The sequence below is a fragment of the Mesorhizobium sp. BR1-1-6 genome (assembly GCF_020165355.1).
GTDB lineage: Bacteria > Pseudomonadota > Alphaproteobacteria > Rhizobiales > Rhizobiaceae > Mesorhizobium.
Genome location: NZ_JAIUHZ010000002.1, coordinates 447211 through 497750 on the forward strand (window position 1 = coordinate 447211; position 50540 = coordinate 497750).

The 50540-nt window shown below is 60.6% G+C and carries 74 protein-coding genes and 1 tRNA gene (2 of these 75 only partly in view); 46 read left to right on the forward strand and 29 right to left on the reverse strand.

Features of this window, described 5'->3' with window-relative positions; all coding sequences use genetic code 11:
• Positions 1-316 carry the 3' portion of a LysR family transcriptional regulator gene (locus LB545_RS07445; RefSeq protein WP_140581999.1) on the forward strand. The gene continues 638 nt to the left of window position 1, outside the view, so 316 of the gene's 954 nt are visible here — the last part of the coding sequence; its start codon lies off the left edge, out of view; it ends in the stop codon at positions 314-316.
• A gap of 42 nt (positions 317-358) precedes the next feature.
• On the opposite strand, the gene LB545_RS07450 is transcribed toward LB545_RS07445, so the two are convergent.
• Entirely contained in the window at positions 359-952 is a 594-nt protein-coding gene (locus tag LB545_RS07450; protein WP_224704739.1) for a TetR/AcrR family transcriptional regulator, read from the reverse strand.
• Between the two features lie 66 nt (positions 953-1018).
• Between LB545_RS07450 and LB545_RS07455 the strand changes: the two genes are divergently transcribed.
• Complete coding sequence (locus tag LB545_RS07455; protein ID WP_224704740.1) at positions 1019-1444, forward strand: VOC family protein; 426 nt, start codon at positions 1019-1021, stop codon at positions 1442-1444.
• A gap of 10 nt (positions 1445-1454) precedes the next feature.
• Here LB545_RS07455 and LB545_RS07460 read toward each other — a convergent pair whose 3' ends face one another.
• Positions 1455-2405 (reverse strand): S1C family serine protease, encoded by a 951-nt coding sequence (locus LB545_RS07460; RefSeq protein WP_224704741.1) that lies wholly within the window; start codon positions 2403-2405, stop codon positions 1455-1457.
• A gap of 168 nt (positions 2406-2573) precedes the next feature.
• On the opposite strand from LB545_RS07460, the gene LB545_RS07465 reads away from it, so the two are divergent.
• The 3 genes from LB545_RS07465 to LB545_RS07475 all read left to right on the forward strand — a co-directional run bounded on the left by LB545_RS07465 (position 2574) and on the right by LB545_RS07475 (position 5145).
• Positions 2574-3446, forward strand: a complete 873-nt coding sequence (locus LB545_RS07465) for a S1C family serine protease (RefSeq protein WP_140686124.1) — start codon at positions 2574-2576, stop codon at positions 3444-3446.
• Positions 3447-3454: 8 nt separating this feature from the next.
• Positions 3455-4135 (forward strand): helix-turn-helix transcriptional regulator, encoded by a 681-nt coding sequence (locus tag LB545_RS07470; protein ID WP_140516725.1) that lies wholly within the window; start codon positions 3455-3457, stop codon positions 4133-4135.
• A 143-nt stretch (positions 4136-4278) separates the two neighbouring features.
• Positions 4279-5145 carry an SDR family oxidoreductase gene (locus LB545_RS07475; protein WP_224704742.1) on the forward strand — a complete coding sequence of 289 codons (867 nt, stop codon included), beginning with the start codon at positions 4279-4281 and terminating at the stop codon, positions 5143-5145.
• A gap of 364 nt (positions 5146-5509) precedes the next feature.
• Here LB545_RS07475 and LB545_RS30960 read toward each other — a convergent pair whose 3' ends face one another.
• A complete protein-coding gene (locus tag LB545_RS30960; protein ID WP_411971065.1) occupies positions 5510-7636 on the reverse strand; it encodes an OmpA family protein in 2127 nt (708 codons plus the stop codon).
• Between the two features lie 197 nt (positions 7637-7833).
• Between LB545_RS30960 and LB545_RS07490 the strand changes: the two genes are divergently transcribed.
• The gene (locus LB545_RS07490) at positions 7834-8280 is read left to right on the forward strand and encodes a YcgN family cysteine cluster protein (protein ID WP_140560716.1); all 447 of its coding nucleotides are present in this window, start codon (positions 7834-7836) and stop codon (positions 8278-8280) included.
• 257 nt (positions 8281-8537) lie between these two features.
• Complete coding sequence (locus LB545_RS07495) at positions 8538-8894, forward strand: hypothetical protein (protein WP_140516721.1); 357 nt, start codon at positions 8538-8540, stop codon at positions 8892-8894.
• A 269-nt stretch (positions 8895-9163) separates the two neighbouring features.
• Here the strand turns inward: LB545_RS07495 and LB545_RS07500 are convergent, their stop codons facing one another.
• Positions 9164-9874 carry an SIMPL domain-containing protein gene (locus LB545_RS07500; protein ID WP_224704744.1) on the reverse strand — a complete coding sequence of 237 codons (711 nt, stop codon included), beginning with the start codon at positions 9872-9874 and terminating at the stop codon, positions 9164-9166.
• Between the two features lie 145 nt (positions 9875-10019).
• On the opposite strand from LB545_RS07500, the gene LB545_RS07505 reads away from it, so the two are divergent.
• A tRNA-Ile gene (locus LB545_RS07505) sits at positions 10020-10095 on the forward strand.
• Between the two features lie 57 nt (positions 10096-10152).
• Here LB545_RS07505 and LB545_RS07510 read toward each other — a convergent pair.
• The 21 genes from LB545_RS07510 to LB545_RS07610 form a co-directional block, all read right to left on the reverse strand.
• Positions 10153-11217, reverse strand: coding sequence for a tyrosine-type recombinase/integrase (locus LB545_RS07510; protein ID WP_140631979.1), 1065 nt, complete (start codon positions 11215-11217; stop codon positions 10153-10155).
• A gap of 8 nt (positions 11218-11225) precedes the next feature.
• Positions 11226-11480, reverse strand: coding sequence for a hypothetical protein (locus tag LB545_RS07515; RefSeq protein ID WP_140631982.1), 255 nt, complete (start codon positions 11478-11480; stop codon positions 11226-11228).
• Positions 11473-11862 (reverse strand): hypothetical protein, encoded by a 390-nt coding sequence (locus LB545_RS07520; RefSeq protein WP_224704747.1) that lies wholly within the window; start codon positions 11860-11862, stop codon positions 11473-11475. The genes LB545_RS07515 and LB545_RS07520 overlap by 8 nt, the downstream gene beginning before the upstream one ends.
• Positions 11855-12283: a hypothetical protein gene (locus tag LB545_RS07525; protein WP_224704748.1), complete on the reverse strand. Its 429-nt coding sequence runs from the start codon at positions 12281-12283 to the stop codon at positions 11855-11857. Before LB545_RS07525 ends, LB545_RS07520 begins: the two co-directional genes overlap by 8 nt.
• 444 nt (positions 12284-12727) lie before the next feature.
• Positions 12728-13261 carry a hypothetical protein gene (locus tag LB545_RS07530; RefSeq protein ID WP_224704751.1) on the reverse strand — a complete coding sequence of 178 codons (534 nt, stop codon included), beginning with the start codon at positions 13259-13261 and terminating at the stop codon, positions 12728-12730.
• Entirely contained in the window at positions 13258-13671 is a 414-nt protein-coding gene (locus tag LB545_RS07535; RefSeq protein WP_224704753.1) for a hypothetical protein, read from the reverse strand. Before LB545_RS07535 ends, LB545_RS07530 begins: the two co-directional genes overlap by 4 nt.
• Complete coding sequence (locus tag LB545_RS07540; RefSeq protein ID WP_224704755.1) at positions 13668-14642, reverse strand: hypothetical protein; 975 nt, start codon at positions 14640-14642, stop codon at positions 13668-13670. The genes LB545_RS07535 and LB545_RS07540 overlap by 4 nt, the downstream gene beginning before the upstream one ends.
• Positions 14639-14917, reverse strand: coding sequence for a helix-turn-helix domain-containing protein (locus LB545_RS07545; protein ID WP_224704757.1), 279 nt, complete (start codon positions 14915-14917; stop codon positions 14639-14641). Before LB545_RS07545 ends, LB545_RS07540 begins: the two co-directional genes overlap by 4 nt.
• A gap of 309 nt (positions 14918-15226) precedes the next feature.
• Complete coding sequence (locus LB545_RS07550) at positions 15227-15607, reverse strand: hypothetical protein (protein WP_224704759.1); 381 nt, start codon at positions 15605-15607, stop codon at positions 15227-15229.
• A 4-nt stretch (positions 15608-15611) separates the two neighbouring features.
• Positions 15612-16025 (reverse strand): hypothetical protein, encoded by a 414-nt coding sequence (locus tag LB545_RS07555; protein ID WP_224704762.1) that lies wholly within the window; start codon positions 16023-16025, stop codon positions 15612-15614.
• Positions 16007-16150 carry a hypothetical protein gene (locus LB545_RS07560; RefSeq protein ID WP_224704764.1) on the reverse strand — a complete coding sequence of 48 codons (144 nt, stop codon included), beginning with the start codon at positions 16148-16150 and terminating at the stop codon, positions 16007-16009. The genes LB545_RS07555 and LB545_RS07560 overlap by 19 nt, the downstream gene beginning before the upstream one ends.
• Entirely contained in the window at positions 16147-16563 is a 417-nt protein-coding gene (locus tag LB545_RS07565; RefSeq protein ID WP_224704765.1) for a DUF1367 family protein, read from the reverse strand. The genes LB545_RS07560 and LB545_RS07565 overlap by 4 nt, the downstream gene beginning before the upstream one ends.
• On the reverse strand, positions 16563-16751 hold the full coding sequence (locus LB545_RS07570; protein ID WP_224704766.1) for a hypothetical protein: 189 nt from the start codon (positions 16749-16751) through the stop codon (positions 16563-16565). Before LB545_RS07570 ends, LB545_RS07565 begins: the two co-directional genes overlap by 1 nt.
• A 47-nt stretch (positions 16752-16798) precedes the next feature.
• The gene (locus LB545_RS07575) at positions 16799-17593 is read right to left on the reverse strand and encodes a hypothetical protein (protein WP_224704767.1); all 795 of its coding nucleotides are present in this window, start codon (positions 17591-17593) and stop codon (positions 16799-16801) included.
• Positions 17590-17775: a hypothetical protein gene (locus tag LB545_RS07580; RefSeq protein ID WP_224704768.1), complete on the reverse strand. Its 186-nt coding sequence runs from the start codon at positions 17773-17775 to the stop codon at positions 17590-17592. Before LB545_RS07580 ends, LB545_RS07575 begins: the two co-directional genes overlap by 4 nt.
• A 115-nt stretch (positions 17776-17890) precedes the next feature.
• Positions 17891-18541, reverse strand: a complete 651-nt coding sequence (locus LB545_RS07585) for a hypothetical protein (RefSeq protein WP_224704769.1) — start codon at positions 18539-18541, stop codon at positions 17891-17893.
• Positions 18542-18904 (reverse strand): hypothetical protein, encoded by a 363-nt coding sequence (locus tag LB545_RS07590; RefSeq protein WP_224704771.1) that lies wholly within the window; start codon positions 18902-18904, stop codon positions 18542-18544.
• Positions 18901-19125: a hypothetical protein gene (locus LB545_RS07595; protein WP_224704773.1), complete on the reverse strand. Its 225-nt coding sequence runs from the start codon at positions 19123-19125 to the stop codon at positions 18901-18903. The genes LB545_RS07590 and LB545_RS07595 overlap by 4 nt, the downstream gene beginning before the upstream one ends.
• A gap of 51 nt (positions 19126-19176) precedes the next feature.
• On the reverse strand, positions 19177-19425 hold the full coding sequence (locus tag LB545_RS07600) for a hypothetical protein (protein WP_224704775.1): 249 nt from the start codon (positions 19423-19425) through the stop codon (positions 19177-19179).
• Positions 19426-19474: 49 nt separating this feature from the next.
• Positions 19475-20056, reverse strand: a complete 582-nt coding sequence (locus LB545_RS07605) for a hypothetical protein (RefSeq protein ID WP_224704777.1) — start codon at positions 20054-20056, stop codon at positions 19475-19477.
• Positions 20056-20199, reverse strand: a complete 144-nt coding sequence (locus LB545_RS07610; RefSeq protein WP_224704778.1) for a hypothetical protein — start codon at positions 20197-20199, stop codon at positions 20056-20058. Before LB545_RS07610 ends, LB545_RS07605 begins: the two co-directional genes overlap by 1 nt.
• Before the next feature lie 101 nt (positions 20200-20300).
• On the opposite strand from LB545_RS07610, the gene LB545_RS31105 reads away from it, so the two are divergent.
• A complete protein-coding gene (locus LB545_RS31105) occupies positions 20301-20621 on the forward strand; it encodes a helix-turn-helix domain-containing protein (protein ID WP_224704779.1) in 321 nt (106 codons plus the stop codon).
• 132 nt (positions 20622-20753) lie between these two features.
• Here the strand turns inward: LB545_RS31105 and LB545_RS07620 are convergent, their stop codons facing one another.
• A complete protein-coding gene (locus LB545_RS07620) occupies positions 20754-21092 on the reverse strand; it encodes a helix-turn-helix domain-containing protein (protein WP_224704780.1) in 339 nt (112 codons plus the stop codon).
• A gap of 92 nt (positions 21093-21184) precedes the next feature.
• Between LB545_RS07620 and LB545_RS07625 the strand changes: the two genes are divergently transcribed.
• Positions 21185-21406 carry a hypothetical protein gene (locus LB545_RS07625; protein WP_224704781.1) on the forward strand — a complete coding sequence of 74 codons (222 nt, stop codon included), beginning with the start codon at positions 21185-21187 and terminating at the stop codon, positions 21404-21406.
• Entirely contained in the window at positions 21403-21753 is a 351-nt protein-coding gene (locus LB545_RS07630; RefSeq protein WP_224704782.1) for a GIY-YIG nuclease family protein, read from the forward strand. Before LB545_RS07625 ends, LB545_RS07630 begins: the two co-directional genes overlap by 4 nt.
• Here the strand turns inward: LB545_RS07630 and LB545_RS07635 are convergent.
• Entirely contained in the window at positions 21750-22007 is a 258-nt protein-coding gene (locus LB545_RS07635; protein ID WP_224704783.1) for a hypothetical protein, read from the reverse strand. The genes LB545_RS07630 and LB545_RS07635 overlap by 4 nt on opposite strands.
• 117 nt (positions 22008-22124) lie before the next feature.
• Complete coding sequence (locus tag LB545_RS07640) at positions 22125-22346, reverse strand: hypothetical protein (protein WP_224704784.1); 222 nt, start codon at positions 22344-22346, stop codon at positions 22125-22127.
• A 50-nt stretch (positions 22347-22396) separates the two neighbouring features.
• On the opposite strand from LB545_RS07640, the gene LB545_RS31110 reads away from it, so the two are divergent.
• The 28 genes from LB545_RS31110 (at position 22397) to LB545_RS07780 (ending at position 38843) form a co-directional block, all read left to right on the forward strand.
• Positions 22397-22642, forward strand: a complete 246-nt coding sequence (locus LB545_RS31110) for a DUF551 domain-containing protein (protein ID WP_224704866.1) — start codon at positions 22397-22399, stop codon at positions 22640-22642.
• Positions 22639-23499, forward strand: coding sequence for a hypothetical protein (locus LB545_RS07650; RefSeq protein ID WP_224704786.1), 861 nt, complete (start codon positions 22639-22641; stop codon positions 23497-23499). The genes LB545_RS31110 and LB545_RS07650 overlap by 4 nt, the downstream gene beginning before the upstream one ends.
• Before the next feature lie 396 nt (positions 23500-23895).
• Positions 23896-24288 carry a hypothetical protein gene (locus LB545_RS07655; protein ID WP_224704787.1) on the forward strand — a complete coding sequence of 131 codons (393 nt, stop codon included), beginning with the start codon at positions 23896-23898 and terminating at the stop codon, positions 24286-24288.
• Positions 24289-24328: 40 nt separating this feature from the next.
• The gene (locus LB545_RS07660) at positions 24329-24628 is read left to right on the forward strand and encodes a hypothetical protein (protein WP_224704789.1); all 300 of its coding nucleotides are present in this window, start codon (positions 24329-24331) and stop codon (positions 24626-24628) included.
• Between the two features lie 41 nt (positions 24629-24669).
• Positions 24670-24939 carry a hypothetical protein gene (locus tag LB545_RS07665; protein WP_224704791.1) on the forward strand — a complete coding sequence of 90 codons (270 nt, stop codon included), beginning with the start codon at positions 24670-24672 and terminating at the stop codon, positions 24937-24939.
• A complete protein-coding gene (locus LB545_RS07670; protein WP_224704793.1) occupies positions 24936-25259 on the forward strand; it encodes a hypothetical protein in 324 nt (107 codons plus the stop codon). Before LB545_RS07665 ends, LB545_RS07670 begins: the two co-directional genes overlap by 4 nt.
• A 3-nt stretch (positions 25260-25262) precedes the next feature.
• A complete protein-coding gene (locus LB545_RS07675; RefSeq protein WP_224704795.1) occupies positions 25263-26096 on the forward strand; it encodes a DNA cytosine methyltransferase in 834 nt (277 codons plus the stop codon).
• Positions 26097-26119: 23 nt separating this feature from the next.
• Positions 26120-26287 carry a hypothetical protein gene (locus tag LB545_RS07680; RefSeq protein WP_224704797.1) on the forward strand — a complete coding sequence of 56 codons (168 nt, stop codon included), beginning with the start codon at positions 26120-26122 and terminating at the stop codon, positions 26285-26287.
• Complete coding sequence (locus tag LB545_RS07685; RefSeq protein ID WP_224704799.1) at positions 26284-26958, forward strand: hypothetical protein; 675 nt, start codon at positions 26284-26286, stop codon at positions 26956-26958. The genes LB545_RS07680 and LB545_RS07685 overlap by 4 nt, the downstream gene beginning before the upstream one ends.
• Positions 26955-27296, forward strand: a complete 342-nt coding sequence (locus LB545_RS07690) for a VRR-NUC domain-containing protein (RefSeq protein WP_224704801.1) — start codon at positions 26955-26957, stop codon at positions 27294-27296. Before LB545_RS07685 ends, LB545_RS07690 begins: the two co-directional genes overlap by 4 nt.
• On the forward strand, positions 27293-27697 hold the full coding sequence (locus LB545_RS07695; protein WP_224704803.1) for a hypothetical protein: 405 nt from the start codon (positions 27293-27295) through the stop codon (positions 27695-27697). Before LB545_RS07690 ends, LB545_RS07695 begins: the two co-directional genes overlap by 4 nt.
• The gene (locus LB545_RS07700; protein WP_224704806.1) at positions 27645-28055 is read left to right on the forward strand and encodes a hypothetical protein; all 411 of its coding nucleotides are present in this window, start codon (positions 27645-27647) and stop codon (positions 28053-28055) included. Before LB545_RS07695 ends, LB545_RS07700 begins: the two co-directional genes overlap by 53 nt.
• 5 nt (positions 28056-28060) lie before the next feature.
• Positions 28061-28555 carry a helix-turn-helix domain-containing protein gene (locus LB545_RS07705; protein WP_224704807.1) on the forward strand — a complete coding sequence of 165 codons (495 nt, stop codon included), beginning with the start codon at positions 28061-28063 and terminating at the stop codon, positions 28553-28555.
• Positions 28556-28757: 202 nt separating this feature from the next.
• Complete coding sequence (locus tag LB545_RS07710; protein ID WP_224704808.1) at positions 28758-29036, forward strand: hypothetical protein; 279 nt, start codon at positions 28758-28760, stop codon at positions 29034-29036.
• Positions 29037-29576, forward strand: a complete 540-nt coding sequence (locus tag LB545_RS07715; protein WP_224704809.1) for a hypothetical protein — start codon at positions 29037-29039, stop codon at positions 29574-29576. It begins immediately after the preceding gene.
• Positions 29577-29693: 117 nt separating this feature from the next.
• Positions 29694-29873: a hypothetical protein gene (locus LB545_RS07720; RefSeq protein ID WP_224704810.1), complete on the forward strand. Its 180-nt coding sequence runs from the start codon at positions 29694-29696 to the stop codon at positions 29871-29873.
• A gap of 132 nt (positions 29874-30005) precedes the next feature.
• Positions 30006-30284 carry a hypothetical protein gene (locus LB545_RS07725; RefSeq protein WP_224704811.1) on the forward strand — a complete coding sequence of 93 codons (279 nt, stop codon included), beginning with the start codon at positions 30006-30008 and terminating at the stop codon, positions 30282-30284.
• A gap of 25 nt (positions 30285-30309) precedes the next feature.
• On the forward strand, positions 30310-30639 hold the full coding sequence (locus tag LB545_RS07730) for a DUF5681 domain-containing protein (protein WP_224704812.1): 330 nt from the start codon (positions 30310-30312) through the stop codon (positions 30637-30639).
• Positions 30587-31279 carry a terminase large subunit domain-containing protein gene (locus tag LB545_RS07735; protein ID WP_263493686.1) on the forward strand — a complete coding sequence of 231 codons (693 nt, stop codon included), beginning with the start codon at positions 30587-30589 and terminating at the stop codon, positions 31277-31279. The genes LB545_RS07730 and LB545_RS07735 overlap by 53 nt, the downstream gene beginning before the upstream one ends.
• The gene (locus tag LB545_RS07740) at positions 31276-32031 is read left to right on the forward strand and encodes a terminase large subunit (RefSeq protein WP_263493689.1); all 756 of its coding nucleotides are present in this window, start codon (positions 31276-31278) and stop codon (positions 32029-32031) included. Before LB545_RS07735 ends, LB545_RS07740 begins: the two co-directional genes overlap by 4 nt.
• Positions 32028-32612 (forward strand): hypothetical protein, encoded by a 585-nt coding sequence (locus tag LB545_RS07745; RefSeq protein ID WP_224704814.1) that lies wholly within the window; start codon positions 32028-32030, stop codon positions 32610-32612. The genes LB545_RS07740 and LB545_RS07745 overlap by 4 nt, the downstream gene beginning before the upstream one ends.
• An 80-nt stretch (positions 32613-32692) precedes the next feature.
• A complete protein-coding gene (locus tag LB545_RS07750) occupies positions 32693-33034 on the forward strand; it encodes a hypothetical protein (protein ID WP_224704816.1) in 342 nt (113 codons plus the stop codon).
• The gene (locus LB545_RS07755; protein WP_224704818.1) at positions 33031-34221 is read left to right on the forward strand and encodes a hypothetical protein; all 1191 of its coding nucleotides are present in this window, start codon (positions 33031-33033) and stop codon (positions 34219-34221) included. The genes LB545_RS07750 and LB545_RS07755 overlap by 4 nt, the downstream gene beginning before the upstream one ends.
• Complete coding sequence (locus LB545_RS07760) at positions 34218-35939, forward strand: portal protein (protein WP_224704820.1); 1722 nt, start codon at positions 34218-34220, stop codon at positions 35937-35939. The genes LB545_RS07755 and LB545_RS07760 overlap by 4 nt, the downstream gene beginning before the upstream one ends.
• Positions 35936-36229 (forward strand): hypothetical protein, encoded by a 294-nt coding sequence (locus tag LB545_RS07765; protein WP_224704822.1) that lies wholly within the window; start codon positions 35936-35938, stop codon positions 36227-36229. The genes LB545_RS07760 and LB545_RS07765 overlap by 4 nt, the downstream gene beginning before the upstream one ends.
• A gap of 53 nt (positions 36230-36282) precedes the next feature.
• Complete coding sequence (locus tag LB545_RS07770) at positions 36283-36852, forward strand: hypothetical protein (protein ID WP_224704824.1); 570 nt, start codon at positions 36283-36285, stop codon at positions 36850-36852.
• A 44-nt stretch (positions 36853-36896) separates the two neighbouring features.
• Entirely contained in the window at positions 36897-37811 is a 915-nt protein-coding gene (locus LB545_RS07775; protein ID WP_224704825.1) for a hypothetical protein, read from the forward strand.
• Positions 37812-37853: 42 nt separating this feature from the next.
• Positions 37854-38843 carry a Coat protein gene (locus LB545_RS07780; RefSeq protein WP_224704826.1) on the forward strand — a complete coding sequence of 330 codons (990 nt, stop codon included), beginning with the start codon at positions 37854-37856 and terminating at the stop codon, positions 38841-38843.
• Positions 38844-38885: 42 nt separating this feature from the next.
• Here LB545_RS07780 and LB545_RS07785 read toward each other — a convergent pair whose 3' ends face one another.
• Positions 38886-39131: a helix-turn-helix domain-containing protein gene (locus LB545_RS07785; protein WP_224704827.1), complete on the reverse strand. Its 246-nt coding sequence runs from the start codon at positions 39129-39131 to the stop codon at positions 38886-38888.
• Between the two features lie 362 nt (positions 39132-39493).
• Here LB545_RS07785 and LB545_RS07790 point away from each other — a divergent pair, with 362 nt between their 5' ends.
• The 7 genes from LB545_RS07790 to LB545_RS07820 all read left to right on the forward strand — a co-directional run.
• Complete coding sequence (locus tag LB545_RS07790) at positions 39494-40093, forward strand: hypothetical protein (protein ID WP_224704828.1); 600 nt, start codon at positions 39494-39496, stop codon at positions 40091-40093.
• Positions 40094-42550, forward strand: coding sequence for a hypothetical protein (locus LB545_RS07795; protein WP_224704830.1), 2457 nt, complete (start codon positions 40094-40096; stop codon positions 42548-42550). It begins immediately after the preceding gene.
• Positions 42551-42559: 9 nt separating this feature from the next.
• On the forward strand, positions 42560-43036 hold the full coding sequence (locus tag LB545_RS07800; protein WP_224704832.1) for a hypothetical protein: 477 nt from the start codon (positions 42560-42562) through the stop codon (positions 43034-43036).
• Positions 43036-46260: a hypothetical protein gene (locus LB545_RS07805; protein WP_224704834.1), complete on the forward strand. Its 3225-nt coding sequence runs from the start codon at positions 43036-43038 to the stop codon at positions 46258-46260. Before LB545_RS07800 ends, LB545_RS07805 begins: the two co-directional genes overlap by 1 nt.
• Positions 46260-49337, forward strand: coding sequence for a hypothetical protein (locus LB545_RS07810; RefSeq protein ID WP_224704836.1), 3078 nt, complete (start codon positions 46260-46262; stop codon positions 49335-49337). Before LB545_RS07805 ends, LB545_RS07810 begins: the two co-directional genes overlap by 1 nt.
• The gene (locus LB545_RS07815) at positions 49334-49555 is read left to right on the forward strand and encodes a hypothetical protein (RefSeq protein ID WP_224704837.1); all 222 of its coding nucleotides are present in this window, start codon (positions 49334-49336) and stop codon (positions 49553-49555) included. Before LB545_RS07810 ends, LB545_RS07815 begins: the two co-directional genes overlap by 4 nt.
• 67 nt (positions 49556-49622) lie before the next feature.
• Positions 49623-50540 carry the start of a hypothetical protein gene (locus tag LB545_RS07820; RefSeq protein ID WP_224704838.1) on the forward strand. 1095 nt of this gene lie beyond the right edge of the window, so the window shows 918 of its 2013 coding nt (coding positions 1-918); the start codon lies at positions 49623-49625; its stop codon lies off the right edge, out of view.

A 50540-nucleotide genomic window follows, 5' to 3' on the forward strand; every position in this document is an offset into this window, starting at 1 on the left:
TTTCGCCTACCGAACCTGGCGACTGACGGACCTGCGCACCAAACATATGTTGATGCGTGAGGGGCTGGGCTGGGGCGGGCTGCCGCGTTGGCTGATCGCTGACGATCTGGCTACCGGCCGTCTCGTGGAACTCGACCTCGAGCCTTTCAGGGAGGTGCGTTCGCCGCTTTATGCCATGCACCGCGCCGACCGCAGCCCGAAGCCGGCGGCGGCCTGGCTGATCGACCAGTTCAAGCGCCAACTTGGCTGCTTCAACGAGTTCGAGCCGGGCGAGGTGCCCGACGAAGAGCCGGAAATTTCCAGCGCACAGATTTGATTCCAACCTTTGCCCTGGATCTCATCGGCGGGAAGCCTCGGATCACGCGCGGGACAACCCATCGATCAGTGCCGTGAGAACGGTGCGGTAGTCTTCGGCCGAACCGCCCGCCTCAATGGCAAGTGCCGCGCGGTCGAAGGCGGCGGCGAGCAGGGCGGTCGTCGCTTCGGCCGGAAGCTTCTTTATGGTCCGCGCCCGCATCGCCGCGACCAGCCCTTCGCGCAGCGAGCGATTGCCATGGCGGTTGTCGATGGCGTCCATTTCGGCGCGGCCGAGCACGGCCGGGCCGTCGAGCAGCAGGAGCCGCGTGCGGCCGGGCGCGCGCATGGCGGTAAGATAGGCGTCGGAGCCGGCAATGAGCGCGTCGCGGGCATTGAGCGAAGGCGGCGCTGCGCCCTCGATCTCCCGCGCCACGGCCTCTGCCTCCTGCTCGACGACGGCGCCGAACAGCGCCTGCTTGTCGGAGAAGTGGTGGTAGAGCGCGCCGCGCGTCACGCCGGCCGCGGCGACGATCTCTGGTGTGCCGGTCTCGGCGTAGGATTTTTCGATGAACAGTTTTCGCGCCGCGGCGATCAGATCGGCGCGTGTCGCCTCGGTGCGGTCACGGTTGGAACGGCGCGCTGATCTCTGTTGCATACATGCAGCCTGTATGTTAATTCAATTTACATGCAGACTGTATGTTGCTTGACGGGAGAAGGAAAGATGAAGACGACCAGCTATTATCCGGTGCTGATGACCGGGGACGTTGCCGGCACAGCGGCGTTCTATGTCGAACATTTCGCCTTCCGGCCGCTGTTTACGAGCGACTGGTACGTGCATCTGCAATCGGTGGAGAGCAAGCGCGTCAATCTCGGTATCGTGCAAGGCGACCATGAGACGATCCCGGAAGAGGGACGGGGTCGGAGCTCGGGCCTGCTGATCAACTTCGAAGTCCGTGATCCCGATGCGCTCTATGAGCGGATCACAGCCGCCGGCCTGCCCATCCTTCGGTCCCTGCGCGACGAGCCTTTTGGTCAGCGCCATTTCATCACCAGGGATCCCAACGGCGTCCTGATCGATGTCATCAAGCCGATCCCGCCAAGCGAGGAATTCCTGGCACAGTATGCGCAGGGTGCAGTGAGCGCCTGAGTGGAAACCCTCAACCAGCCCTTGCCACCGGCGTCACTGTCACCTGGCTGACACCGGTGCGGCGCACCACCGTGCACCGCGTCTCGCGGCCGATCCGCTCGGCGTCGAGCAAACGCACCAGGTCGTCGACGCCGGTGACCGGTCGGCCGTCTATCGCGGCGACGATATCGCCCTCCCTGAGGCCGGCCTTGGCCGCAGGGCCCTCCTTCTCGACGCCGCGCAGCCGAACCGCGGTCTTGCTCGATACTTGTGACAGAAGGGCTGCGCGACGGGGCAGGTTGACGGTGTCGGCCGACACCCCGATGAAGGCGCGACGGACGCGGCCGAAACGGATGATCTCCGAAATGACGAAATTGGCGGTGTTGGAGGCGACGGCAAAGGCAATGCCTTGCGCACCACGGATCATGGCGGTGTTGACGCCGATCACCTCGCCCGCCGAGGATACCAACGGTCCGCCGGAATTGCCGGGGTTGAGCGCGGCGTCGGTCTGGATGACGTCGTCGATCAGCCGCCCGGTGGAAGCGCGCATCGAGCGGCCGAGCGCCGAGACGACGCCCGAGGTGACGGTCCATTCGAAGCCGAGCGGGTTGCCGATGGCTATGGCGATCTGGCCGCGCCGCAGGCGCTTGGAATCGCCCAGCGGCGCGACATCGGCAAAGCTGCCGTCGGCGCGCACCAGCGCGATGTCGGTGTCGGCGTCGCGGCCGAGCACGCGGCCTTCGCTGGAGGCGCCGTCGGGCATCGATACGCGCACCGTTCTGGCATCGCCGACGACGTGGAAGTTGGTGACGACGAGCCCATCATGCGCAATGACGAAGCCCGACCCATGCCCGCCCTGGCCACCGATGCGCTCGATGCGGCAGACAGCCGGGCCGATGCGGTCGACAGCATCGGCCACCGTCGTCGAGTAGGCGTCGAGCAGCGCGTCGTCGGATTGGAATTTGGCGGCAGCAACGGCCATTGGCAGGCTCCATGTTTTCAGGCGCAACGATGACTATATGTGCGGAGCGGCTTCATCCGCCGCGACCTGACCAGATGGCCAGTCGCCCGGCCGACTAGCCGTCAGGCGAGTATCTCCAAGCGCGCTGCCGCGCGATATCTGGGGCATGGATGAACCCAGGAGACTGCTATGAGCGAATTCAATCTAAGTGCCTTTTCGGAAGCCATTGCCGATCTGGCAGCCAAGGCGGCACCGGCGACCGCGAGCTTCACCACCCACAATCATCGCACAGCGAGCGCTTTCCATTGGCGCGACGGCTACTTCGTTGCCGCCGAGGAAGCCGTCGAGGCCGGCGAGGAGATCGAGCTGACGCTGGCTTCGGGCGAGACGGTGAAGGCCGATCTTGTCGGCCGCGATCCCTCGACCGGCGTCGCCCTGCTCAAGCCGGCCGGTGCTACCAATGCCGAGCCGTTGGCCAAAGCGGATGCGGTGCGGCCCGGCAATATTGCCGTCGCCATCGGCAACAGCCGGGGTTCGGCGTTGGCAGTTTCAGGCTCGGTCGGCGAAGTCGGCCCGGCCTGGCGCTCAATGCGCGGCGGCACCATCGACCGGCGCATCAACCTGGCGGTGGGCGCCGGCGGCCGTTTCGAGGGCGGCCCGGTGCTCGATGCCAAGGGCGCGCTGATCGGCATGCTGTTGTTCGGGCCGCGCGGCCGCGCGCTGGTCATGCCTTACGAGACGATCGAGCGAGCGGTCGCAACGCTGCGCGAAAAAGGCCATGTCGCCCGCGGCTATCTCGGCGCCGGTCTGCATCCGATCCGTGACGGCGAGGCCCGCGGCGCCATCGTCATGAGCCTTGATGACAACGGTCCGGCCAAGGCCGCCGGCCTTTCCCTCGGCGACATCATCGTCGCCTGGAACGGCGAGGCGGTGAGCGGCCCGCGCGAGCTGATCCGCAGGCTCGGCCCCGACAGTGCCGGAGCTTCGGTTACGCTCGGTGTCGTGCGCGGCGGAGAACAGCGCGACGTGGCGCTGACGGTCGGCGAAAAGCCGCTCAGCTGAGAGGATTAATGGACGCGATCGCGACAGGCGAGATGACGCAAAGCAGCACCGGCGAGCGGCAGCTGGTCGTGCTGGTCGCGCTCGGTGATGCCGCGCGCGCCGAGCGGCTGTCCGCGTCGCTTGCCGCGACCGACGATCTGCTGCCGGTGACGCCGGGCAGCAGCGAAGCGGTTGATGTCGCCATCGTCGACGAGACCGCCGGCCCCACGGGTGCGGGAACAGGGAAGGGCGACGCCGTTCCCGCCGCGACCGCGCGGGTGCTGTTGTCTTCGCAGGCCGGCCTGGCACGGCCGCAGGGGCAGGTGTTCGCCGTGCTGCCGACGGCGGCGGATGCAATGCTGATTGCGGCCGCCGCCAGGCTGGCGGCGGCCGGCTACCGCGTCTTTGGCGACAGCGGATCCGTTCCTGGCCGCCGCGATGATTTCCACGGCGGCGATATTGGCGGCGACGGCCTTTTCGACGAGGAGCATCCCGACGAGCATGCCGCCCGCCCGGCGCTGTCGCCGCGAGAAGCGGAAGTGCTGGCGCTGCTGGCCGAGGGCGCCCCCAACAAGGTAATCGCGCGGCGGCTCGACATTTCCGTGCATACGGCGAAGTTCCACGTCGCAGCGATCCTGATCAAGCTCGGCGCCGCCAACCGAACGGATGCCATCGCCATTGCCATGCGGCAGGGGCTGGTGTTGGTCTGAGGTGACGTCTCAGCCGGAATTTGACGATCATCGCCAACGAATGGACCCTCCGCAGCGTCAGCATGGCCTGCCGCCGCAAGCTCTTGTATCCGGGACCGCCACAGGCAAGGATCGCGCCACCGGACAATGCAAGCGGAGGAAAAATGTCGCTCAACGGAAAGACGCTGTTCATCTCCGGCGGGTCGCGCGGCATCGGGCTGGCGATCGCCTTGCGCGCCGCGCGCGACGGCGCCAATGTGACGATCGCGGCCAAGACCGCCGAGCCACATCCGAAACTGCCGGGCACGATCTACACCGCCGCTGAAGAGATCGAGCAAGCCGGCGGCAAGGCGCTGCCCGTCCTGTGCGACATTCGCGAGGAGGCGCAAGTGGCCGAAGCGGTGTCGAAGACGGTCGAAAAATTCGGCGGCATCGATATCTGTGTCAACAATGCCAGCGCTATCCAGCTCACCGGGACCCTGGAAACCGACATGAAGCGTTACGACCTGATGCACCAGATCAACACGCGCGGCACGTTTCTCGTTTCCAAAATGTGCATTCCGCACCTGAAGTTGGCCGGGAATCCTCATATCTTGAATCTGGCGCCGCCGCTCGACATGAAGGCCAAGTGGTTCAAGAACCATGTCGCCTACACCATGGCCAAGTTCGGCATGTCCATGTGCACGCTGGGCATGAGCGCGGAGTTCGCCAAGGACGGCATCGCGGTCAATTCGCTGTGGCCGATCTCGACCATCGATACCGCGGCGGTGCGCAATCTTCTGGGCGGCGCGACGGTGGCCGCGATGAGCCGTTCGCCCGAAATCATGGCCGATGCCGCGCATGCCATCTTCATGCGGCCATCACGCGAAGCGACCGGCAATTTCTACATCGACGAGGAAGTGCTGCGCGCCGAGGGGATCAGCGATTTTTCGGTGTATGCGCCGGGTGCGGCCGGGCCGCTGGCCGGCGACTTTTTTGTCCCGGACGAGGTGTTTGCCAATTCCGACACGAAGATCAGGACGGCTTTCTAAAGATGTATCGAGGCGCAAATTCCGGATGGAACTCGGTTTCAGACATTCCTGGAGTTGCTCTAAGCAAAAAGCCCCGCCGGAGAGGGCCGGCGGGGCTCAGTGCGTCCCGCTGGAGTCGGGACGGGGCAGGGAACGCCCGATCCTGAATCTGGGGTAGGCCATCTCGCGATTCAATGAGCGGGACCCGACGCCAGGACAATTCTTGTTGAACTTGGGCCGTTGCCGCGATCTCGCCCATCCCGGCGAAACCGGGATGGGCCTTTTACCGATCCGATTCCAGAAGCCTGCTCAAGCGTCTGGAAATGCAGAAATTTGATCGACCATGATCTTTTCCGAAAGCCGGTTTCCGGCTCCCGGATCGTGGTCAGTTGTTGCTCGCCACCGGCGCCACCAGCGAGGTGATGCGGCGGATGGCGACACGCCGGTTCTCGCGGTTGGGGCCTGAGGTGTCGACCTTCAGATATTCCTCGCCATAGCCCTGCGTGGTCAGGTTTTCAGGCGGTATGCCGAAGGCGTTGGTCAGCGCTTCGGCCACCGCTTCGGCGCGGCGGTCCGACAGAGCGAGGTTCGCCTCCGGTGTGCCGACAGCGTCGGTGTGGCCTTCGATAAGGAAGGTCTCGGCCGGGTTCTTCTTCAACAGCTTCTCCATGGCCGTGGCGACACCCTCGAGCTTCTGCACCTCGGCATCGGAGATCGAGGAAGAGCCGAATTCGAAGTTCAGCGTGTCAAGATCGATGCGTCGGGCAATGTCGCGCACTCGTGCGGAACGCTTGACCTCGTTGATCGAATAGAGACGCTGCACCTTCTCGACCGGCGGCTGCTCGAGGAAAGTATAGTAGTCGTCCGGGCTTTCGACCTCTTCGGAGTCAAGGATGTAGTCCCGGCGCGGAATGGTCAGCCGCATCGGTGGCAGGTCGTCGCCCGGATCGCGCCAATCGTTATCGTCGTCGTAGCTTCGTTCGTCGACATAGCTCAACACATACTCATGGCCGTCGGGCATGATGCGCGACCGTTGGATGATGTCGCCGTAGCGGTTGCGGATGGTGACGATCTGCACGCCGTTGTCGCGCTCGACTGTCTCGCGCGTGCGGCCTTGCGACAGATCCTCATAGTAGACATCCTTGGCGCCGCGGGTCAGGCGCGGCCGGTCACTGCTCTGAACGTATGTCTGATCGTTGAGCTGGATGATGACGCGATCGCCGATCTCCTTGAGCACGTCGACACCCTTGGGGCGGCGGCGGTCGCGGATGTTCTCGTCCGGTGCGCGCTCGAGGCGTTTGCCCTTCTCCTCGGTAACCGGGACGATTTTTTCCGGTTTGATCTCCTGCTGAGCAGCTCTATCGTCGGTCGGGGGCGGACCCTGGTCGACGGGAGCGACCGCGGGCTGACGGCCCTGAGCACCGCCCTGCCGGGCGTTTTGCCCACCATTCTGCTGCTCGCCATTTTGCTGCTCGCCATTCTGGTTGGCGGGGTTCCTGCTGGCCTGGCCGTTCTCGCCGCGGCCGCGGCGTCGGGCATCCTTCTGGCTGTCGAGAATGGGGGCAGCGTTCTTGTCGGCGGGCGTCTCGGCCTGCTCGGGGTTTTGCCCCTGGACAGGCGCGGCCTTGCCGGCACTGGGCTGTTCACCCGTGGCCGGCTGCTCGCCCGTTGCAGGCTGCCTGCCGGTTTGCTGTTGTTCGCCATTGGCCGGCTGCTGTTCGCCATTGGCCGGCTGCTCGCTAGCCGGTTGTCTGGCGTTCTTTTTCCTCTTGTCCTGGGGTTGTTCGCCCTGGGCTGCCGGCCTCTCGCCTGAGGGTGCCGGTTCTGCCTTGGGTGCTTCTGCGGCAGGTGCTTCCTTCGGTGTCGGCACGGCGCTGGGCTCGGCCTGCTGCTCCTGTTTGCGCTTCTTGCGCTGGTTGTCGTTGGCAGGTTCCGTTTGGCCCGCCGGTGCCTGTTCGGTCTGCTGTTGTTGGTCGCGCTTCTTCCTGCGCGGCTGCTGTTCCTCGGTGGCGGGTGCTGCCTCACCGGCTGGCGCCTGCTCGGTCTGCTGCTGCTGGTCGCGCTTCTTCCTGCGTGGCTGTTGTTCCTCGGCAGCTGGTGCGGCCTGCTGCGCGGGGGCCTGTTCGGTCTGCTGTTGCTGATCGCGCTTCTTCCTGCGCGGTTGTTGTTCCTCGACGGCGGGCGCGGCTTCACCAGCGGGCGCCTGCTCGACCTGCTGCTGATCGCGCTTCTTCCTGCGTGGCTGTTGTTCCTCGGCGGCTGGCGCGGGCTGCTGTGCGGGTGCCTGTTCGGTCTGCTGTTGTTGCTGATCGCGCTTCTTCTTGCGTAGCAGTTCCTGGTCGCTCTGCTGTGCATCGTCAGTCTGGGTGTCCTGGGCCAGGACCAGCGGCATTGCGCTGTCTCGCATGGGGCCGAACGCGGCACTTCCCTGAAGCGGGGATGCGCCCAACGGCGCGGATGCCATCAGCAGGCCGAGTGCGGTGCCTGCCAGAATCCGTGGTTGGCGTTTCATCGAAATTCTCCTTGTGGGGTCCCATCCTTGCCGAAACCGATTTTAACGAAATTGGTTCCGGCGGCTCATGGTTAGGGACCGTACGGGGCGATTGGCCGGCCTTTTGAAGGCAACTTCATGTCTTTCGACGGGGGTGCCGCCCCATTCCAGCCTTTGCCCTGCTTGACCTTCGCGGCGGCTGGGGCCACATGCCGGAGATGGAAACGCCGTTCTGGAAAACAAAGACGCTGGAAGCAATGAGCCCGGCCGAGTGGGAATCGCTCTGCGACGGCTGCGGCAAATGCTGCCTGTCGAAGCTCGAGGACGAGGATACTGGCGACATCTACTGGACCAGCGTCGGCTGCCGCCTGTTCGACGCGCAGACATGCCGCTGTTCAGACTATCACAACCGGCTGGCGCGCGTTCTCGATTGCGTCGGGCTGACGCCGCAAAATGTACGCACCATCAGTTGGCTGCCCAGCACCTGCGCCTACCGGCTGGTCGCGGAGGGGCACGATCTCTACTGGTGGCACCGTCTGGTGTCGGGCAGTGCCGAGACGGTGCATGAGGCCGGCATGTCGATGCGCGGCCGGGTCAAGGCCAACGAGACGGATCTGGCCGAGCCGGAGGATTATTTCGACTATATGCTTGACGACGAGCCATAAGCTCGCATCGGGACGAGGAACCATAGCTCGCATCGGGATGACGAGCCCTGAGGCCGGTGTCCGCAAGGGCGCGCAGGAACCAGGAACCATGCGAGACGTTTGGGGCACATTGTTGGAAAACCCGTAGAAGCTTCCTTTTTCCGCCACATGAACCGCCGATGAACGGCAGGTTCGTAAATAGTTCAGACAGGCGGGTGCATTCTCCCATCATCGATTTGAAGAGGACGGGCGAGAGCCCGCAACAAGGAGAGAAGACCATGTTCAACTCGGTGAAAACGGCAGCCCTTTCGGCCCTCGTCGGCCTCGGCACGCTGGCGGCCGTTCCCGCCCATGCCGACAGCCTTTACCTGGGCTTCGGCAACAACAACGATCCGCGCTTCGGCGTCTATGCCGGCGATGACGGCTATCGCCACCGCCGCGATGAACGCCGCGACGACTGGCGCCGCGGCTGTTCGCCCGACTGGGCCCTGAACAAGGCCGAACGCATGGGGCTGCACCGTGCCCGCGTCGTCGACGTCAGCCGCCGCACGGTCAAGGTGATGGGCCGCCAGTATGGCGACCGCGTCGTCATCGTGTTCGCCAATGAGCGTGGTTGCCCGATCATCAACCGCTGAGCCTCTTAAGGCGCGACCTTCTGCGAGGGTTGGTAGCGGCATGATCCTCTGCGGGGTCAGTCGGCAGACACCCACCCTCTGCGAAGATCGATCCTGTCAGGATCAGTCTGGAGACACGACCTTCTGCGAAGGTCGGTCTGGAGTAGTGGAGCCGCTTTCCTTCGGGAAGAATGCGGCTCAAAAAACCCGCGGGAGCGATCCCGCGGGTTTTTTCATGCACCACGGCGGACGGTTCAGGGTCGGGCTCGGCCATGGACCATCGAAGACGCTTATTTCAGTTCGAAGGTAACGGTGACCTGGACATTGTAGGCGTTCTCGCCGGCCTGCACCGGAGCAGCACCGACGGCCGCGTCGAAGGCCTTGGCGTTGATCGGCATCGGTGGCGGCGCGATCTTCTGGTCAGTGATTTCGATCACCCGGCCTATACTGACGCCGGCTGCTTCCGCCAGCGTCTTGGCCTTGGCCATGGCATCGGCCACCGCCTTTTTGCGCGCTTCGGTGACGGTGGCAGCCGGATTGTCGTTGGTGAAGACGATGCCGCCGCCCTGGTTGACGCCCAGCGACACCGCCTTGTCGAGGATCTCACCGGTCTTGTCGACGTCGCGCACGCGCACCGACAGTGTGTTGGTTACCTGGTAAGCAATCAATTCGGCCTCCTGGCCGCCGTCGGGCTTGTTTGTGTAGTTATAGCGCGGATTGATCTGGATGCCCGCGGTCTGGAGGTCGCGGTCCTTGATGCCGGCCGACTTCATCGCGGCGATCACGGCCGCCATGGCGTCGTTGTTGGCATCCAGTGCGGCGCGCGCCGTCTTGGCTTCGCGCATGACGCTGAGCGTCAGGACCGCCAGGTCGGGCGCTACAGTCGCCGCCCCTTCGCCCGAAACCACGATACGGGGCGGTGTCGGCGACTCAGCGGCCGCGGCCAGCGCCGGAAAGGCGATGGCGGCGGCGAGTGCGAGGGGCAAAAGAGGTCTGGTCATGAAATCTCCTCGGGTAAGCATATCCGCGCCCAGCGGGCGCACGCGGCTCCTTATGGCGCGATTATGGGCTGATTTGGACGATTGTGACCAGCGGTCCCGGAAAGCCTTGTGCCGCGATGCGAAAAACATTAATCCAGCCCGCGTGGGGCCTGTAGCTCAATGGTTAGAGCCGGCGGCTCATAACCGCTTGGTTGGGGGTTCGAGTCCCTCCGGGCCCACCATTCGCCTTGATTTGCAAGGCTTCGCGTGAAGGGTAGACAATAGGGTTAGACAGTCGGTTAGACAAACCTCTTTATCAGCCGCGTCATGCCATCCACAGCAAGCCGCTCCTGCTCCGCATCCTTGCTGTAAAGCTCCACATGATCCAAGTCGTCGTGCCCCAGGATTCCGGCCGATTGCTTCGACGTGGCGCCTTCCTCCGCCAGATACTTCCCCAGCGTCTTCCGAAGCCCATGCAGGGTACATCCCGGCGCCATGTCGGCCATCTCTGTCCAGTGCGCCATCATGCCCGTGAGAGACTTCTCCGAGAACGACTTGCCATAGGCGTTGGCAGCCACCGTGTCGGTTTTCCTTGGCAGGTTGATCAAGGCGTCTTTCAGCATCGGGAGCATGAGCAGGCGAAGAACCTTGCCCGTCTTGGCTTGGCGAACTGTGATCCGGTCCTTTGCGAAATCCACGTCTGACCAGAGCTGCGAGGCCACATCGCCGCGCCTGTTGCCAGTCCAGAGCGCCAAGGCATAGACGGCTCGCGGCATGGTCCCGTTTGGCCATCGCTTTTCGAATGCGGCACGTTCGTCTTCGGTCCACGCTCTCCAGCCGGTATATTCGGGTCTCCATCCGATCTTCAGGGAAGGATCGAACTCGATCCAATCTTGGTCCATAGCCTCCGTAATCAACCGGCGAACGGCTGTAAGGATGTGCTTGGCCTTGTGGGGCGTCTCGCCATGCTCTTTCAGAATGAGCTTGACGTGCCTGCGGCGAAGATCGGAAACCGGGATAGTTGCCCAGAGTGTGGGGTTGTCCTCCGCCACCTTGGACGCAAGGAATTCCTTGGTCAGCCGCTCGTTCTTGTATTTCGTCGCCTCGTCCAGCTTCCGCCACTCGATCCCTTTTTGGACAAGCCGCCAGGCATCGGCAAACGTCTTGGGGATGATTGTCTTCGGATGGGCGATTACCTCCGCTTGGCGAGGCTCCCGGCCCTCCACAGCCGCGCTGTACGCCTCCTCGAACTCGGGATGGCCCGGCTCCTGCGGCAGGTAGATGGACTTTCCCGCCCGCCTGAAGCGGTAGCGGGTCGTTCCATGCCGGTCTTCGAACGGCGAGACGTAGGGGTAACCTTCCATCAGTCCATCTAAGCCGCACGGTTGCGCCCCGACAAGATGCGATCGATCTTGTTACCGTCATCCCCAGGCAAGTCGGTGAAGAATGCATCGAGCTGGATTCGGTCCCATAGGGTCCGGCTGTTGGCCCGCTTCGGACGCGGCATTCTGCCGTCTGCCACCATCTCATCGAACAGAGTAGGGCCAACGCCGATATACCGCGCCGCCTCCTCACGGCTCAACCCGCGCGGCGGATAGGCGATACTGTCTGGCGCCCGCTCAGCCATTGCCATCACCGCTGAATGGCTCCCACATCGCCTTCATGTATTCCCAGTATTTTGCTAGGAACGCGATGACGCGCGGTTCATCGGCTCGACAAACAGACACCTCGTGGCTCCCAAGGTATGACTTGCGCTGCCCAATTATCTGGAGCTTGAGGATGCCATTGCGGTAATAGACATCGCCGTTGAATTCTCCGGCGCCGCTGTCCTCACCTTCCAGCCAGTCCCACCGAACAAACCAGTTGTAATCAAGGTCGGCATCGCGCCACTGGCTCTCGAACACATCCCAGGCTGGATACGTTTCGTGGCACCCGTTGCTGAAATAATTTCCCTCGTTCATGTAGTAGGGATGGTCGACTTCCCATAGATGTTTCATCTGCTCACCCATGATCGCCGCCCTCCTTCTCGCTGGGGATGGTGAGGGCGCGGGAGGCTCTGCGGAAATCTCGTGCGTGACAGTGCGCAACGAACACGTCTTCGTGCTTCACGCCCAGCCACGTATCGTCAGGCAACGCCGGATCGATATCGTTCTCCATAGCAAACGGCTTCAGCGCCTCCCGCAAGCGCTCTATCTCGGATAGCAGGGCGCGGATGTTGTCAGGCTGGGCCGCTACGATGTAGGCTGCATTGGCCGCGTGATCTTCCTCCGCACGACTGCTGTCGTCAAAACCGGCCCACGCGACAACCGGTACGTTCGAGCGGCCGTGCTGGACCTCGTTGACCCCGTTACGACGGAAATGCTTCCAACGGCCCTTGCTGGCCCGCGCCAGCCCTTCGCGCAGTTCCTTCTCTATCCGCTCTATGGTCATGGGCGGGGCTCCTGTGGCTCATGGACGACATCCGTGATCTGCAAGGCTCTGAGCCGCCAATTGTGCCCGCACTTGAAGCACTCCCCCCGTATGCCCACTACGCAGCCAGGCTCCATATATCCTAATGCCCGGTCGAGCTTGCCGCCAGAAACCTCCCATGTCTGGGTGCTCTCAATGGCCTCGTGAAATTGGAAATCTCTTGACCGGCATCGCGGGCAGCGGATGTGCGTTGTGGCGGGACGTGCGCTCATGGCTGCTTCTCCAGAGCGAGGAGAGCGGTGCGGCATTCTTTGCATGTGGGTTCGCGCGTAGACGTGCCCCATGGCATGATGACGAAATGGCCGCAGACAGTCGGAACGCTTGTGTCAGCCTCATCGGGCTTGACTGAAGCTGCACACCAGCCGCCACGGTGTTTGACGCACCGTACCGCCTTCGTCAGCCCCTTCATGACTCAGCTCCAGGTGCTGAGGGAAGATGTTTCCAGTGCGTGAACGAATAGATGGGCGGGCTTAGAACGATGCCGTAGACCCACTCACCGCAGTCCCGGTCAAACCGGGTCGCCAGCACATGGCAAGCGTGGGGCGCCGTGCTGATACCCTGCCATCCGGTTGCTGGAGGTGCAGGAGCGGCGGAGAGAGCGGCGAGTACTGCATCGGCATCGTCAAGGCAGATACTGCGAAGGGTGCCAGCGTCGCTTTCCGGCTCATCAGGATTGTCGTCCCATGAGAATGGCGGCTGCCTTTGTTGAAAAAGGATACGCGCGATGTCTTCTCTGGTCTCCCCTTCCGCTATCTGCCCTACAGGGGATGCGGAGAGGGCTGCTTCGAGGGCGGCCTTTAGTCTTTCGATCTCTGCGGCTTGGGAGGAAACCTGCTGCTCAAGGCGTTCGGCATCCTTGCGCCATCTGTCGCGGTCTGCTGCGATTTTGTCATCGCTTGCGGGCGGCGGCTGCGCCTGCATGTCTTCGCCGGGGTTCATGGCGTTGCCTTTCGCAGAAAGCCATAGGCGAGCGCGCCGAAGCGCATGTCGTCATCGGTCTCGCCGCGCTTGAACGGGTAATCGTTTCCGTCGATGCAGCGCATGACATGGCCTTCGGGAATGTGATCGTACCATTCGGCGGGATAGAGCCAAAGGATGTTTCCATCGTTGTCGGGCTCGTCCCATTTCTGGCAGCCGATTGCCTTCAAAGTCTCTTCAAACAGGGACGGCAATTTTGTAAAGTCAATCAACGGCTTCGGAACAGTGAGGCCGTCCGTGCGCTCAAATTGCGGCGTGTGGACTTCGATTGTCTCGCCGGGCTCAGCACCGATTGCGGCGCGCAACTTTTCCGCAAACTGCGGATCGTTCATGTCGAGGATGGCATCGAATTCAATGTCGGTGGCGTTCATTGTTCTGACCTCTGGGATTGAATGATGCGACCTGCGGCGCGGATGTTTCCGAGCGTGAAATATGTTCGGAATTGCTCGCGATCATCGAGGGCTTGATAGGACGGCCCGAGAGGAATCGCGAACGGGTTCAGCGCCTCCAGAGCGCCAGCAAGAGCCGCTTCGGCGCTCTGCTTCTCGGTTTCCAGCCGCTCCGCAACTCGACGCCAGCTATCCCGCTCCTCAATAAGTGAGGCGAGGGCGCGGGAGGCGTAATCCACAAACTGTGCACATGTCATCAAGGCGTGATTTGGCAAATCCTCTGGTGAAGTTAAATCGTCTGGATTGGCGTCACAGAAATCAGTCCACGCCTTTTCGAGCGCTTTGGTAACCTTTCGTTCCACCTCTGTCGCCGGCTGTGCCTTCGTCTCCACCAGGTCCGCTGGGACTGCTGGTGCGGGTGGATGGGTGTAGAGAGGTCTGCGCTCGTCGGTGTCTTCCGGAAGCCTGAATTCGTCGCCCAGACCAACGAAGCCAATCATCATACCGTGGCGGAAAACCCCGTTCGCCACCGGCTCCGATGCCGGCTCCTGTATGGTGAGGGCGCTGAGGATGCGAGCTTCGAAATCGGCTTGCGCGGCAGATTTGGCGGCATCGTAAGAGCCATCGAATTTTGTCCAGCCGCCATTTTCAGGCGAGCGAACTCTGATGTCGCCACGATCGGTTATCCTGATTTCGTAGCAGAGGCCGTATATTGGTTCGGCTCCCCACCATCTTTCGTCAGTTTCCTCCCACTCCAGTTCGCGAACCTTTACTCCCTGCTCTTGAGGGGCGCGGGAAGATTCGAGAGGGCCATCCTTCATCGGACAATGGTAAACGGGAGGGTTCGCGCCAGCGCAGTCCCCGCCACACACAGGGCAGTCGCGGCCTTCGTTCTCCTGCTCTGGGGTTTTCTCTGCGTATCCGCTATCGGTTTTCCACTGATCGTAGGTCATGGGCGGTTCCCCTTGATTTCGGGTGTCTCTGCTTTCCAAACGCCAGTCTTTCGCAGGATGTCCAATTTGCGGCGTTCGGCATCGGCGGCGCGGTCGAGACTTAGGCCGAGCGCATCCATCAACCGCACCACCGTTCTAAAGCCGGGGTCTTTGACCTTGCCGGTTTCAATCTGCGAGATGAGCGGGTTCGAGACGCCGCTTGCCTTTTCCAGATCGCGCAACGTCCAGCCTTTGCACTCGCGTGCAATCCCGATGAGTTCGCCAAGTGCGGTCATGACTCGCCCCGTCGGTCGTCCAGCGCTTCCGGCTTCAGAGGGGCGGTGCTCTCGGTCATGGCTGGCGTCCTTCTGCTTTGGCGCGCTCGGCAAGCATAGCGTCGGCGGCGGCATACGAAGCGACCGCGCATGCGCGAACCGTCTCGGCCAAGCTCGGGGAGCCGTGCGCCGTCGAAAGAGCGGCAATCATCGCCTGCCCAGCGAACCAGTCGCGAAGGCTCATGCCGTCCGCGATATGCCCCAGGCCATTCTCTGCTGTGACCGGAAATGCTGGTCCGCCATCGGTCGGCGTATGCCTTACTGTCTCTGTCATGGCTGGACCTCAGCAGGAGCAAATGCGAGTGGACCGGTCGGCTCGCCCCAATGAAAGGCGTCTATCCGATTTGGGCCGCCGATCTCGCCATCTCGGTACAGAACGTAAACCTGGGTCTCGGGAGGGATGTCATAATTTTCCGGCCGGTCGATCGCAATCCATGCGTCGTCCAGAGGGTTGGTCTCAGGGCCATCAATCGTGGGGTTGACCTGCTCTGATGCCCATTCAGCATGCAGGTCCAGAAGGCTGGCAAACTCAGGAATCGGCAGGTCGTTAATCCAAGCTCCGTATTGGTCGCTAGACATGCCTTGGAAGTCGACTTCGGCAAGCTTGGCCATAAGCCGAACTCGGATTTTCTCTTTGATACGCTGATTCATAGATCTACGTCTCCTTGCGCAAACGCGCTGAACGGATGATGATTTCTGCGGCTGCGACATCGCCCGAAACTTCGTAGAGCTTGATCGCAAGTTCGAATGGGTCGACGCCGCGCGACTTCCAGAACTCAAGCTCGGCTCCAGAATGCTGCATCTTGTGTTCTTCTGGCGTCAGCGGGAGCGTCCAAGCGTCGTCTGGCTTCTGAGCCCCGCCTGTGTGCTTCTTGCGGTGCAGAGCGCTCCCTGAGCGGATATGGCAGGCCTCGCAGCCATAGAGCCCACTCAGGACGCTCGGGAGCTTTCGAATGAATGCAAGGTGCGCCGGGTCTTCAATACGTCTGGTGGCCCGGCTGGACTTATCCAGGCTGAAGGCGGTTGCTTCTCGCTTGACTGCCCAGCCCATCACACGCGCCCCTTCCATTCACGGCCCAATTCCTGGGCAAGCTGACGGTGCAATCTGTCCTTGCGCTGCTTATAGTTCCCAGAGCGGAACAGGACTGCTTTGAAGCCGAAGAAATGGAGGAGATGGTTGAGGAGAGCCGTCATGCTGCCTCTCGCCTCTGACTGACATAGCCAAATTCACGCGCTAGCAACTCCTCGACTGCCGCAAAGAAAGCGATCATCTCCGGTTCGTCGCACTCGCTGGTGTTGATTGCGCGTCCTACGCCAACGAAATGGCCGCTTGCCAGTCGAATGGCATCCACGAAGCCCACAGCGGGCCGTACGTAGGCATCCAGCGCCTCCTTGGTCGGAGCGCAGCCTGTGGCGTCCACGCAATCCTGTAGCGTTGCCCAATAGGCTCTAAGCCGGTCAAGGTTGCGCCACTGCTTTATCTCGACCTTGACGCGCTGCCCCTGCTTGATGCCGTCCAGTGCATGGAGGTCATATTCGAACTCGGGGATGAGCGTGTTGCCATGCCGGCAGAAGGCGTAGACGGGCTTTTCTGGTTTCTTGGCCATCAGCGCTGTTCCTTCTTTTGGAAGGAAAGGCTTTGGAAGCGACCCTTGGCGCCTTCCTTGGTCCACGCCGAAACCCAATACTCAACGCCATCGATCAGAGCAGTTCCCTTAGCGTGAGGATGGGAGTCCTTCTCACGCCTGTCGTTCTTAAACAGGGTTCCACTGTTGTCCTTTTGCTCGTAAGCCATGGTGTATCCCTTCCGCCCCGGCCCATTTGCGAGCCGGGGCTTCTCCGTTACGGAATGAAATTGTCGACGTAGGCGCTGCGCCCGCTCGGCCTGTCGCCGGGGAACGTGTCGTCATCAACGATGCCGTTCAGCACCAGCTCGCGGCGCTTGTTGATTTCTTCCTTGGCGAGGTCGCGCCATGTTGCCGGCCACTTGTCGCGCTCGGCGATGCTGGACCATCCAAGCGCCAACTTTGTCAGAGACGGCACGGTTTCGCATTCGAGCAACTCGCTTTGGAACGCATCCCAATTGTCGGGCCCATTGTCCTTCTTGAGCGCGCTTGCCGTCGCCATCCCGGTTTTCGGGTTGATGCCGACTTGGCGCTTTGCGGGCGAGTTGCCTTCCGCGAATTCCTCACGCATGGTGTTGACGTATTTGCTGTCGTCAAACATGCCCATATGGACATCGGCTCCGACGCCGATCAGCTTGAGCGCGTTCGTCACGGCATCGGTAAACGCCTTCTTGAAGGCTTCATCATCGCTCTTGAGCCCACTGGAAAACTTGGCTACGACCTTGTCGCCGCCCACGCCGTAGACTTGCTCGGAAGGCTTGTCTTCGTGCCGGTACCAGACATACACAGTGCAATAGACGAGGATTTCTCCGTCTGTCGCCGGCACAACCTGAAACTCGGGCATTCCAACGCCCCAGCCTTGGCCGCAAGGTCCAAATTCCTCGGTCATGCGACGGTAGGACCACATGGGTTTGATTGCGGTGCCCTTGAACCCGCCTCCGCGCGTGAAGCCCTTCGTCGCCGCCGGATCGGTGCGCCCGAGCAGATCCCATAGCTTGGTGTTCTCGGTCATTGCCGTTTTCCTTCGAACTCATCATTGACGATATGCGCGATTTCCTGGCGGGCGGCTTCCTTACCGATCAAGCGGCACAAGTCGCGGAATTCGGTGCGAATTCGATACTCGATGAACCCCGCACCATACCCATCGGCGGGCGTCTCCCGGCTTTCTACAGGCTGCGGAAGAGAGCGGTTCATGACATCCACCATGTGTCCAAATTACCTGCAATGATGATCAGCGAGACGAGAACTGCTGTCGTCAGCCGACGATGATCAGCAAGCCAGTTGCAGGCTGATGAGAGAGCCGCGTCCATCAGGCGACCTCGATCTCTTTTTTGTCACTTTCCCAGTCGTATTCTCGGTAGTCTTTGATGGCCTCTAGGATCGCTTCCTTGTCCTCCGCATCTTCGATGCGCCCGAATAGATCGGTGAGGTTCCAAAGCATGAAGGAGGCGCGCGACTTAGCTTCCGCTGCCAGTTTCAGAGCGGCGTTTTCAAGCTGGTAGTCGCTTATCTTGAGGCTCTTGTTGTAGAGCTTAACAACCCAGTCAACAGTTGTGTTTTGTCCATCCGCCAGCGCTTGAGCGGCCACAGTCGCGGCTTCTTCTGTCTCGAACAGATCCTTTTCGTTGTAAACTGATCCGCTGCCGACGCCCGTCTCCAAGCACATGTAGCGATTGCCCGTGTCGTAAGACATAGGTGCCGTGTTGACCTGGATGCTGCCGATGGTGAGCCGTTCGACCGAAGGCACATATGCCGAATAGTCGAGTGTCAGGTCGCGGTCGGAATTGTACTGTGCCGAGCAGCGAGGACACGAGAACTCATACTCACTGCCAGCCGGAGAAATTGCCTTCCACTTGTGCGAGCCCATACAATCGGGGCACGGGTGCCGCTTGCGCTCTGAGGTCGTGCCAGCCCGATAAACAGTGTCGCCGACCGAATATTTAGTGGTGATCGTAGCCATCTACGCGGCCTCTTTGTTGAGCCAGACGGCCTTGCCATACCGGCGGAAATATCGGCAAATCACGCGTGTCTGCTTGGCTTGCCTAAGCTCGCCAGTACGGTTCTGCTGCCGGTAGGTGGGCAAGTTGCGGAACCGGAAGATGAACCGGTTTGCGTCCTCGATGGCCTCTTCCGTGCAAAGCGCGGGACGGATTGTAGCGAAGAACATGCCGGGTTCGGCTTTGAACTGGTCCACCAGCCGTTTGCGCTCGAAATGCTTGGCGCGGGCTTCTGCGATGCCGTCAGCCTGGATGCGCTCGAAAGCAGCAAGGAGGGCAGGCGATGAGCCATGGTAGCCGCAGGACTTGGCGAAGGTGGCGTTCACGGCTGCACCTCCACGCGCTTTACTTCGACCTGGAATTCTCGCGAAACCCCGTCATCGTTACCCCAAGCGTTTGTAATGAAGCCATGGATCAATACCGGGATAACGACCCTGCCATCCTCATTCAGCAGGCGATTGAGAGCTTCCCGCCCTGCCTTCACGTCGAGGATCGCAAAATCCGAAGAGATCGAAATCGTGGCTGTCTTCCTGGCTGCGGTCTGCATCTGTCTTCTCCCTGCTTGATGGGGGGATGGGGGATTTGCTTTGGAGGGGGTCTAGCTTTTGAGCGAAGCAGCCCTCAGACGAGCAGCGAGGGCGCCGAAGGTGCGCTCATCGGTCCATAGGGCTTCATTGTCGGCCTTGAACCAGAATTCGCTTTCGAATGGTGACCAGCGGTTCAGGCCGAGGCTTTGCGCATATTGACCGCATGCGCAGTTGCATTGGTCCGCGTAGACATACCTCTTCTCCGCCGGCTTCTTCTCGCACCAGTCGGCAAATGCTTCCAAAGTCAGTTGCGGTTTCATCTGCGTGTCATCCCTTGTTCGAGAGCCAGATCGGTGGTTCGCGATCGTCTTAGCGGCGGATGTTTCGCGAGGATGTATAAGCAGCCTTCAACATCTCGAAGCCCTTCCACCAGCCGTCGCCACCGCAGTCTTCGTTGGCGATCATTTTTTCGGCTGCTGCTACGAAATCTGCTGTGTCGGAATTTTCGATTGCCCAGACGAGATTCGCCGTTATCTCGCGCTCAACCGACAGTTCGCGGCGCAAGCTATCGACGGCGAGGAATTCCTCTGGGCCAACGGTCATTGGCGATGTTTGGTCTGGGTGGGCGTTCGCCCTTTCATTTTCGCGCAATTCGCGCAGCCCTTGCGCCATTCCTTCGCGGGAAGTGCGATCCACCATTTCCTTAAAAGTCTCGTCTTCCGGCAGAGGGTTTTTCTCCAACCAAGAGTCCAAGGCTTCTGGGATAATCATGAGATCGGTATGCCCTGGTGAGAACGAAGCGTTCAGAGCACCACAGATGACGTTTGCATATTCGACTGTTTTCAGCGCCGAGCCCATCGCGTACACCAGAGCGACCAGCCGTCCTTTGTCAGAGCGAATGGCGATGTCGCCATTCTGTTGCGCTGTTTGATCACCAGCCACGACGAACATCAGAGCGTCACCTTCTCAGAAGAGACAGGAAGCCACCGGACCGCACGAGGGGACCAGTAAAAGTACCTGCCGTTCGTCTGCTTGGCTTTGAAGGCGTTGCCGTTGATGATGGCGGTCATCTGCGTGGCGGCTGCGGTGTTCATGTCGATCTCCTAATCTCTGAGACCGAATATAGCGCCACTATCATTTAGCGTCAATAAAAAAATATAGCACCGCTACAGTTTTTGCGCTACACCAATGCAGCATGACTGCATCTGCCTTTCTGAGAAAACGCGATTCCTGGCTCCGGGCAGTGGTGGAAGACCACGGCCTTTCCCACTCGACCGTAAGGGTCGCGGTGCATATCGCCATGCGGATGAACGGGAACCGGCAAAGTGGAGCGTGGCCGTCAACAGACACCATAGCGAAGTCCGCCGGCGTCAGCGTCCGGTCAGTCATCCACGCGATTGACGAGCTTTGCGGCCTGGATCGAAAAACTGGGGAATGGTCAGGAACGCGCTACCTGACAGCGGAGCGGAAACGAAACGTCGGCAACCGCTATTGGCTCAATTTTTTTTGGGAATAAGTGCACCGTTTGCACTTATATAAGTGCACCGTTTGCACATGAATAACGTAAAGCTGAATAACGGAAAGTCTCTTCCTTAAGGGATTCTGCTCTTGAAGGAAGAGGTGCTAACGTATGACACGAGAGCGAGGCTCAATCGTCAGTGCCTGTCTTCTGGAAGGTCTTAGCTATCTCGATGACCTGATTTCGGGTCGGCACATCGAGCGTTTCCCAAATTGACCATATCGCCTGTTCGCGGGTCGGGTCTACGTTCAGCAGATCGCCGGGGCGAATACCGAATTCGGCCGCGATGGCTTCAAGCATGGGCTGGGTATAATTCACACGGCCAAGTTCGAGCTGGGAGATGGCGCCAGGCGTGACGCCAATGCGCTCCGCTAGCTCCTCCTGGGTCAGGTGCTTTGCCTTGCGCCATTGCTTGATGAAGTGGCGACGGCGTTCCGGCTTGGGGGCAGGGCGGGCAAGTTTAGCCATACCCACATTTTCCCACTGCGCGCCTCAGCCAACCATACAGCATGGCTAAAATTGTAGTTGACGGCTCAACTGTAGTGTGGCTATAGTTGAGCATGGCTAACAAACTCGCACAGTGGCTCAATGCCGAACCGAAGCCGATGGCAAAGTCGGAATTCGCCGACCAGATCGGTGTTTCGCCTGGATACGTTTCGCAGCTCTGCGGTGACAATCCTCCATGGCCGGGGCGCGCGATTGCCAAGCGCATTGGCGAGGTTACTGACGGCGCTGTGACACCGAACGATCTTGCCGGATATGCCGAGGAGAGCGCGGCATGAGATTCTATCAGCACGTCTACTTCATCAAGCCAGTCGGCATGGCTGGCCCGGTAAAGATCGGGTGCACCATTGACGTCAACAAGCGTCTTTCGGAGATGCAGAAATCCTCGCCGCTTCCGCTTGAACTGGCTGCCTTTGTCCCCGGCGGACTCGGCCTGGAAAGGAAGCTTCACGCATATTTTCAGAGGCAGCACTCGCACGGCGAGTGGTTTCATTGGTCGTTCGAACTGACCGCCCTCATCCAGAAAATTCGCGATGGCATCCAGATTGGAGACGCCATCGATCTGTCTGACATCAAGATTTTGCGGAGCGGCGCACTTGGCGCGGCTTCCAGAGAGGCCGCCTAGTGCGCCAGTCTCAGCCGTTCCCCGCCGCAGCAGGCAACACCGAGCGCCTTCATGGTGGCCTGAATGGAAAGCAGCACCGCGCGTCGAGGCATGATCACGCGGTTGACCACGTAATATTCTGTGCCGCCAGCCTCGCTGAACGAGTTCTGCTGGATGAAGCCGGTAAAGCGCATGTTGTCCCCGAGGTCTTCGGGGATCACGCCCGTCAGGAACACGTCGGGGACTATGGTCTGCTCGGTCAAGATGATGCTCATAGCGGTTCTCCCAAGCCCTTCGCAAGCAAAGGTGCGGGAGAGTGCGGTGCATCATCAATAGCTCATTTGAAGCAGCCAACACCAACTGATGCAGTTGGTTACGAAAGCGTGAACCCATCAGTGTCGATCGCTGGCAAGTGCCTTGCGCATATCGCGGACAAGAGCGCGGCCAACGGCTTCCGGAAGCACCAGACGGGCAACAATCCGATGCTCGCTTTCGTGCGTCACCCAAGCAATCAAGCGAACGTCCCCGTCGATGCGCTGGATGTCGATGCCCTCACAGAAAATGTCCGGGATAATCACCGGCTCAACCAGGGGCGGGTCTTCATCCTCGGCCATCAGGCAACTCCAGAGGTGATGGGATGAGTGGTCCAGACGCCAACGGCTGGATGCCGATCGAGACTGCTCCGAAAGATGGCCGAAGGATTCAGTTGTTTTGTCCTTCCCGCAAACAGAGGGTTTGCTGTGGGAAGTGGCGCGGCAAGTTTATTTGCCAAAACGGTCGCCTTATCTGGCAGCCAACTCACTGGCAGCCCCTCCCAAATCCCCCTTCGCTGCTGGCCTCCTCATCCAGCGCGAAGCCCGACGCTGACTCCCTCCCGGCGTCGGGCACCAATTCCACGGTGCAATCATGAGCGACACAGTTGCGTGGGATCACGACGCACTTGCCGATGACCTTAAGGCCCATTTGCGAGGCAATGAGCGCGAGCGTCTGATTTGGTGTGACATGCAGCTCGGCCCCTCTGGGAGTCCCCGGCCCGATGTCTACGCGCTGCCCAAAAGCTATAGCAAGTTCACGCCGTTCGCGTACGAGGTGAAGATATCGCGGGCCGATTACCAGGCGGATGTAAATGCCGGCAAGTGGCAGAAATACTATGCCTTTGCCAGCGCCGTTGTCTTCGCGGTCCCCGATGGGCTGATTAAGACCACCGAACTCCCCGGCGGCGCCGGAATGATCGTCCGTAAGCAAAATGTCTGGCGACTTGCGAAGGCTCCCAAAGTCAATGCGCTCGACAATCTTCCGCGCGAGACGTGGATGAAGCTCGTCATTGACGGTCTCCACCGTATTCAGGAAAGCCGCGCCCCGCTCAACACTTATGTCATGCGAGAGCGGGCCTTTAAGAAGGCTCTTGGCGACGAGATTGCCACTCTGGCGGCGAGTAAGGAGACAGCCAAGTGGCATATCGAGCATGAGATAGCAGAACATGGTCGCCGTCTTGAAGCTATTAAGAGACAAAATGAGGCGGAGATCGAGCGCGCTCGGGAGAGGGATCGGGTAGCGGGTCAAGAATTTGACCGCCTCTGCGATCTCTTTGGGCTCCCCCGCGGCACAGGGACTTGGGCCATCTCGACCGCAATCCAGCGGGCAGTCAAAGCTTTGGATGCAGACCAACGCATTCGCGACCTCCTCCAGGTGATTGAAGCGGCGCAAAACTCGCTTGCGGCCGCCAAATTGAAAGTGCTTGCCAGCCAGAATTCGGAGGCAGCATGATCTTCCTCATAATCGGTACAGCGTCATTCCTCGCCGGTCTTGCTGTTGAATGGACCAGATCTCGCAACCTCCGCAAGGCCACGGTTCGCGCGACTGCGCGCCACGAGCTTAGAATGCAATTCACGAGCCCTATCGACCTCAGCCTTTGTCAGGTGACGGGGCGTTGGCAGGCGAGGGGCTGACGATGGCGAATTGTCATTGGCCGGCCGAAGCCGGTCTTTCTCAAACATCATCACAAGCTGGATCGGACGCTGTGCTTGGCGGCTGTGTGTTCGATCCATTTCTCGACCTCTCTCTGAATGCCGACGGCCGGTTTGTTTATCCGCCCGTCGCTGCCGGACCGTCCGGCTTAGTCGCTGTCTCTGACACCCACAGAGATATCGAAAGGAAACGGTCATGGGTGACACCAAACGGGTCAGATCCGACCTGAAACGGGGCATAAGCGTCATGAGTACGGCAGCATCGGAAGCCTTTTGCTTCCTCAACAAACTGACCCAGCGAGAGTATCGCGGCTGGGGAGACACAGCGACGGCGGCGCGGGAACGCGCAGCCCGGAATGCAGGCATCACGCCGGCCCAGGCAGAGCGCGTCTGGAAGCGGTGGCAGAGGATGGCGAGCATAGACGGTGATGTCTACCGCGCCCTTCGCAACAAGTATGAGGCGCTTTGTGAAGCCAATGAACAAGCAGCCGACGCCTACAGGGCGGAACGGCTCCAGCTAAGGAACGGCAATGCGGTGGATCAAAAGCATGGCGGTGAGGGTGTGGGAACGACTTTTGCTGGCGATTGAGCGCCGGCGGCAACGGAAATGACGGTCAACCAAACGGAGAATGAACATGGACGAGAAATATTACGGCATAGCTGGCGGAATGTCTTCCGCAGGCCAAGCCGCGCCAAAGCAACAGCCCCTCGGGCGCGTATTCAACGCCATCGATACACTGAGCGCCGCTGCCGAGTTGGCGCACAATGTCGGCAATTCCTTGGCCGGCAGCCAGCCGGAAAACGCAGGCAAAAGCGTCAATCCTGTCGGCAACGGCTTGTTCGATGAACTGGCACTCGCTGCCGATCGTATCGAGGCTTACGCGTTGAGCATCATCAACGACATGCAGCGCATCCAGAACCGCCTTTAACCAACCGTCGACTGTGCGCAAGGCGCGGAGAGGGAGATGAGATGAGATATCGCAAAAGGCCTGTCGTGGTCGACGCGTGGAAATTCACTGGGCAAGACAGGATGGATTGGCCCGAGCCTTTCGCTAGCGAAACAACACTCATGGCGGATCTACCTGAATCAAAGCCGATGGTTGAAGCAATCTTGATAGGTACGCTTGAAGGAACCATGCGGGCCGATATCGGCGACTGGATCATTCGCGGCGTGAAGGGCGAATTTTACCCCTGCAAACCCGACATTTTCGAAGCGATTTACGAGCCGGTGTCGCCATGAACGCCCACAACCAGACCGACTTTGAAGCTGCCCTATCCGAAGACCTGGAGGCATGCATCACGGATGCTCTTGCCGGCGATCCAGACACCAATATACCCGCAAGGATAGCGCATGAGACCAGCGCAATCGAGCGAGCCGAACAGCGCATTGCCGCCACCAAGGAGACGCTGAAAGCCAATGTGGCCATGGCGACGGCCGAAATCGCACGATACCGGACCTACATCCTCGCCACAAAAGCCTTTGCAAAAAAGCAGATTGAGCAAGACCGCTGTCTGGCGGCGGCATCCAGAGCGGCGCTTGCGTCGCTGAATGCGGGGTAGGCGATGCAGAAGCTTCGCGTCTTGGATCTGTTCAGTGGGATTGGCGGCTTCACACTAGGTCTGGAGCGCACCGATGGATTCGAGACCGTAGCCTTCTGCGAGATCAACCCCGCTCGTCAGAACGACTTGCGGAGCACTTGGCCAGGCGTACCGATCTTTGACGATGTGCGGTCAATCCCGACTGCCAACCTAGGGCGAATTGATGTCATTACGGGCGGCTTCCCTTGCCAAGACATTTCCACCGCTGGAAGGCGCACCGGCATCCACGGAGAGCGCACAGGCCTATTTTCTGAAGTCATTCGACTTGCTGGCGAGCTTCGACCCGGCCTCATCGTCCTGGAAAACTCCGCAGACTTGCTTACTGGCGACGGGGGAGCTTGGGCAGGATACGTTTTCGGGCAGTTGGCCGCGCTCGGGTACGATATCGAATGGCACGTTATTCCGGCTTCCGGACTTGGTGCCCCGCACGTCAGAGAGCGTGTCTGGATCGTTGCTACCGACCCCAACAGCAAGCTCCAAGAGGTCAGGCGGTACAAGCTCTATCTTGGACGGCGGTTCACACGCTCGGGCGAAGCTGCGGCGGTTGTTGCCGACCATTACTGTGAACGGAAACTACAATCAGGTTGGGTCTTCACCGACCAGTGGGGAGGGATTGTACACCACCCTGACGAAACTTGGCCTGAAGTCTGGCACGAAAAGCTGTCATCGCTTCGCGGCATGGATGATGGGCTACCCGCAGGACTGGCTACTTCAGCCGCCCACCGTTTCGGCAACAGCGTCGTCCCGCAAATCCCGCAAATCATAGGCCGCGCCATCCTCCATTCCATCGCAGCCTAACCCCAACCAAGGAGCCTAAAACCATGACACTGCATCTCCTTGCCCCCCTCGACTATGCCCGAGAACCAGAACCCTGGATCGAACCAGAACAGCGCAACCCCCTCTGGCTATACGGGCTTGCAGTGATTGGCGCCATTGCTCTGGGTGGTTGCGGATATTGCGCTTGGCTGATGGTGGGAGCTTTGGCGTGACCGCTTCCGCGCGTGGCCTATTCAGAGCTACCGGCAAGAAGTCGAAGCCGGTTCCGCGCCTCATGCTCGACGGCAGCATTGAACGCGTCGAGCATCTGGAGCGTGAGAAGGATGATTTCTATCCGACGCCCCCTGAACCAACCAGGGCGCTCCTGCATGCTGAGATCAACCGGCTGAAGGAGTTCGGCACCATCTGGGAGCCGGCGGCAGGCGATGGCGCGATGGTGCGCGAGATGGAATCGGTCGGGCTCACCGTACGCGCCTCCGACCTGATCGACCGTGGCTGTGATGCCGATATCCGGTCGTTCTATGATTTTCCGGTCGCGCCAGCCCGAGCGATCATCACCAACCCGCCATTTTCCGAATGCGGCTGGGGCAATGGCAAGGCGCGCTGGCTGAAGCATGCGCTGGACGTCCTCGACGTCGAATACATGGCGCTGCTTATGAATTGGGGCTGGCCTGGTGCTGGTGGGCTCGGCCCGTTCTATGCCGCTCACCCGCCCGCCCGCGTCTACCTCATGCGCTGGAAGATCGACTTCACCGGTCAAGGCGCACCGCCGATGCTGAACGCATGGTTCGTTTGGGATCGCGCATGGCGAGGCGAAACCGTCCTTCGCATGCTGGACCGGAAAGATGCGCGGCAGTCTGAGCTTTTCGAGGCGGCGGCATGAGCGAACACCAGATCCAATCGGCCATCATCAGCTACCTCGACAGGGTTCTTCCTTCGACCATCCGAGCGGTTGGCGTCTCAAACAACCCGCGCTCGGCCATTGCCGGCGCCAAGGAGAAGGCGAGGGGAATGCGCAAGGGCTTCCCGGACATTCTTCTGACTGGGGCCTTCCACGGCCTTCTGGAGGTCAAGCAGGAGGGTTCGTACCTCCGTCCAGAGCAGAAGGAGTGGCGCGACTTTCTCGCCGCTCAGCAAGTGCCAGTGGCAGTTGTGCGTTCCATCGATGATGTCAGAGAGACGCTTGCCGGTTGGGGCGTCCGTTTGAGGGAAGCCGCATGAGCGATTTTGACGTGTTTTGGGCCGCATACCCGCGCCGCATATCCAAGGGAGCAGCTCGCACCGCATTCGAAAAGGCAATCCGCAAGACCGATCTCGAAACCATGCTCGCAGCCATCAGAGACTATCAGCGGTTCAAGCCGGAACGCATCGACTTCAAGCACCCGGCCACATGGCTAAATCAGGAGTGCTGGGATGACGAATGGCAGGCCGTCCCCAAGGAAGTCACCAATCGCCGCCGCACCTTCACCGACGTTGCCATGGACAGGTTCAATGGATCAGCAGGCTTTCAAAGAACTGACGCGGATGCTGGAGGGATTTCCCCAGTCGAGCGGGAACCCGGATATGGCGATGAGCGCCTTCGAATCGTCAGTAGCCGGCCTTTCGGCTCAAGCCATCATTGAGGCCTGCCAGCGCTTTCGTGACGGACTCGTGGAAGGGCAATCGTTGGATTATGCGCCGGCAACGGCACGCTTCGCCGCAGAAGCTCGACGCCGGCAGGAATTTATCGACGCGAAAAAGGTGGCGACGCGCAGCCTTCCGGCCCCCAGGTATTTCCCCGGCCCACTCGCCCCCTTCCAAGTTCGTCAACAAAAGCGACTAGCCGAAAACGCCCATCTCCCGATCCTGTTCGAAAACATCACCTATGACCAATGGCGCAAGATGAGCTTGGCCAAGGAAATACCGGTGGGAGCGAAATGGGTCGGGACGCTCGGGATCGTATATGGCCCGGCGCCCAAACAACAAGCAGCAGCGGAGTAACAGAAATGTACGCGGTTTCAGTCAAGAACGTCGAGCGAAACATCAGGGTTGAGCCATCTGGCGCCGAGCGTTGGGCACGGATCTTGGATCCGGTAACGCGCCATCAGGACGCCGCCAAAGAAATGGAGCGCCAGGGGATTGCGATGTTCAGGGCCAGAGGCACACCCCAATGGGCTCTAGACATCGTTATAGCATGTGCTCGCAGGCGCAACGTTGCCCTTCCTATCATTGCTCAGGATCGCCGATTCAGAGACGCTGTTCAGGCCAGAAACGAGGCCATGTACCTCATCTATTCGCAGCGCCGGACCAATCCCAACCTGTCATGTCCAAGGCTCGGTAAATGGTTCGGGCGAGACCATACATCCGTTCTCCACGGCATCGCCAGCCATCAGGAAGCCAACGGCCTGACGCGAATCGTCGGCTACAACATCGTCAGTTCCCGGAAGCGGAATGCAAACGGAATGAGCGTCAAGCGCACCTCTGCTCAAGAGGAGAGATAAGTGAGCGACTGCCCACGATTTGGAAAATGGATAGGCGGCTGCAAATTCGAGCCGCGATTCAACAAGAGCGCTCCGGACTGGTCAGCGTTTGAAAGCATCAATCGAATGACCGGTGAATTTGCCGAGAGGCTGCGCACTGTGACGTATGTGCAGGACGTATGCGTTCGCTGTGGCCGGACCACCTCAAAACGAGGAGATGTAGATGAACATGCTTGAGCGAGTCGCCTGCCAAGTCGCGCTTGTGCTCTATGGTGGGTATCCTCTATCGCGGGAAGAGCGCGAGAAAGGGCTAAAGTGGGCGAAATGCTTGGAGATCGCCCGCGCTGCTATCGAGGCAATGCGCTTCGCGGATGGTGCCATGCAAATCGCGATGGTGAAGCAGGCGATTTCCGCAGACCATGACGACTCCATGGAACTGCCGACCGCATTATCGATATATCTCGCCGGAATCGACGCCGCCCTTACTCCAAAGGAGGGATAGATGAAGGCTGCAACACGCCAAAAGCCGAAGCGCGATTTTGCCTCCCAGCATATCGAGATTGGAAGCGCCATCATCGAAAACCCGAACTGGTCAAGAGACCACGACGGGGACAAGACCAATGTGCGGTATGTCTCGCAGCCAATCAATATCAGGGAAAGCGCCATCACCACTTTGGCCGCCAAAGGCGTCATCAACGCCGGCCAAGCGGCGGCGGCTGTTCGGTTTCGCGCGGCATGGGAACGAATGGGTGGCGCTGGCGCCGGAGCTCTGGACTACAGCAAGGAGCCTGTCGATGGCGGCGGTGTTGTCGAGCCTATCACAATCCGCCAACTCGAAGCAGGCAGGGAGCTGAAGGACGCCAGGGACGCGCTGAAGAAAGCTCACGGCGAATATGCCTTCCGCGTCGTCTGCTACATCGCAGGCGAAGGCCGCTCGATCCACGAACTGACCGAAACCCGCCGGCAGCGGGACACGCTTACCGACAATCTCCGGGCGTATCTCGATGTGTTGGCCGTGCTGTGGGAATACGCGGGGCGATGATAGTTTCGCATCCGAAACAGATTGACACGCGCGCGCGAAAATGCCAGACAAGTGCATTCCCCGAAATCGTCACCAGCGCCTCGCCAACTGCGGGGCGTTTCTGCATGAGGCCAGACAATGGCTGAAGACATCCGCCGGCTGAATGAACTCTCCGACGCCGCCGTGTCCGATTATCTGCGCCGCTCCTCCATCACCTATCTTGAAGCGGTGATCTCGCTGATGCTGACGAGCATGTCGGCGGAAGAGGCGGCCCAGATCCTTGAGGCCGAGGCGAACGATCTGAGGGAACTGGGATGAGAGCGCTCGTTCTCGCCGCACTCCTCGCTCTTGCCGCGTGCGGTACCAGCCAGCCCTGCCAGTTCAATCGGTTCCTCGTGGACCCGACATGTCATTGACCGTTTGAGGGACAACTCCAAAGGAGAAACACCGATGTCAACGCGTTACGCAATCATCCTCACCGATGCCGACGGCAACGAAGTCGTTTCCGACATCAAGCAGATGGAGGGCGCTGCACCCCAGGTTCCGAGCGGCTACAAGGCCGTCAAGGTTCCCGATGGCGTCCAGATCGGCATGATCAAGGGCGGCCCGGTCAATGCCGTGAGCGGCTATGGCTTCCCCGAGGGTTCCCCCGCGCCTGTTCGCTCGCCGACTGGTGTCACCACGGCGGAAGACGGCAAGGCCGCCAAGGGCAAGGCCGCAGCGGAATAGGCGCTGAAAACAGCAGGAAAGCAGCATGGTCGGCATTCCATTCCCAAAAGGCAAGTCTGGCAATCCAGGAGGCCGTCCCAAGGGCTTGGCCGCGAAGGCCAGGGAGTATGCCGACCGTGCGCTTGAAGTGATTTCCGAAGCCCTTGGCGATGATGATCCCAAGGTGCGCCTGGCTGCGGCGAAGGAAGTTCTGGACCGAGGCTATGGCAAGGCCGTGTCAATGACGGCTGATGTGTCCAAGAGGCTTGACGATCTGGATGACGATACACTCGACAGTGCTATTGATGCCCTTAGAGCAGCAATTGGCGCTCCTGGCGGAACTGACGACGGAAAAGGGCCGTCGACTACGCACTAACAGGCTTCAAAACTATAAGCCCTACCGGAAGCAGGCAGAGTTTCATGCGGCCGGCGCCGTTCACCGTGAGCGCCTGTTCATGGCCGGCAACCAGTTGGGCAAAACCATTGCCGGTGGTGCTGAGTGGGCCATTCACCTGACCGGACGCTATCCTGACTGGTGGCAGGGCAAGGTGTTCGACAGCGCTGTCCGCATGTGGGCGGCCGGGGTGACGGGGGAAAGCACCAGGGACAACCCGCAGCGTGTGCTTGTAGGCCCGCCGCAGCAGCAATCGGCCTGGGGCACTGGCATGATCCCCGGAGATGCCATTGTCGACACCATCATGTCACGCGGCGTTCCAAGTTCGCTCGATGCTGTTGTGGTCAGGCACGGTGGCGGCGGCGATGTTCAAGCCGGCGAGAGCGTTTGCAGCTTCAAGAGCTACGAGAAGGGCAGGGAGAAGTGGCAGGGCGAAACCCTCCATGGTGTCTGGTACGATGAAGAGCCTCCGCTCGATATCTACTCGGAAGGCCTGACCCGTACGAACACGACAGGCGGAATCGCCATGGTGACGTTCACGCCGCTCAAGGGCATGAGTGAGGTGGTTCTGCAATTCCTGACCAGCGATCAGCTTGAGCAGATGCTGAAGGCCAAGCAATGAGCCGCCACGTCACTTTCATGACCATAGACGATGCCGAGCACTATTCGCCGGAGGAGCGAGAGGCCATCATCGCGGCTTATCCGGCGCATGAGCGAGAGGCGCGCGCCAAGGGCATTCCAGTTCTGGGGTCAGGCCGCATCTTCCCTGTTGCGGAGGAAGACATCAAGGTTCCGCCATTTCGGTTGCCGCCGTTCTGGCCACGCATCGGTGCACTCGACTTCGGTTGGGACCATCCTTCAGCCGCGGTTGAACTGGCCTGGGATACAGAGGCCGATATCGTCTATGTGGTCAAATGCCACCGGGCAAGCCAGCAGACACCAGCCATGCAGGCCATCGCGCTGAAGCCGTGGGGGTCCTGGCTACCATGGGCATGGCCGCACGATGGCCACAACGCCACGCTGGCTGGTGCCGGAATCGCCTTGGCAAAGCAGTATGGCGACCAAGGTATGAACATGCTCGGCAGCCATGCACAGTTCGCCGACGGCTCCAATTCGGTCGAAGCCGGCCTCATGGACATGCTGGACCGAATGCAGACCGGCCGCTTCAAGGTCTTCGACACGCTGAACGACTGGTTTGAGGAATTCCGCTTGTATCACCGCAAGGATGGGCTGGTGGTCAAGCTGCGGGACGATCTGATGTCCGCCACCCGCTATGGCGTGATGATGTTGCGGCATTCGATTGTGGACCCGGCAGCGTTCAAAGCTGTGCGCCGGCCGCAGGGGATGTCTGATCCGTTGGGCGATTATCGGTGACTGTCCGCATCGTCGGCGGCAACCTTCGCGATCTCTCGTACATCGCCGCCAACCTGAGACCAGAGGACTACGCAGAAGTCGATTGCCAGCTTGACGGCTGGACGCCCGCCACACTGGCCGCCCAGGCACTGCACGGCTTCGCCTATGTCGCCGAGCTTGATGGCAACCCGGAAGCGGCCTTTGGCGCTGGGGAGGTCCGCTCCGGTCTCTGGATAGCCTGGAGCTGGGGAACGAAGCGCATGCGGCGCTGTGTGCCGCGCATCACGCAATTCTTCTACGAGGTGCTCGGTCCTGACGTTGCTTCACGTGGAGCACACCGCGTCGAGGCTAGGGCGCTCGCTGACAACGATCTCGCCATCCGCTGGCTGAACAGGCTGGGGGCGCATGAGCGCTGCCTGCTGCCCGCCTACGGCAAGAATGGTGAGGACTTCATCCTCTTCGACTGGACAAGGGATACCTGGGCCAATGTGTCTGTTTCAAAAACCACCGGAACTGAAGCCGCTCCCCCCGACGCCGACGGCTCAGGACAAGGACGCTCAGGACCGCGCCGCCGCCGTACAGCAGCAGTTGACGGCCAATGACGGTACCGCCTCGACCGTGAAAACCGATCTCGCTCCTTCTGACCTTGTTGGGCAGAAGCGCGTACTTCTGGGAGTGTAATATGGGACGCTCATCCACGGCCAATCGCGGCGGCGCCATCAATCGCGGGCCGAGCCTCGGCGAATGGGAAACCATCGCGGCATCGCAGACCGACCAGGTTCTGGGCGCGACAGGAGCGATCGGCGATTACATTGAAGGCTTGGTCCTTGTCGTCGCCACCGCTGCGACGGCTCAGGTACAGATCAAGGATGGAGCCGGCTCGGCGATCACTGTGTTTCCGAACTCCCCAGGCGGCGGCATCGGAACGTACAATGTCGCGCTCGGCATGAAGTCTTTCGCGGGTGGCTGGAAGGTCACCACTGGTGCTGGCGTCAGCGTCATTGCGGTTGGCAACTTCACTTGATGCGCATGCGCAACTGGCAACGCGTGTCCTCGGGTCGGCGGCATGGTCTCGCCAACCCATTTAACGCGTTCACCTATGATATTGATTTCGTTGGAGGCACTGCCAAGGGCACCACGCAGCCCTATGGCAACAACACCAATGATGGCCGGGCTTTCCGTGACCCTAACAATGTTGGCGCAACATTTGTTCCCAATGCAGCCGGCTTGCTTGTTACCTGCGCCAGCGCGGGGCTGAGGCGTTCCGATCCTGGTCATTGGCAATACCCAGCCCATAGCCAGCGTGCGCTGTGGAATCGTGACCTGACGAATGTCGCTTGGACGAAGACCAACCTGACGGCGACAAAAAATCAGACGGGCGCGGACGGCTCAGCCAATGCCGCGTCGTCGATTACCGCGACGGCAGCCAATGGAACGGTCACTCAAGCGGTTACGCTTGCTCAGAACACTTTCCTGTTTGCGGTCGACATCAAGCGCCTGGTTGGCACCGGCACGTTGGAAATGACCGTCGATGGCGGCACGACGTGGCAGGCGGTGACGGGCGTCACCACCACGTATTCGCAGAAGTTCATCGTTCAGACTCTCGTTACCAACCCGGTGTGTGGGTTTCGAATCGGCACCAGCGGTGACAGCTTCGCGGTTGATTTCTGCTCTCTGCATACTCCGGCCAACGCTGGCGTTAACATTCCGGTGCAGTATCGCGTGACCACAACAACGGCAGTCGTTTCGCCTGGGCAGTCGCGCCCGACCGCAGACGCCGCCGACCTTGGTCCTTTGATTGGCGCCGCGCGCGGTCCGTTCGGCTTCTACTGGCAGGGCCGCAGCGAAAGAGGTGTTGGCGCTGGCATCATCACCGGAGCCACAAGCGTTTTCTGCACGGTTATCACCGGGAATGCAGTCAACTTTGCGGCCGGGGGCGGAACCGCTGCTACGGCGACCGGCGTCTTCAATACTGGCCTAGGCAGCGTCAACAAGATTGCCGGTTACTACGATGCTTCGGGCAACATCAAGGTTGCCTGCAATGGCGTTGTTGGCGTCAGCGCCGGGGCGACGGCCGAGCCTACGCTTGATCACTGGGATCTTGGGACCAATGGCGCGGGTGCGCGCTCGATCTACGGCCTCAATGAGCGGTTCGCCATTGGTGCCGGAATAACATTCACTGACAGCGATTTGCAGGCGATGACCACATGAGTGATTCCCGCGCCCGCGACGTTCTCTCGCGCCAGTCCGAATTCGAAACCGAGCGCTCGGATTACGAGGCCGTCTGGGAGCAGGTCGCCGAGTTCTGCGACCCCGACGCGCCTGATGTGTTCTCCAATCGCGGCTCCAAGGCGCGTACGTCGCAGCCGGAGCGTTCCGAGCGCCGGGGTTCCCGCGTCTACGCCAACACGATCAACAGCGCCGCCAACCGTCTTGCTGCTGGGCTGGAGAGCCTGATCATCCCTCAGTCGGAAAAGTGGCATGGTCTGTCGACGGCCGCCATGAACGATGAAGAAACCGACGAAGAGAAGGAGTGGGCGGAAGATCTCCGCGACTTCCTGTTTTCGCTGCGCTACTCGGCCAATTCCAATTTCGTGCCGGCGACGCAAGCCTGCTTGCGCAATGTCGTGCGCTACGGTCCGGCCTATCTCTATGCCGAGGAGGGTTTTGGCGGCACGCTGATCCATTATGCGTCGATCCCGGTTATCGAAGGCTATCTCGGTCGCAACCGCTGGGGCATCGCCGACACCTTCCACAGGAAGTATGAGCGCACCGCCCGCCAATGCGCGCAGCTCTTCGGCTATGACAAACTGCCGGGCCGGATCAAGATGCTGGTCGATGATCCCGGCAAATGCGAGGAAAAGGTCTCGCTGATCCAGTGCATCAAGCCGCGCGAAGAGCGCAAGATGTACAATCTTGCCGGTACTTACGACTATCTGGACACCGCGTTCGTGTCCTATCACGTGATCGAGGAAGAGGAGGAGATCGGCAAGGAGAGCGGGTTCCGTACCTTCCCGGTGTCGTGCTTCAACTGGCGCCGGTATGAGGGCGATACCTACGGGATATCCCCGACCATCGAAGCCCTGACCACGGTGCGCGAAGAGAATGCCGTGCGCCGCTCCGGTCTGCGAGCTTTGCAGCAGATCACGGACCCGGCCACCGCCAGCAACGCGAAGCTGGACTATGTGCCGGTGCTGAACCCTGGGGAAAACTATCCTGGCCTGATGGATGCCAGCGGCCGACCGCTCATTGCACCGATCGCTCTCGGGCAGAACCCCGGCCCCGCCTTCGACTATGCCGCGACGCGCGCCGAAGAAATCCGCGACATGATGTTCGTTAACCTGTTCCAGACGCTGGTGCAGAACCCGCAGATGACGGCCACCGAAGCGCTGATCCGCCAGGAGGAGAAGGGCGCGCTGCTCGGGCCGTCGGGCTCGATCATCCAGGCGGGTTTTGCCTCGAACCTCGACCGGGAACTGTCCATCCTCGAAGCCAAGGGGCTATACGACCAGGACAGCCGTTTCCTGCCGCCACAGAGCCTTGCCGGAAAGACCGTGCGTCCGACCTTTACCAGCCCCTTGGACGTGCTGCGCAAGGCTGCGGAGGCCAAGGACACCATCCAGGTTGTTCAGACAGCCTTGCAGATGGCTCAGTTCGATCCAGAGATAATGGACAATATCGACGGCGACGAGGCGCTGAGGGTGGTTGCTGGCGCCGGCCGCAGCCCTCAGCGTATCTTCCGCAAGCAGGACGAAATCGCTGGCAAACGTCAGGCGCGGGTCCAAGCACAGCAGGCGCAGCAGGGTATCGGCACGATTGCCGCCGCAAGCCAAGTCGCCAAGGATGCGGTCCCCACCGCCATTCAGGCTCGTGACAGTGGCTTGCTGGATGGTCTTCAGAACATGATGCAGCCGCAGGGCAACACATGAAGCCCGACAAGTTCGACGAGCCCGAACCGGACCTGACCATCCGCAAGCGCCTGCTGGTTGCCTATGAGGCACTGGAAGATGGGAACGCGGATCGCGATCAGGCCCGGCTCATCCTCCAGCACCTTGCCGGACTGACCGGCTATTACAAGAACATCTCGCTCGCCCAATGGGTCAAGGACACCGGGTCGGCCTCTGGGTTTGAAGCGGCATGCATCGAGCACCAGGCCAAACGTTGGGTGTTCTCCGAAATCCTTCCGTTCCTCACCAAGCACGTGGACGGCAAGGGATAGCCCTGCGGCGGGTTCAGCCGTTCAATCCCTCCCAAGAATGAAGGAATACGATCATGCGCGGACTTCAGCGAACCCTTAACCGTGCCGCACAGCGAGAGCTTGGCGTAGCCGTTCCCAAGGCTGGGCTGGCATGCAAGGTGAGCGGGCAGGGCGGTGCTTACCGTCTCGAATTCACCATGACCAATATGAAGGTCACGGTCACCGATGCTCTTGCCTATGCCAGCCAGAAGCTGTTCGATTTCGTCGATGGCAAGATCCGCATCAAGGGCGGTACGGCCACCTTCACCTTCGGTGTGGACACGGCGCGCTCATCCACCATCAACGATTCCGCCTCGCTGACCTGGGGTATCGGTTCAGCCGCTGCCTCCAGCATCACCCTGGCAACGACGATGCAGAACGTCGTGGCAGTCACCACCCGCACGCTGACCGGCGCCGCCGCCGCTCCGTCGCCGGCTTCGGCCGCCGATGTCGCCGCCGCTGCTACGCTCGATGGCACCAGCGCGGCTATCGACCTCTACATGAACTTTGCCTTTGCCACGAATACCGACATCGACGCCGATGGCATCCTGTCGGTCAACGGCAAGCTCATCCTGTTCGTCGAGAACTGGGGAGACAACGCGTAACCCCTGCGGCTGGGTGAGCCGCTTCAACAAAGGAATTCTCTCTCATGACAGATCAGGCAGAAGCCGGGTCCGTGGTGGTCGATCCACCGGCGGGCAACCTTGCAGTGCCAGCAGACGGTGCGGATAACGGGTCCGCCGCACCGGAAGCCAAGAGTTGGTTTGACGGTCTTTCCGAAGGCAACCGCAAGCTCGCTGACACCAAGGGCTGGACCAAACCCGAAGGCGGCATCGAAAAGGTGCTGTCCTCCTATGCCGAACTGGAGCGGTTGCAGGGCGAAAGCCTGCGCGTTCCAGCGGCCGACGCATCTCCGGAAGAGTGGAAGAAATTCCACGACAAGCTTCCCGAGGCCATGCGCCCGGTCGCATCCGCCGACAAGATCGAGTTCAAGCGCCCGGAAGGGCTCCCCGCTGACCTGCCTTATGATGACGGTCTCGCCAACACCTCCAAGTCATGGATGGTCGAGGCTGGCCTGAATTCAAAGCAGTCTCAGGTTCTTCATGACAAGTTCGCCGGTCATATGGCCGAGATGGCGAAGGCGCAGCAAGTCGCCATCGCTCAATCGGTTGAGACCACGCACGACGAACTCGTGAAGGACTGGGGACCGGTGACCTCCGACGGCTTCAAGGAGAAGCTGGAAGTGGCCAACCGGGCGATGAAGGGTCTCGGTCTCGTCGACGCCTATAAGGCCAAGGGCATTCTCTTGGCCGACGGGAGCCTGACCGATCCGCAGATTGCGAAAGCATTCCAGGCGATCGGCGAGGTGATGTTCAAGGAGGACAAGATCGGAGCGGACGGCGTGCTTGGCGGGGTGAACCCGTTCAAGCGCGGCCCGGACGGCAAGATCGTAAGTCCGGCGGCGATTTCAGCCCTTGTCCAAAGCGACCCCGCAAAAGCGAAACGGCTTGCAATCGAGGCGGGCGAAAACCCCGACCTCTGGATGTCCAACAATCCCCTCTGAGTAGGGGTTTTGCCGGCTCGCATCATCTGAAGGAATACCACAATGGCAGACGCCTACACTCGCATCACGGACGCGATCGTCCCATCCGTGTATGCCCAGTACAGTTTCGAGGAACACGTCCAGTCCCTCGAAATTTTCCAGGCCGGCATCCTGTTCAACGATCCAATGATCACCTCCAAGCTCTCGCTCGGCGGTCGTTCGGTCGACATCCCCGGCTGGAAAGACCTCGGCAACGATCCTTCGGAACCCGTCAACGACGATCCGACGGATTCGATCGAGATGAAGAAGATCGGCAGCCGGCGCGAAACGGCCGCCCGCAACGTCCGCGCTCAGGCCTGGGGCATCCCGGATCTGACCTCGATCCTTGCGGGTTCCGATCCGCAGAAGATCATCGTTCAGCGCCAGACCGACTACTGGCAGCGTGCCAATAAGCTGACGCTGATCGGTATCCTGAAAGGCGTTATCGCCGACAACATCGCCAATGACGGCGGTGATCTCGTCCGCGACACCAATGCCTCCATCGTCGACACCGACATCATCGAAGCGGCCTACCTCATGGGTGACCGCGCCGACAAGTTCAAGACGATATGGATGCACTCCAAGCAGATGAAGGCCCTCAAGCTCGCGGACCTCATCGACTACGTGCCTTCGTCCGAACAGGGCGGCATGCTGATCCCCTACTACATGGGCCTGCGTTGCATCGTCGATGACGATATCCCCGTCGCCACGGGCGAATACACGGCCTTCATGTTCAAGGACAAGGCCATCATGTGGAACGAACTTCCGGTCAACACCGAGGGCGGCCCCCTCGAATTCGACCGGAAACCGCGCCAGGCTCATGGTGGCGGCGTCACCGAGATGGTGGCTCGTCGTCACTTCGTCCCGCACGTCCCCGGTACCCGCTTCCTCGATGCGTCGACGGCCGGCGAATTCGCCACCGATGCCGAACTGGCACTGGCGGCGAATTGGGACCGCACCGCGTCCAGCGTGAAGAACATGACCTTCATCGCGCTGAAGACCACAGAGGCCTAGTAGTCAAAAAGGCGGGGGCTTCGGCTCCCCGCCCTTTTTCATTTATGCGACCTTCTTTTCAGGCAAGGTTTCGAGAAACGCTTTGAGGTCATCGCGCAAGATGACCGTTCGGCGCCCGAACTTGCGCGCCTTGAGCGAGCCGTTCTTGATAGCACGGAAAATATTTGTGCGGCCGCTGCCCATAACCGCTGCCGCTTCCTCCGGCGAATAGCCGAGCTTGTCTTCTTGAAGTGTCATTTTTGCTCCATGATGGACACGTTGAAGTTTCACATTGGCAGAAAACTGCACAAGGTTAAGTCCAGTCAATAGTCGAATATATGTTCTTTAATATCTCGGCGTAACTAACAGTTATAATTGGATTATAATTTACAGTACCGGTCTTATGCGGCGGAAACAGCCAATAGTAGGAGACTTAGCCTTGCCGTACAAACCCACAGGCCGCCCCAATGGTCGTCCTCGTAAGAGCCCGCAGCTAGAGGCCGCCGTGGCCCCTGTTGCCTCTCCTGAGCCGCGTGTGCGCCTCCCGCGCCTGCGGCAGCGCTATCGGATGCTGGCTGAATTGGCCAACCCAAGCCCGTTCATTGTGCCGCTCGATTGTCGAGGTCGCCCTCGCCACAAGCCGCGGCACTCTTCGGTGAAGGTCTGAACAGATGGCAATCACGCCCGTCGACATCGCCAACATGGCCTTGGCCACGCTGGATGACGCCCCGATCGATAGCCTCGATCAGGATATCAAGGCGGCGCGTCTGCTCAATCTACACTATGACCTTACCCGCGAAGCCGAGTTGACGAAATACGCCTGGGTGTTTGCCATCCTCACGGCATCGGTTGTCGGCAGCGATACCGGATCTGGGGATTGCACGCTGAACTGGGCCTATGAACTGCCTGCCGATTGCCTTCGACCGCTGCCACTGACCTATGACGGCGAGCCCAATGGTGTGCCGATCTCATGGCGTCAGGAAGCGGACATCATCTATTCCGACCAGTCCAGCCCGCGCATCATCCGCTATGTGGCGAACCTCACCGATCCCAACGATTGGGATGCGCTGTTCACGGACGTTCTCGTCGCAGCTCTTGCGGTCAAGATCGCTCATCCTCTCACCCACAAGGCCGGCATGATCGACATTGCCCGCGCGGCCTATGACAGGGCCGTGGACGCGGCTTTCCGCTCCCAGGCCATCCAGCGCGCCGGCAGGCTGTCCACGTCATCCTGGGCCATCCAGCGCGGCGACAACCGCTGGAGAGCGTGAGTGGCAACTCTTTACCCGCTTCAGGACACGTTCGTCAGGGGCGAGATCAGTCCGCGCCTGCATGCGCGCGCCTCGCTCGATCTCTACCGAGCCGGCCTGTCTCGTTGTGAGAACTACATCACTCTCCCGCATGGCGGTCTGCGCAAGCGCGGCGGGACATATTTCACCGCAGAGGTGAAAACATCGGCAAAGGCGACGCGGGCTATCCCGTTCATCTTCTCGGCCGACCAGGCCTACATGCTGGAATTCGGCGATCTCTATATCCGCGTCTACGCCTACGGCGCCAGGGTGGGCACGGTCGAAGTCGCCACGCCATATCTTGAGGCTGACCTGTTCGAATTGGACTATGTGCAATCCGCTGATCAGATGTGGATCAGCCACCGGGATTATCCGCTCAAGGTCTTGACGCGCACCGCGCACACGACATGGACGCTTGCTGATTATGCGATCGACGACGGACCATATGACGACATCAACGATACCTCGACCACGCTGACGCCGGCAGATTACGGCTCACTCACGCCCAAGATGACATCGAACACCGCGCCTTCCGGCACGGTTTCGGGTATGGGCGGTGCGTCAGATGCATGGTCAGTCTTCGACAAGGATACCAGCACCGCCACAACTATCTCCGGCGCTACTGATGGGTTTGTAGTCTACAGGACAGCCGGCGGCGAACAGGTGATTGTCGACAACTATTATCTGACCGCCTCCACCGGAGGATCTGCCGACCGCACGCCAACGATCTGGGTGCTGCAAGGATCGAATGACGGCGCAACTTGGGTGACGCTCGACAGCCGCACCGGCGAAACCGGCTGGTCAGGCGGTGAAACCCGCTACTATGAATTTCTCAACAAGCTGGGGTTCGAATATCATGCCTTCACATGGAAGGCGATCGACGGCGCCGCTGACAGCAAGTTCGCGGAACTGAACCTCAACCGTGCCGCCGCCAGCCAGACGCCTTTCAATCTGACGGCATCATCCGTCGTCGGCATCAATGGAGGGACCGGGTTCCAGACCTCCGATGTTGGCCGTGCCGTGCGTCTTCTTGCATCCGATGGCCGCTGGCGCTGGGCCAAGATCACCAGCCGCATCAGCACCACGGTTGTCAAAGTCCAGATCAACGGCTTTGCGCTGCCCGATCTCAGCCCGATTTCGCGCTGGCGCCTGGGCACGCTTGTTCCAGGCAAATATCTGGAATCGGGCTCGCTCTATGAAGAGCGCCTAGCCTTCAGCCGCAAATTCTCTCTCTATGCCTCGGCAACCGGTGACTTCAACAATTTTGCGCTCGGCGAGGAAGACGATGACGCTCTGGAATTCTTGCAGGCCGGCGGCGGTCAGGCCAACGACATCACGTGGATCGCGGAATCGGACGGAGCGCTGCTGATCGGAACGCTTGGTGGTGTCCGCGCGCTGTCCGGCTCAGGAATTGATGAAGCGCTCACACCATCATCGTTCAAGAACCGCCGCTCCCGCACCTCCGGCTGTTCGCGCATCCGCCCCGTCGATGCTGGACAGTCGTTCCTTTACGTGACCCGTTCGCGGCGGTCGATCGCGGAACTCTCCCAAGCCAACACCGGACGCTTCACCTCGGACGATATTGGGCAAATATCCGAGCACATCCCGAAAAAGGGCGTGGTCGAACTCGCTTTTCAGACCGATCCGGATCCGCTGTTGTGGTTCCCGCTCGGTAATGGGGAACTTGGAGGGTACACGCATCAGCCTTCGCAGGATGTGAGGGGCATGCACCGGCATGATATCGCCGGCTCGTTCGCGGGTTCGGCCTGGGGCATCGTTGAAAGCGCCTGTGTCACTCCTGGCCAGACCGGAAACGATGATCTCTGGCTGATTGTCAAGCGCACCATCGGCGGCGTCACAAAGCGCTATATCGAGATTAAGACTGCGCCGTTCGAATATGGCGATATCACCGATGCCTTCGAGGTGGATTGCGGTCTGACCTATTCCGGGGCTGCGGTCGGTACTGTTTCTGGCCTATCGCATCTCAATGGCGAGCTGGTCGATGTCCTCGCCGACGGCAAGGTCTACAAGGGGCTGACGGTCGCGGCCGGGCAGGTCACCTTGCCGGGTGGTGCAACAGCAGCCAAATGGCAGGTTGGCCTCCCTTATGTGTCATCTGCCGACACGCTGGAGCTTGATGTCGGCGGCAAGGACGGATCGATCGTCGGCCGCCGCAAGAAGGTTGCCAAGGTCATTATGTCCGTGATGGAGACCGACACGACGGGGCTTCAGGTGCAATCCCTCGTGCGCGGCAAATGGGAACCGGTGCGTATCCCCTCGATCGTGGCGCCGAACGGCGTGGCCAATCTGTTCACCGGCAACATCGAAGTGCCGATTGACGACAGTTGGGAAGGTCAGGGCCGGGTGCGCATCCGGCATTCCAACCCGACACCTTGCACAATCCGCGCTTTCACGCCCGTTTTCGATGCCGAGCCATAGGACAGCACCATGTGCACATTCGCCCTTCTGAGCTTGGCCGGCACGGCTGTCTCGACCGTCGGCGCTGTGGCTCAAGGCGCGCAGCAGCAGCAAATGGCCAACATGCAGGCCAAGGCCTATGAGCAGCAGGCCCGCGCCGATGCGCAGGCATCAGCCTTCGAACAGGCGCAGGAGAAGAAGAAGCAGGACTTGCTTCAGGCTCAGGCCCGCGCCGCGATAGGGGCCTCGGGCGTGTCCGCAGCGGGTTCTCCAAGCGAAGTCTTGGCTGCCAACGCCCGGCAGAACCAGCTCGACCTAAAGGCGATCCAGTACGGGTCCACGCTGCGCCAGAATAACCTCAACACCCAAGCCGGGATTTCGCGCTTCAGCGGCAAGCAGGCGATGGGTGCCAGCCTGATCAACGCGGGCAGCACCTTGGTTTCGGGCATCTCCAATCTGTATGACCCCAACAAGGCCGTGAAGTTCGGCGGATCGGCGTTCGCATAATGGCCGTTATTCCTCTCCAAGTCGCCAGCCGGTCGCTCGATACCGGCAACGTCGTCCAATATCCGGGCGGCGGCGAGATCGGTCGCGCGCTGCAAGGCGCCGGCGATGAACTTTCCCAGATCGCTGAGCATTTCAAGGCCAAGCAGGATCAGCAGGACAGGTTCGATGCCGGGGTCATAGATGACGAGCTTCGCCAACGCCTTGCCCAGACCGAGGACGATGCGGTCCGCAACGCCCCCGCCGACGGTTCGGGCATCCATGACAGCGTTTATGGCCAGATGGACGTCAATGGCCGGGCTGTCCGTCCAGGCGCGTTCGACACGCTCTTTGACGAATATGCACAGAAAGTGCCGGAAAGCCAGCGTGCCAACTTCATGGCGAGCAAGGAGGCGATGCGCCTTGCCGGCTCAAATCGCACGGCGGGCTACCAGCAGACCCAGCGTCAGGCCTATGAGCAGGTCCAACTCACGAAAACCCAAGACACTCTGCTGAACGGCATTCTGCAAAGTGATCCGAACGATACCCAGACCTTCGAGGCATTCAAACAGAACGGGTTGGACCGTATCGCAGCATCGGGCATGTCGGCTCTCGACAAGGAGAAGGCCGCCTATAACTGGAGCCAGAGCGCCACCAAGGGTCTGTTTCAGGCGATGCTCGACAAAGATCCGAGCTTCGCCGGCAAGGCAAGGGCGGCGCTCGGGCTGGCGCCGGTCGCAACACAGGGTGGTGGTGCGGTCAATACCGTTGTCGACCGGATCATCGGGGTTGAAAGCGGCGGCAGCGCCACGGCGAAAAACCCCAACTCGTCAGCATCCGGCATTGGCCAGTTTCTCGATTCGACCTGGGTGCAGACAATCCGCCAGCATCGCCCGGACCTCGCGGCCGGCAAGAGCGCGGCACAGATCATTGCGCTGAAGAATGATCCTGTGCTCGGCCGGCAAATGGTCGCGGCCTTCACGCAGGACAATGCAGACTATCTGACCAACCGCGGCATCGCGACCACGCCAGGGAACCTCTACCTCGCCCATTTCCTGGGGTCGCAGGGCGCGGTCAACGTCTTGAAGGCAGATCCGAACGCCTCCATTGCAAGTGTGGTCGGGCAGGATGTTGTGCGCGCGAATGGTTTTCTTGCTGGGAAGACAGTCGCCGACACCATCGCATGGTCAGACAAGAAGATGGGCGGCGCTGGCGGAGGTGCAGTTGACCCGCGTTTCGCCGGCCTGTCACCGGACGATCGGCTGACCCTCGCCAATCAGGCGGATGTGCAATATCGCCAACAGCAGGCGGCCGAGAAGGCCAACGCTACGGCGAGCTACACCGCGTACAAGGATCGGTTCGAACTGGGCATTGTCGATGGTTCCATTGCCGATCCGGCGCTGATCCACAACGACAAGACGCTGAATGATGGCGACAAGGCATCCCTGCTGCGCTCGTTCAATGAGCAGAACAAGGGCGCCCTCCAGCTTCAGGGCGATCTCAGCGCATTGCAGGGAGGTACGCTCTCGCTCGATCCCTACGCCAGTGACGACAAGAAGCGGGCTGACAACCTCTACTCGGCCGCCACCGGCAAGGTTCCGCTGGAGCAGCAGGCAGGGCTTGCGACGACCATCATTCAGCAGACCCATGTGGTTCCCCAGCCGATCATCAATGACATGCGACGCGGGCTCTCCAGCCAGAACCCCGGTCAGGTTATTGCTGCGGCGCAGACCGCGCAGAAGATTTCCAGCTTCGACCCGGCGGCACTCGGCCGGCGAGATGGTGGCTCCGAGGTGCAGAAGGCTGCCGACGACTTCAGCTATTACGTGAAAAAGCTGAACCTGTCGCCGGAGGAAGCAGCTCGCCGGATGATCGACAATGCATCGCCGGAAAAGCAGCGCGACCGTAAGGCGTTGGAGCCGGCGGCGAGGGAATTCGTCAAGACCATGGGCGATGTCGACCTGTCGTCGGAATTCAAAGACGGCGGGATTTTCAGCGGTGCGCCAGCGCTTGGCCTCGATCCGGCACAGGAAGCGGGCATCAAGGCCGATTTTCTCGCCATGGCCGAAGACCAGTTCTATGCGGCGAACGGCGATCCAGACCTTGCGAAGAACCGCGCGCTAGAGCAGATGAAGGCCATCTACGGCGTCTCTCGGATGAGCGGTTCGGCCACGGTCGTGAAGTATCCACCGGAGCGGTATTGGCCAAAGGAAGACAGCAAGGGGTTCATAGCCGGTGTAGTGGGGGCCGATGACCCTCTCCGGTATGCCAAGACGCAGCTTCGCAGCGAGATCGACGAATTCTCGGGTCGCGGCCCAGCCGGTCCAATCACACAATTTGCCGGTAGGGTTGAAGCTGGAAATATCGATTTGGCTAACCGGCCGCAGGTGGAAAACCCCGACGGTTCGATCAGCACCGTGCGCTCTATGTCATTCGAAGAGGATGGCAGGGAGGTGTTGGTCCCGACTGTTTCGCCAGATGGAAAAATTCTGACCGATCAGCAGGCGATCGATCTTTATCATCAGACCGGCCAACATCTCGGAAAGTTCGACACGCCCGATCATGCCGATGCTTATGCACAGGCTCTGCACCAGACCCAAGAGCAGTATTACCGTGGTGACCTGGCCATCGATCCCTCGACTGTGCGCCTGGTGACGACACCGGAGACCGAGGCCGATGTAAAGGCCGGCCGTCTTCCGGGTTACGCGGTCATGTGGAAAGACGCCAACGGCAATCTCCAGACAATTCCGGGCAAAGTGTGGCGGCCGGATGTCACGAACATGCTGGCCAACCAGGCGGTGAACCGCACCAAAACCCAAGCCGAGGCAACGGCCAACGCAAGGCAGAATGATGCGCTGTATGAGGTGAACATTCTCACCGGTGAGCCTATGCAGCCAAAGCAGCCGGCGGATATCGCCGCACCAAGCGGCGAGCTTGGCGCCAATATCCCTGCCGATATCCCGGCAAAGCAGGAACCGGCGCCGCATCCGGCCATCGAGGCCCCTCCGGTAAATGGTGACAATCCGGCTCCTGCCCGTCCGGCCCGAGACACCGCCCCGCAATCCAGCCTGCCATTGACCGATCGGGATTTCGATGAGTTCCAGCAGCGGATGCTCAGCGCGTCGAGTGCTGAAAAGGCCCGCGCCAGGCAAGAAGCGATCGCAGCCGAGGAGGCGGCGAAGAAGGCCTATGAGGAGCGTGTGGCGCAGCACAAGCGCATCCGGGCAATTCTGAAGAGGGCTCAGTGATGCCATTCTTCGATGAGCAGCGCTCCATCAACGATCTGAGCAACATTCAGACCGATGAGCCTACGCCCGATCCGACGGCTCTCCAGACATGGGGCGCGGCCTTCCGGACGCAAAACACGGTCGGCTCGTTCGTCGCTTCCAGCGGAATCCCTGACGCCGGCATTGTTGAAGATGGCTATGACGCAATTGCGGATGCCGCGAGCGATCCGAAATATGCACCCTTTGTCACTTCCTTTGCTGGCATCAGAAATCGCAAGGCAGGAACCGCACAGAAGTTGCGCATTGATCAGGAGCTTCAGGATCAGCGTACTTTGGCTGCATCGGGAACGATGGGCACAATCGCGCAGATGGCGGCCGGGGTGATTGATCTGCCCACGCTGGCATCATTCGGCGGCGGCGCTGCGATCAGCGGAGGCAGCAAGCTTGCCGCCGCCGGTCGTGCTGCCCTAGGCGCCGGTATCGACACGACATTCTCGGAAGGGGTTTTGCAGGCCACACAGGCCACAAGGACAGCCGAAGAGAGCGCCCTGAACATCGGCGGGTCCATTGTCCTGGGCGGCGCTCTTGGCCTGCTGGCGGGACGCTATCTGGACAGCGCAAGCACTCGGGCGCTCTCCACGAAGATTGAAGGGCAGGAGGCGGCTTTTGCCGCGGCGGACCGCGAGTTCACCAACATGGGCAAGGGAGCGTCCGCCGGCGCCGCCGCGCGCGATGTGGGACCGCTGGCTTTGAAGGATGAAGCGTTCATCTCCAAGCTTCCGATCGTCAACCGGCAAGATCCGCTGATCCGGCTCCAGTTAAACGAGATCGATGCCGGCCGTGAGGCAGTGCGCGGGCTTGCCGAAACCCCGCTGGAATACGCCGACAATGCCGCCGGTGTCGCCACTGAGCGCGGTGGAGCGGTCGAAACCCGCATGAAGATGTGGCACGCGCCGCTGGCAGCAGCGCTGCGCGAGATCGACACCAGCTACGCCAAATACTTCCATGGCGCACCGGAGCCGACCGCATTCCAGCGCTTTCTTGCCCCGATGCAATCCGAGTTCGACCGCGCACGCGGCTCGACGGATCGGTTGACCTATAAGCAATTCAAGGAGGAAGTCGGCAAGGCGGCGTTCTCCGGGGAACAGCATCCCATTGCTCAGGTTGCAGAGGCCGCGAAGATCTATCGCAAACTCGACGATGCCATGAAGAAAGCGGCGATCGAGGCCAAACTGTTGCCAGAGGATGTCTCGGTCAAGGGCGATGTCTCCCATCTCTTCCGCATGTACAACAAGGACAAGATCATCGCGCGCCGGGGCGAGTTCTCGGCGATCTTGAACGATCATTTCATCACGGCTCGCAACGCGGCGGCAGAGCGCGCGGAATCGCCATTGGCAAAGAAAGCCGGCGCGGATGGAAAGATCGATCCGAAGGCGGCGGCTCAGGCCGAACGGGATGCGCAGTTCGGCAATCTCTCCGATGCCGAGGTGAAGGGACTCGTCAATGACACCATCGACAGCATCCTGGGTCATGCTGACAGTCGCATCCCCTACGATATTGTGTCCGGTCCGCGCGGCCCGCTGAAGGAACGCGTCCTGAACATCGAAAGCCGGAAGATACAGGATTTCCTCAACACCGACATCGAGGAGGTCTTGCGTGCCCAGATTCGCACGATGTCAGCGGATGTCGAGATCGCCCGCAAGTTCGGCTCGGTCGACATGGCCGAGCAAATCCGCAAGATCAACGACGAGGCAAATGCCAGGATCGCCACGGAGACGACGGAGAAGGGCCGGCAACGGGTCGAGGCATCGCGCAAGGCGGCCATTCGCGACCTGTCCGGCATTCGTGATCGGCTCCGAGGCCAGTATGCCTTGCCGTCCAATCCCGATTCCTTGGTGCTGCGCGCCGGCCGCCTTGCCCGCAACATCAACTATCTGCGCTTGCTCGGCGGGATGACGGTCTCCGCAATCCCTGATCTCGGCAAAGTGGTGTTCGCCCACGGCCTGACCAGCACGTTTCGCGATGGCTTCATCCCAATGATCAAGAACTTCAAGGCGTTCCGGCTGGCGGCTCAGGAGGTGAAGGACGCCGGAACCGCGCTCGATATGGTGCTGGACAGTCGCGCCATGTCGATGGCGGAGATTACCGACGACTTCGGCAGGCATTCGGCTTTCGAAAGGGGGCTGTCATCGCTGTCGACCCGATTCGGCGTTGTCTCGCTCATGGCCCCATGGAACGCTACCTTGAAGCAGTTCACCGGCCTGCTGACCATGACGAATATCCTGCGGTCTGCCGAACGGGTCGCGGCAGGCAAGGGCACGGCGCGAGATATCCGCAACCTGGCCTCATCGGGCATCGATGCCGATCTCGCCGAGCGGATCACCAAACAGTTTGCAACCCATGGCGACAACCAGGACGGGGTTCTGCTGGCCAAGGCTGGCGACTGGAGCGATGTCGAGGCGCGCGAGGCCTTCCGGACCGCAGTCGTTCGCGAGGTGGATCGCGCCATCGTCTCGCCTGGGCAGGACAAGCCGCTCTGGATGTCGACGGAACTCGGCAAGGCGGTGGGTCAGTTCAAAAGTTTTGGCATCTCCTCGATGCAGAAAACCATGCTGACCGGTCTACAGCAGCGCGACGCCGCCACGCTGAATGGTGTTCTGGTTTCGCTTGGCCTCGGCGCCTTCACCTATTGGGCAAAGTCAGCTTCGGCCGGCCGGGAGACATCGGATGATCCCACGCAATGGGCCGTGGAAGCTCTAGACAAGTCCGGCCTGACAGGCTGGTTGATGGATGCCAACAATATTGCGGAAAAGGCGACACGGGGCAGGGTGGGGTTTTCGGCCATCACCGGTAAGCCCGTTTCGCGCTATGCCAGTCGCAACGTCACTGGCGCTTTCCTTGGCCCGACGGCGGATGCGGTGTCCGACATCTTCCAGGTCTCGGGGTCGATCTTCGCCGGGGACACCACGAAATCCGACCTGCACAAGGTTCGGCAACTGATCCCGGCGAACAACCTCTTCTACGTTCGCTCATTGTTCGATAAGGTTGAGGCGATAACCGGCGATGCGCTCGATCTGCCGGACACTCGAAAGAAATGATGCTCGCTGCCACCCTTGGAATCCTCGGTCTCGTCTTGGCGCTTTTTTGCGTCGGTGGGTTCATGGAGGGCGACATGACAAAAGTCGGCAAGTTCGGCGCAGGCTTTGTCCTCTGTGCATTCCTTGCCATCATGACGGGCGCGCCTCATTCCGGCGGCGGGTCTCAGAATTGCCATATCGACTGGGACGGTCGCGCCAACTCGGAAGTTTGCGACTAACCAACACCTGAAATTCTGACCTGAAGGCCCTGCTTTGCGCGGGGCTTTTTACTATGGAGCAAGCCTCATGGCCCGACCCGCAACTGCCGCCGTTCGTCTCCTGACCGGCGAGCGCGAACCCGTGCGCTTGGCGACCACGGCGAATATCGACGTCGATGCCGGAGGCTTGCTCACAATCGACGGCGTGCAGACCGAGGTAGGCGATCGCGTACTGGTCAAGGATCAAACCGATGCTTCGGAGAACGGCATTCGCACGGTAGCGACAGGCCAATGGTATCGGGCAGCAGACTCGCGCACCGCGCGGACCATGCAGAAAGGCACCACGGTCCATGTGCAGGAGGGCACAGCCAACCAGGGCAAGACCTTCGTGTTCAACACGCTGGACCCTGTTGTTGGCGATACTTCCTTGTCGATCGTCTTTTACCAGTCGGACGATACGATAGGCGAAGTGAATGGCGCTATTGCCGCCGGTTTGGTCACCATCAGCGCCGCTGAGGTTGACGCGATTGTGGCGATAGAGGAAGCCGGGGCCGATGTTACCGCTATCAAGCCGGCAGACACTAACGCCTCGGGCTTCGGGTTTGTCATCGATGAAGATGACATGGCGTCCAACAGCGCCAGCAAGGTTCCGACGCAGCAGAGCGTAAAGGCCTACGCAGACCTGAAGCTTGCCAAGACATCGAACTTAGCGGATTTGCCAAGCAAGCCGGACGCACGGGGTAATCTTGCGGTACCGGTCTATGTCTCGACCCGCACGGCGATGAAGGCTTTGACGCCAACGAAAGACCTGGTGGCAATCCTGTACGAGGCCGGCCGGGAAGGAACCTTCGTGGTCAAGGCTGGCACGCCGCCCGTCACAGACACGCAAGAGGGTGTCTATGTCGTCAGCAACACGGCGGGGGTCTACTGGAAGCGCGTAGATGCGGCTCCGGATATTACCGCCTTTGGCGCAATACAAGACGGCACAACGGATGACAGCGCAGCC

Excerpts from the sequence above, each read along its gene's own strand:
- LB545_RS07450 (WP_224704739.1), bottom strand. The coding sequence starts at position 952 with ATGCAACAGAGATCAGCGCGCCGTTCCAACCGTGACCGCACCGAGGCG.
- LB545_RS07455 (WP_224704740.1), top strand. The coding sequence starts at position 1,019 with ATGAAGACGACCAGCTATTATCCGGTGCTGATGACCGGGGACGTTGCC.
- LB545_RS07460 (WP_224704741.1), bottom strand. The coding sequence starts at position 2,405 with ATGGCCGTTGCTGCCGCCAAATTCCAATCCGACGACGCGCTGCTCGAC.
- LB545_RS07465 (WP_140686124.1), top strand. The coding sequence starts at position 2,574 with ATGAGCGAATTCAATCTAAGTGCCTTTTCGGAAGCCATTGCCGATCTG.
- LB545_RS07470 (WP_140516725.1), top strand. The coding sequence starts at position 3,455 with ATGGACGCGATCGCGACAGGCGAGATGACGCAAAGCAGCACCGGCGAG.
- LB545_RS07475 (WP_224704742.1), top strand. The coding sequence starts at position 4,279 with ATGTCGCTCAACGGAAAGACGCTGTTCATCTCCGGCGGGTCGCGCGGC.
- LB545_RS30960 (WP_411971065.1), bottom strand. The coding sequence starts at position 7,636 with ATGAAACGCCAACCACGGATTCTGGCAGGCACCGCACTCGGCCTGCTG.
- LB545_RS07490 (WP_140560716.1), top strand. The coding sequence starts at position 7,834 with ATGGAAACGCCGTTCTGGAAAACAAAGACGCTGGAAGCAATGAGCCCG.
- LB545_RS07495 (WP_140516721.1), top strand. The coding sequence starts at position 8,538 with ATGTTCAACTCGGTGAAAACGGCAGCCCTTTCGGCCCTCGTCGGCCTC.
- LB545_RS07500 (WP_224704744.1), bottom strand. The coding sequence starts at position 9,874 with ATGACCAGACCTCTTTTGCCCCTCGCACTCGCCGCCGCCATCGCCTTT.
- LB545_RS07510 (WP_140631979.1), bottom strand. The coding sequence starts at position 11,217 with ATGGAAGGTTACCCCTACGTCTCGCCGTTCGAAGACCGGCATGGAACG.
- LB545_RS07515 (WP_140631982.1), bottom strand. The coding sequence starts at position 11,480 with ATGGCTGAGCGGGCGCCAGACAGTATCGCCTATCCGCCGCGCGGGTTG.
- LB545_RS07520 (WP_224704747.1), bottom strand. The coding sequence starts at position 11,862 with ATGGGTGAGCAGATGAAACATCTATGGGAAGTCGACCATCCCTACTAC.
- LB545_RS07525 (WP_224704748.1), bottom strand. The coding sequence starts at position 12,283 with ATGACCATAGAGCGGATAGAGAAGGAACTGCGCGAAGGGCTGGCGCGG.
- LB545_RS07530 (WP_224704751.1), bottom strand. The coding sequence starts at position 13,261 with ATGAACCCCGGCGAAGACATGCAGGCGCAGCCGCCGCCCGCAAGCGAT.
- LB545_RS07535 (WP_224704753.1), bottom strand. The coding sequence starts at position 13,671 with ATGAACGCCACCGACATTGAATTCGATGCCATCCTCGACATGAACGAT.
- LB545_RS07540 (WP_224704755.1), bottom strand. The coding sequence starts at position 14,642 with ATGACCTACGATCAGTGGAAAACCGATAGCGGATACGCAGAGAAAACC.
- LB545_RS07545 (WP_224704757.1), bottom strand. The coding sequence starts at position 14,917 with ATGACCGCACTTGGCGAACTCATCGGGATTGCACGCGAGTGCAAAGGC.
- LB545_RS07550 (WP_224704759.1), bottom strand. The coding sequence starts at position 15,607 with ATGAATCAGCGTATCAAAGAGAAAATCCGAGTTCGGCTTATGGCCAAG.
- LB545_RS07555 (WP_224704762.1), bottom strand. The coding sequence starts at position 16,025 with ATGGAAGGGGCGCGTGTGATGGGCTGGGCAGTCAAGCGAGAAGCAACC.
- LB545_RS07560 (WP_224704764.1), bottom strand. The coding sequence starts at position 16,150 with ATGACGGCTCTCCTCAACCATCTCCTCCATTTCTTCGGCTTCAAAGCA.
- LB545_RS07565 (WP_224704765.1), bottom strand. The coding sequence starts at position 16,563 with ATGGCCAAGAAACCAGAAAAGCCCGTCTACGCCTTCTGCCGGCATGGC.
- LB545_RS07570 (WP_224704766.1), bottom strand. The coding sequence starts at position 16,751 with ATGGCTTACGAGCAAAAGGACAACAGTGGAACCCTGTTTAAGAACGAC.
- LB545_RS07575 (WP_224704767.1), bottom strand. The coding sequence starts at position 17,593 with ATGACCGAGAACACCAAGCTATGGGATCTGCTCGGGCGCACCGATCCG.
- LB545_RS07580 (WP_224704768.1), bottom strand. The coding sequence starts at position 17,775 with ATGAACCGCTCTCTTCCGCAGCCTGTAGAAAGCCGGGAGACGCCCGCC.
- LB545_RS07585 (WP_224704769.1), bottom strand. The coding sequence starts at position 18,541 with ATGGCTACGATCACCACTAAATATTCGGTCGGCGACACTGTTTATCGG.
- LB545_RS07595 (WP_224704773.1), bottom strand. The coding sequence starts at position 19,125 with ATGCAGACCGCAGCCAGGAAGACAGCCACGATTTCGATCTCTTCGGAT.
- LB545_RS07600 (WP_224704775.1), bottom strand. The coding sequence starts at position 19,425 with ATGAAACCGCAACTGACTTTGGAAGCATTTGCCGACTGGTGCGAGAAG.
- LB545_RS07605 (WP_224704777.1), bottom strand. The coding sequence starts at position 20,056 with ATGTTCGTCGTGGCTGGTGATCAAACAGCGCAACAGAATGGCGACATC.
- LB545_RS07610 (WP_224704778.1), bottom strand. The coding sequence starts at position 20,199 with ATGAACACCGCAGCCGCCACGCAGATGACCGCCATCATCAACGGCAAC.
- LB545_RS31105 (WP_224704779.1), top strand. The coding sequence starts at position 20,301 with ATGACTGCATCTGCCTTTCTGAGAAAACGCGATTCCTGGCTCCGGGCA.
- LB545_RS07620 (WP_224704780.1), bottom strand. The coding sequence starts at position 21,092 with ATGGCTAAACTTGCCCGCCCTGCCCCCAAGCCGGAACGCCGTCGCCAC.
- LB545_RS07625 (WP_224704781.1), top strand. The coding sequence starts at position 21,185 with ATGGCTAACAAACTCGCACAGTGGCTCAATGCCGAACCGAAGCCGATG.
- LB545_RS07630 (WP_224704782.1), top strand. The coding sequence starts at position 21,403 with ATGAGATTCTATCAGCACGTCTACTTCATCAAGCCAGTCGGCATGGCT.
- LB545_RS07635 (WP_224704783.1), bottom strand. The coding sequence starts at position 22,007 with ATGAGCATCATCTTGACCGAGCAGACCATAGTCCCCGACGTGTTCCTG.
- LB545_RS07640 (WP_224704784.1), bottom strand. The coding sequence starts at position 22,346 with ATGGCCGAGGATGAAGACCCGCCCCTGGTTGAGCCGGTGATTATCCCG.
- LB545_RS31110 (WP_224704866.1), top strand. The coding sequence starts at position 22,397 with ATGCCGATCGAGACTGCTCCGAAAGATGGCCGAAGGATTCAGTTGTTT.
- LB545_RS07650 (WP_224704786.1), top strand. The coding sequence starts at position 22,639 with ATGAGCGACACAGTTGCGTGGGATCACGACGCACTTGCCGATGACCTT.
- LB545_RS07655 (WP_224704787.1), top strand. The coding sequence starts at position 23,896 with ATGGGTGACACCAAACGGGTCAGATCCGACCTGAAACGGGGCATAAGC.
- LB545_RS07660 (WP_224704789.1), top strand. The coding sequence starts at position 24,329 with ATGAACATGGACGAGAAATATTACGGCATAGCTGGCGGAATGTCTTCC.
- LB545_RS07665 (WP_224704791.1), top strand. The coding sequence starts at position 24,670 with ATGAGATATCGCAAAAGGCCTGTCGTGGTCGACGCGTGGAAATTCACT.
- LB545_RS07670 (WP_224704793.1), top strand. The coding sequence starts at position 24,936 with ATGAACGCCCACAACCAGACCGACTTTGAAGCTGCCCTATCCGAAGAC.
- LB545_RS07675 (WP_224704795.1), top strand. The coding sequence starts at position 25,263 with ATGCAGAAGCTTCGCGTCTTGGATCTGTTCAGTGGGATTGGCGGCTTC.
- LB545_RS07680 (WP_224704797.1), top strand. The coding sequence starts at position 26,120 with ATGACACTGCATCTCCTTGCCCCCCTCGACTATGCCCGAGAACCAGAA.
- LB545_RS07690 (WP_224704801.1), top strand. The coding sequence starts at position 26,955 with ATGAGCGAACACCAGATCCAATCGGCCATCATCAGCTACCTCGACAGG.
- LB545_RS07695 (WP_224704803.1), top strand. The coding sequence starts at position 27,293 with ATGAGCGATTTTGACGTGTTTTGGGCCGCATACCCGCGCCGCATATCC.
- LB545_RS07700 (WP_224704806.1), top strand. The coding sequence starts at position 27,645 with ATGAGCGCCTTCGAATCGTCAGTAGCCGGCCTTTCGGCTCAAGCCATC.
- LB545_RS07705 (WP_224704807.1), top strand. The coding sequence starts at position 28,061 with ATGTACGCGGTTTCAGTCAAGAACGTCGAGCGAAACATCAGGGTTGAG.
- LB545_RS07710 (WP_224704808.1), top strand. The coding sequence starts at position 28,758 with ATGAACATGCTTGAGCGAGTCGCCTGCCAAGTCGCGCTTGTGCTCTAT.
- LB545_RS07715 (WP_224704809.1), top strand. The coding sequence starts at position 29,037 with ATGAAGGCTGCAACACGCCAAAAGCCGAAGCGCGATTTTGCCTCCCAG.
- LB545_RS07720 (WP_224704810.1), top strand. The coding sequence starts at position 29,694 with ATGGCTGAAGACATCCGCCGGCTGAATGAACTCTCCGACGCCGCCGTG.
- LB545_RS07725 (WP_224704811.1), top strand. The coding sequence starts at position 30,006 with ATGTCAACGCGTTACGCAATCATCCTCACCGATGCCGACGGCAACGAA.
- LB545_RS07730 (WP_224704812.1), top strand. The coding sequence starts at position 30,310 with ATGGTCGGCATTCCATTCCCAAAAGGCAAGTCTGGCAATCCAGGAGGC.
- LB545_RS07740 (WP_263493689.1), top strand. The coding sequence starts at position 31,276 with ATGAGCCGCCACGTCACTTTCATGACCATAGACGATGCCGAGCACTAT.
- LB545_RS07750 (WP_224704816.1), top strand. The coding sequence starts at position 32,693 with ATGGGACGCTCATCCACGGCCAATCGCGGCGGCGCCATCAATCGCGGG.
- LB545_RS07760 (WP_224704820.1), top strand. The coding sequence starts at position 34,218 with ATGAGTGATTCCCGCGCCCGCGACGTTCTCTCGCGCCAGTCCGAATTC.
- LB545_RS07765 (WP_224704822.1), top strand. The coding sequence starts at position 35,936 with ATGAAGCCCGACAAGTTCGACGAGCCCGAACCGGACCTGACCATCCGC.
- LB545_RS07770 (WP_224704824.1), top strand. The coding sequence starts at position 36,283 with ATGCGCGGACTTCAGCGAACCCTTAACCGTGCCGCACAGCGAGAGCTT.
- LB545_RS07775 (WP_224704825.1), top strand. The coding sequence starts at position 36,897 with ATGACAGATCAGGCAGAAGCCGGGTCCGTGGTGGTCGATCCACCGGCG.
- LB545_RS07780 (WP_224704826.1), top strand. The coding sequence starts at position 37,854 with ATGGCAGACGCCTACACTCGCATCACGGACGCGATCGTCCCATCCGTG.
- LB545_RS07790 (WP_224704828.1), top strand. The coding sequence starts at position 39,494 with ATGGCAATCACGCCCGTCGACATCGCCAACATGGCCTTGGCCACGCTG.
- LB545_RS07800 (WP_224704832.1), top strand. The coding sequence starts at position 42,560 with ATGTGCACATTCGCCCTTCTGAGCTTGGCCGGCACGGCTGTCTCGACC.
- LB545_RS07805 (WP_224704834.1), top strand. The coding sequence starts at position 43,036 with ATGGCCGTTATTCCTCTCCAAGTCGCCAGCCGGTCGCTCGATACCGGC.
- LB545_RS07810 (WP_224704836.1), top strand. The coding sequence starts at position 46,260 with ATGCCATTCTTCGATGAGCAGCGCTCCATCAACGATCTGAGCAACATT.
- LB545_RS07815 (WP_224704837.1), top strand. The coding sequence starts at position 49,334 with ATGATGCTCGCTGCCACCCTTGGAATCCTCGGTCTCGTCTTGGCGCTT.